47 protein-coding genes, 1 tRNA gene and 2 rRNA genes (2 of these 50 running past the window's edge) are annotated in these 57,671 nt (G+C 61.1%); 26 read left to right on the top strand and 24 right to left on the bottom strand.

What is annotated here, in order from left to right; all coding sequences use genetic code 11:
• Positions 1-1,295, top strand: partial view of an FAD-binding protein gene (locus ACWNC0_RS03820; protein WP_449469723.1) — the 3' portion only. The gene continues 394 nt to the left of window position 1, outside the view; 1,295 of the gene's 1,689 nt are visible here — the last part of the coding sequence; the start codon falls outside the window, past its left edge; its stop codon occupies positions 1,293-1,295.
• Between the two features lie 229 nt (positions 1,296-1,524).
• Here the strand turns inward: ACWNC0_RS03820 and ACWNC0_RS03815 are convergent, their stop codons facing one another.
• Positions 1,525-2,028: a lipocalin-like domain-containing protein gene (locus tag ACWNC0_RS03815; protein WP_449469722.1), complete on the bottom strand. Its 504-nt coding sequence runs from the start codon at positions 2,026-2,028 to the stop codon at positions 1,525-1,527.
• Positions 2,029-2,130: 102 nt separating this feature from the next.
• The gene (locus ACWNC0_RS03810) at positions 2,131-4,692 is read right to left on the bottom strand and encodes a TonB-dependent receptor (RefSeq protein WP_449469720.1); all 2,562 of its coding nucleotides are present in this window, start codon (positions 4,690-4,692) and stop codon (positions 2,131-2,133) included.
• Positions 4,693-5,215: 523 nt separating this feature from the next.
• On the opposite strand from ACWNC0_RS03810, the gene ACWNC0_RS03805 reads away from it, so the two are divergent.
• Positions 5,216-6,217, top strand: coding sequence for a cyclase family protein (locus ACWNC0_RS03805; RefSeq protein WP_449469719.1), 1,002 nt, complete (start codon positions 5,216-5,218; stop codon positions 6,215-6,217).
• 18 nt (positions 6,218-6,235) lie between these two features.
• Here the strand turns inward: ACWNC0_RS03805 and ACWNC0_RS03800 are convergent, their stop codons facing one another.
• Complete coding sequence (locus tag ACWNC0_RS03800) at positions 6,236-6,904, bottom strand: TetR/AcrR family transcriptional regulator (RefSeq protein WP_449469718.1); 669 nt, start codon at positions 6,902-6,904, stop codon at positions 6,236-6,238.
• Between the two features lie 185 nt (positions 6,905-7,089).
• The gene (locus tag ACWNC0_RS03795) at positions 7,090-7,548 is read right to left on the bottom strand and encodes a nuclear transport factor 2 family protein (protein WP_449469716.1); all 459 of its coding nucleotides are present in this window, start codon (positions 7,546-7,548) and stop codon (positions 7,090-7,092) included.
• Positions 7,549-7,691: 143 nt separating this feature from the next.
• Between ACWNC0_RS03795 and ACWNC0_RS03790 the strand changes: the two genes are divergently transcribed.
• From ACWNC0_RS03790 to ACWNC0_RS03780, 3 genes are read left to right on the top strand one after another with little or no spacing between them, the layout of a single operon-like run.
• Positions 7,692-8,438 carry an SDR family NAD(P)-dependent oxidoreductase gene (locus tag ACWNC0_RS03790; protein WP_449469715.1) on the top strand — a complete coding sequence of 249 codons (747 nt, stop codon included), beginning with the start codon at positions 7,692-7,694 and terminating at the stop codon, positions 8,436-8,438.
• Between the two features lie 40 nt (positions 8,439-8,478).
• Positions 8,479-9,654 (top strand): sulfotransferase family protein, encoded by a 1,176-nt coding sequence (locus tag ACWNC0_RS03785; protein ID WP_449469713.1) that lies wholly within the window; start codon positions 8,479-8,481, stop codon positions 9,652-9,654.
• Between the two features lie 2 nt (positions 9,655-9,656).
• Positions 9,657-10,598, top strand: a complete 942-nt coding sequence (locus tag ACWNC0_RS03780) for a haloalkane dehalogenase (RefSeq protein WP_449469711.1) — start codon at positions 9,657-9,659, stop codon at positions 10,596-10,598.
• A gap of 98 nt (positions 10,599-10,696) precedes the next feature.
• On the opposite strand, the gene ACWNC0_RS03775 is transcribed toward ACWNC0_RS03780, so the two are convergent.
• Positions 10,697-11,569 carry a helix-turn-helix domain-containing protein gene (locus ACWNC0_RS03775; RefSeq protein ID WP_449469710.1) on the bottom strand — a complete coding sequence of 291 codons (873 nt, stop codon included), beginning with the start codon at positions 11,567-11,569 and terminating at the stop codon, positions 10,697-10,699.
• A gap of 117 nt (positions 11,570-11,686) precedes the next feature.
• Here ACWNC0_RS03775 and ACWNC0_RS03770 point away from each other — a divergent pair, with 117 nt between their 5' ends.
• Genes ACWNC0_RS03770 through hsh3 form a run of 3 tightly spaced genes read left to right on the top strand, consistent with a single transcriptional unit; the run spans position 11,687 to position 14,016 of the window.
• The gene (locus ACWNC0_RS03770; protein ID WP_449469708.1) at positions 11,687-12,451 is read left to right on the top strand and encodes an SDR family oxidoreductase; all 765 of its coding nucleotides are present in this window, start codon (positions 11,687-11,689) and stop codon (positions 12,449-12,451) included.
• Positions 12,452-12,508: 57 nt separating this feature from the next.
• Positions 12,509-13,270, top strand: coding sequence for an SDR family NAD(P)-dependent oxidoreductase (locus ACWNC0_RS03765; RefSeq protein WP_449469706.1), 762 nt, complete (start codon positions 12,509-12,511; stop codon positions 13,268-13,270).
• 26 nt (positions 13,271-13,296) lie between these two features.
• Positions 13,297-14,016 carry a 7-beta-hydroxysteroid dehydratase Hsh3 gene (hsh3, locus tag ACWNC0_RS03760; RefSeq protein WP_449469704.1) on the top strand — a complete coding sequence of 240 codons (720 nt, stop codon included), beginning with the start codon at positions 13,297-13,299 and terminating at the stop codon, positions 14,014-14,016.
• Between the two features lie 18 nt (positions 14,017-14,034).
• Here hsh3 and maiA read toward each other — a convergent pair whose 3' ends face one another.
• From maiA to phhA, 5 genes are read right to left on the bottom strand one after another with little or no spacing between them, the layout of a single operon-like run.
• Entirely contained in the window at positions 14,035-14,679 is a 645-nt protein-coding gene (gene maiA, locus ACWNC0_RS03755) for a maleylacetoacetate isomerase (protein WP_449469703.1), read from the bottom strand.
• Positions 14,676-15,974, bottom strand: coding sequence for a fumarylacetoacetase (gene fahA, locus ACWNC0_RS03750; protein WP_449469702.1), 1,299 nt, complete (start codon positions 15,972-15,974; stop codon positions 14,676-14,678). Before fahA ends, maiA begins: the two co-directional genes overlap by 4 nt.
• Positions 15,974-17,275 (bottom strand): homogentisate 1,2-dioxygenase, encoded by a 1,302-nt coding sequence (gene hmgA, locus ACWNC0_RS03745; protein ID WP_449469700.1) that lies wholly within the window; start codon positions 17,273-17,275, stop codon positions 15,974-15,976. The genes fahA and hmgA overlap by 1 nt, the downstream gene beginning before the upstream one ends.
• Positions 17,276-17,282: 7 nt before the next feature.
• A complete protein-coding gene (gene hppD, locus ACWNC0_RS03740) occupies positions 17,283-18,314 on the bottom strand; it encodes a 4-hydroxyphenylpyruvate dioxygenase (protein WP_449469699.1) in 1,032 nt (343 codons plus the stop codon).
• Positions 18,315-18,319: 5 nt separating this feature from the next.
• Positions 18,320-19,168 (bottom strand): phenylalanine 4-monooxygenase, encoded by an 849-nt coding sequence (gene phhA, locus ACWNC0_RS03735; protein ID WP_449469698.1) that lies wholly within the window; start codon positions 19,166-19,168, stop codon positions 18,320-18,322.
• 109 nt (positions 19,169-19,277) lie between these two features.
• Here phhA and ACWNC0_RS03730 point away from each other — a divergent pair, with 109 nt between their 5' ends.
• Both ACWNC0_RS03730 and ACWNC0_RS03725 read left to right on the top strand, forming a co-directional pair.
• Entirely contained in the window at positions 19,278-19,748 is a 471-nt protein-coding gene (locus ACWNC0_RS03730) for an Lrp/AsnC family transcriptional regulator (RefSeq protein WP_449469697.1), read from the top strand.
• A gap of 120 nt (positions 19,749-19,868) precedes the next feature.
• Positions 19,869-20,531, top strand: coding sequence for a TetR/AcrR family transcriptional regulator (locus ACWNC0_RS03725; RefSeq protein ID WP_449469695.1), 663 nt, complete (start codon positions 19,869-19,871; stop codon positions 20,529-20,531).
• Between the two features lie 187 nt (positions 20,532-20,718).
• Here ACWNC0_RS03725 and ACWNC0_RS03720 read toward each other — a convergent pair whose 3' ends face one another.
• The gene (locus ACWNC0_RS03720; RefSeq protein ID WP_449469690.1) at positions 20,719-21,528 is read right to left on the bottom strand and encodes an SDR family NAD(P)-dependent oxidoreductase; all 810 of its coding nucleotides are present in this window, start codon (positions 21,526-21,528) and stop codon (positions 20,719-20,721) included.
• Positions 21,529-21,692: 164 nt separating this feature from the next.
• On the opposite strand from ACWNC0_RS03720, the gene ACWNC0_RS03715 reads away from it, so the two are divergent.
• Positions 21,693-22,841 (top strand): JmjC domain-containing protein, encoded by a 1,149-nt coding sequence (locus ACWNC0_RS03715; protein ID WP_449469860.1) that lies wholly within the window; start codon positions 21,693-21,695, stop codon positions 22,839-22,841.
• A gap of 3 nt (positions 22,842-22,844) precedes the next feature.
• Positions 22,845-23,384: a pseudouridine synthase gene (locus ACWNC0_RS03710; protein WP_449469688.1), complete on the top strand. Its 540-nt coding sequence runs from the start codon at positions 22,845-22,847 to the stop codon at positions 23,382-23,384.
• Positions 23,385-23,399: 15 nt separating this feature from the next.
• On the opposite strand, the gene ACWNC0_RS03705 is transcribed toward ACWNC0_RS03710, so the two are convergent.
• Positions 23,400-23,795, bottom strand: a complete 396-nt coding sequence (locus ACWNC0_RS03705) for a polyketide cyclase (protein WP_449469686.1) — start codon at positions 23,793-23,795, stop codon at positions 23,400-23,402.
• 205 nt (positions 23,796-24,000) lie between these two features.
• Between ACWNC0_RS03705 and ACWNC0_RS03700 the strand changes: the two genes are divergently transcribed.
• The 4 genes from ACWNC0_RS03700 (at position 24,001) to ACWNC0_RS03685 (ending at position 27,234) form a co-directional block, all read left to right on the top strand.
• Positions 24,001-25,584, top strand: coding sequence for a hypothetical protein (locus ACWNC0_RS03700; RefSeq protein ID WP_449469684.1), 1,584 nt, complete (start codon positions 24,001-24,003; stop codon positions 25,582-25,584).
• A 79-nt stretch (positions 25,585-25,663) separates the two neighbouring features.
• Entirely contained in the window at positions 25,664-26,077 is a 414-nt protein-coding gene (locus ACWNC0_RS03695; RefSeq protein WP_449469683.1) for a GlcG/HbpS family heme-binding protein, read from the top strand.
• Positions 26,078-26,242: 165 nt separating this feature from the next.
• A complete protein-coding gene (locus ACWNC0_RS03690; RefSeq protein WP_449469681.1) occupies positions 26,243-26,800 on the top strand; it encodes a PRC-barrel domain-containing protein in 558 nt (185 codons plus the stop codon).
• Positions 26,801-26,910: 110 nt separating this feature from the next.
• The gene (locus ACWNC0_RS03685; protein WP_449469680.1) at positions 26,911-27,234 is read left to right on the top strand and encodes a hypothetical protein; all 324 of its coding nucleotides are present in this window, start codon (positions 26,911-26,913) and stop codon (positions 27,232-27,234) included.
• Positions 27,235-27,292: 58 nt separating this feature from the next.
• On the opposite strand, the gene ACWNC0_RS03680 is transcribed toward ACWNC0_RS03685, so the two are convergent.
• A complete protein-coding gene (locus ACWNC0_RS03680; RefSeq protein ID WP_449469678.1) occupies positions 27,293-27,997 on the bottom strand; it encodes a pentapeptide repeat-containing protein in 705 nt (234 codons plus the stop codon).
• Positions 27,998-28,021: 24 nt separating this feature from the next.
• Positions 28,022-28,768, bottom strand: a complete 747-nt coding sequence (locus ACWNC0_RS03675) for an SDR family NAD(P)-dependent oxidoreductase (protein ID WP_449469676.1) — start codon at positions 28,766-28,768, stop codon at positions 28,022-28,024.
• Between the two features lie 214 nt (positions 28,769-28,982).
• Between ACWNC0_RS03675 and ACWNC0_RS03670 the strand changes: the two genes are divergently transcribed.
• The 5 genes from ACWNC0_RS03670 to ACWNC0_RS03650 all read left to right on the top strand — a co-directional run bounded on the left by ACWNC0_RS03670 (position 28,983) and on the right by ACWNC0_RS03650 (position 33,873).
• Positions 28,983-29,717, top strand: coding sequence for a TetR/AcrR family transcriptional regulator (locus ACWNC0_RS03670; protein WP_449469674.1), 735 nt, complete (start codon positions 28,983-28,985; stop codon positions 29,715-29,717).
• On the top strand, positions 29,714-30,133 hold the full coding sequence (locus tag ACWNC0_RS03665) for a VOC family protein (protein WP_449469672.1): 420 nt from the start codon (positions 29,714-29,716) through the stop codon (positions 30,131-30,133). Before ACWNC0_RS03670 ends, ACWNC0_RS03665 begins: the two co-directional genes overlap by 4 nt.
• Before the next feature lie 59 nt (positions 30,134-30,192).
• Entirely contained in the window at positions 30,193-32,139 is a 1,947-nt protein-coding gene (locus ACWNC0_RS03660; RefSeq protein ID WP_449469670.1) for a flavin-containing monooxygenase, read from the top strand.
• A gap of 147 nt (positions 32,140-32,286) precedes the next feature.
• Entirely contained in the window at positions 32,287-33,471 is a 1,185-nt protein-coding gene (locus ACWNC0_RS03655; RefSeq protein ID WP_449469668.1) for a cytochrome P450, read from the top strand.
• A gap of 18 nt (positions 33,472-33,489) precedes the next feature.
• Positions 33,490-33,873, top strand: coding sequence for a group III truncated hemoglobin (locus ACWNC0_RS03650; RefSeq protein ID WP_449469667.1), 384 nt, complete (start codon positions 33,490-33,492; stop codon positions 33,871-33,873).
• A 51-nt stretch (positions 33,874-33,924) separates the two neighbouring features.
• On the opposite strand, the gene ACWNC0_RS03645 is transcribed toward ACWNC0_RS03650, so the two are convergent.
• From ACWNC0_RS03645 to ACWNC0_RS03620, 6 genes are all read right to left on the bottom strand, one after another.
• Entirely contained in the window at positions 33,925-35,229 is a 1,305-nt protein-coding gene (locus ACWNC0_RS03645) for an NtaA/DmoA family FMN-dependent monooxygenase (protein ID WP_449469666.1), read from the bottom strand.
• Positions 35,230-35,415: 186 nt separating this feature from the next.
• Positions 35,416-36,690, bottom strand: coding sequence for an MFS transporter (locus tag ACWNC0_RS03640; protein WP_449469664.1), 1,275 nt, complete (start codon positions 36,688-36,690; stop codon positions 35,416-35,418).
• Positions 36,691-37,168: 478 nt separating this feature from the next.
• Entirely contained in the window at positions 37,169-40,906 is a 3,738-nt protein-coding gene (locus tag ACWNC0_RS03635) for a cadherin domain-containing protein (RefSeq protein ID WP_449469662.1), read from the bottom strand.
• A 145-nt stretch (positions 40,907-41,051) separates the two neighbouring features.
• The gene (locus ACWNC0_RS03630) at positions 41,052-42,419 is read right to left on the bottom strand and encodes an HlyD family type I secretion periplasmic adaptor subunit (RefSeq protein ID WP_449469661.1); all 1,368 of its coding nucleotides are present in this window, start codon (positions 42,417-42,419) and stop codon (positions 41,052-41,054) included.
• Complete coding sequence (locus ACWNC0_RS03625) at positions 42,419-44,131, bottom strand: type I secretion system permease/ATPase (protein WP_449469659.1); 1,713 nt, start codon at positions 44,129-44,131, stop codon at positions 42,419-42,421. Before ACWNC0_RS03625 ends, ACWNC0_RS03630 begins: the two co-directional genes overlap by 1 nt.
• A gap of 237 nt (positions 44,132-44,368) precedes the next feature.
• The gene (locus ACWNC0_RS03620) at positions 44,369-45,172 is read right to left on the bottom strand and encodes an SDR family NAD(P)-dependent oxidoreductase (protein WP_449469658.1); all 804 of its coding nucleotides are present in this window, start codon (positions 45,170-45,172) and stop codon (positions 44,369-44,371) included.
• Between the two features lie 154 nt (positions 45,173-45,326).
• On the opposite strand from ACWNC0_RS03620, the gene ACWNC0_RS03615 reads away from it, so the two are divergent.
• On the top strand, positions 45,327-46,169 hold the full coding sequence (locus tag ACWNC0_RS03615; protein WP_449469657.1) for an SDR family NAD(P)-dependent oxidoreductase: 843 nt from the start codon (positions 45,327-45,329) through the stop codon (positions 46,167-46,169).
• A gap of 1,443 nt (positions 46,170-47,612) precedes the next feature.
• Here the strand turns inward: ACWNC0_RS03615 and ACWNC0_RS03610 are convergent.
• The gene (locus ACWNC0_RS03610; RefSeq protein WP_449469656.1) at positions 47,613-48,707 is read right to left on the bottom strand and encodes a helix-turn-helix transcriptional regulator; all 1,095 of its coding nucleotides are present in this window, start codon (positions 48,705-48,707) and stop codon (positions 47,613-47,615) included.
• A gap of 208 nt (positions 48,708-48,915) precedes the next feature.
• Here ACWNC0_RS03610 and ACWNC0_RS03605 point away from each other — a divergent pair, with 208 nt between their 5' ends.
• The 4 genes from ACWNC0_RS03605 (at position 48,916) to ACWNC0_RS03590 (ending at position 56,366) form a co-directional block, all read left to right on the top strand.
• On the top strand, positions 48,916-53,712 hold the full coding sequence (locus tag ACWNC0_RS03605) for an autotransporter domain-containing protein (RefSeq protein ID WP_449469654.1): 4,797 nt from the start codon (positions 48,916-48,918) through the stop codon (positions 53,710-53,712).
• A gap of 656 nt (positions 53,713-54,368) precedes the next feature.
• Positions 54,369-54,647, top strand: a complete 279-nt coding sequence (locus ACWNC0_RS03600; RefSeq protein WP_449469653.1) for a hypothetical protein — start codon at positions 54,369-54,371, stop codon at positions 54,645-54,647.
• A gap of 301 nt (positions 54,648-54,948) precedes the next feature.
• Positions 54,949-55,875: an ankyrin repeat domain-containing protein gene (locus tag ACWNC0_RS03595; protein WP_449469652.1), complete on the top strand. Its 927-nt coding sequence runs from the start codon at positions 54,949-54,951 to the stop codon at positions 55,873-55,875.
• 347 nt (positions 55,876-56,222) lie between these two features.
• Positions 56,223-56,366, top strand: a complete 144-nt coding sequence (locus tag ACWNC0_RS03590) for a hypothetical protein (protein ID WP_449469651.1) — start codon at positions 56,223-56,225, stop codon at positions 56,364-56,366.
• A gap of 123 nt (positions 56,367-56,489) precedes the next feature.
• Here ACWNC0_RS03590 and ACWNC0_RS03585 read toward each other — a convergent pair.
• From ACWNC0_RS03585 to ACWNC0_RS03575, 3 genes are all read right to left on the bottom strand, one after another.
• Positions 56,490-56,566 (bottom strand) — tRNA-Met (locus ACWNC0_RS03585).
• Positions 56,567-56,651: 85 nt separating this feature from the next.
• Positions 56,652-56,766, bottom strand: a 5S ribosomal RNA gene (rrf, locus tag ACWNC0_RS03580).
• A gap of 134 nt (positions 56,767-56,900) precedes the next feature.
• A 23S ribosomal RNA gene (locus tag ACWNC0_RS03575) occupies positions 56,901-57,671 on the bottom strand; it runs 2,043 nt beyond the window's last position.

Raw genomic sequence — 57,671 nt, 5'->3', positions numbered from 1 at the left:
ATCGCACCCATCTGCCCATGCCGATCGATGGCAAGCCGCTCGGCAAGGAAATCCGCACCCTGCGCTTCGCCTCGCCTGCGGCCAGCCTGTTCGGCTATCTCAACTGGCATTTCAGCGAAACGAGCGAGCTGCTCTACCGCACGAAGGGCTGGATAAAGAACCTCGTCGTCAACATGTCGCGCTATTGGCTCGACCTCCCCTTCCGCCTGACTTCGCGCAAGGATCGCCGCCTGACGCTCGGCAATGCGCTGACCGGCGGCCTGCGCATGGCGCTCGATAAGGCGGGCGTGCCCGTCTGGCTCAACACCCCGCTCAGCGAACTCATCCGCGAAGGTGGCCGCGTCACCGGCGCCGTGGTCGAAAAGGATGGCAAGCCTTACCGCATCGGCGTGCGCAAGGGCGTGGTTCTCGCCGCTGGCGGCTTCGACAAGAATCAGGCGATGCGCGACGCCAATTCACCCCTCTATCCGACCTCGCGCTATTCGGGTGGCGTGACCAGCAACACCGGCGACGCGATCCGCGCGGGCGAAGCCGTCGGCGCGAACATGCTGAACCTGCAATCGGCCTGGGCCGCGCCCGTATTCTACGTGCCCGGCGAGGATCGGGGACGGCTCTGCACCGTCGAGCGCGCGCTCCCCGGCTGCCTCATGGTCAACCAGAGCGGCAAGCGCTACCTCAACGAAGCCGCCTCCTACCATATTGTCGGCCAGCAAATGGCCCGGCGGGAAGCGGAACATAATGACGCCAGCCCCAGCTGGATGATCTTCGACCACACCTATCGCCATAAATTCCCGATGGGTCCGCTCTACCCGCTCATGCCGACGTTCATCCATAACAAGAGCGTACGCAGCATCCTGAAGCAGGGCCGCTCGATCGAGGAACTGGCAGGCAAGATCGGCATCGATCCCGCAGCGCTCTCGGCCACCATCGCCCAGTTCAACACCCATGCGGCCAAGGGCGAAGACCCCGAATTCCACCGTGGCGAAGCGGCCTATGACAAAATGTATGGCGACTTCCGCCACGGCCCCAACCCCTGCCTGCGCCCCCTCGACAAAGGCCCCTTCTACGCCATGCCCATCTATCCGGGCGACATCGGCACCAATGGCGGCCTGCTCACCAATGCCAAGGCGCAGGTTCTGGACGACGCAGGCGCCCCGATCACCGGCCTGTACGCGGTCGGCAACAACGCCGCCTCAGCCATGGGCGAAAGCTATCCCGGCGCAGGCGTCACCATCGGCCCCGCAATGACCTTCGCCTATGTCGCCGCCCGCGACATGACGGGCGGGAACGCCTGATCCTGACAATGGAGAAATGGCGCGCGCGGCTGACCGGAAACGGCAGCTTGTGCGCCATTTTTTCAGCGGGGAGGTGAAGGCTGGAGCATGATCATGTTTTAGTGATCGTCACCCCGGACTTGATCCGGGGTCCCGCTTATTTTCTGACGCTGCCGAGGCAGCGGGACCCCGGGTCAAGCCCGGGGTGACGGAAAAGGAGCCTTAATGACGATGCTTCCGTGTAAGAAGATCACACACCGCCCATCGCCCGAGCCACGTCCGTAATCACACGCCGCCATTCGATCCGCACCAGATCATCGCCAATCGCAGCCTCCAGGAACAGCCTGTCGCCCTCAAACGCATAATGGCGCGGCTGCTCTGATCCGATCCAGTCCGGATACCAGGCGCCATCGACATGGTGCGTGACGATCCCCGCTTCCGCATCGATCGAAAAGCGCCCGAAATAGCCGCTATAGCCGCGCATCGACGCCCCCAGCGCCGCGTCGCTCACCTGATAGACGCTGGGCTCACCGAACCTCTGCCGGTTCGCCTGCATCAGGTGACAACTCATATGTCCGTCGGCGCTGTACATGATCTGGCCGACGGCATCGGTGCCGAACGGATGATCCCGCGTGCCATCGGCATGAAAAGTCGTCCACAGAACCAGCTGCCACCCGCCAACAAAGGCGGCAAAGGCCTCTTGCGCATTCATGTCCGGGCGGGTGAGCCGCTCGGGCAATCCGTTCACAGCCATTTCTCACCCTCTCCCCGGTTAATTCTGCCGATGCCGAATGATGCCTCCCGCGCCCGACATGTCCACAAAGAAAAAGGGCCGGGTTTCCCCGGCCCTCCCTGATCATTCTCCGCCGAAGCGATATTTCAAGCGCAGCCCGTACATGCGGGGTTCGCCATAAAGGCTCGTTTGATACAACAACCCACCCTGCTGATACACATTGCTGTTGCTGATCCGGTAGAGCTTGTTGGTCGCATTGGTGACGAACAGGCCGACATCGAACCCGCTGCCCGCAACGCCGTTCCAGTCGAGCGACATGTTGAGCAGACCGAACGGTTCCAGATAGGCGCCCGGCTGTAGCGCGGGCACGTTGCCGGGATCGGTATACTGACGCGAGCTGTGCGAATAGTTCGCGAAGAAGTTCAACTCACCCATGTCGTCGCCCATCGGCACCGTAGCATTGGCATGAATGCTCCAGATATAAGGCGACACATATTGGAAGGGCAGGCAACTCAGGTCCACCGTGCCGCCCGGCGCCACGACGCCGTTACAGCCGAAACCGCCGGTGGGCGTGGTGAACTCGTAATTTTTGTACTTCGCGTCGGTGTGGCTGAAGTTGCCGCCGATCTCCAGACCCTTGAACGGCTGCATCGAAGCTTCGACTTCGACGCCCTTGATCCGCGCATCGGCATTACGGACAACCGCGCCGCCAGCAGCCGACGCCGGATTATAGTCCGCGCCCGCCCGCTGAATGTCCTTATAGTCCAGCAAATAGGCGCTGGTGTTGAGGCGGAACGGAACATCGGCAATGCGGAAGTCGGCTTTAAAGCCAGCTTCATAGGATGTGACCGTTTCCGGCTGGAAGGTGCGGGTAGTGGTGAACACGGCCTGTTGGTTGAAGCCGCCTGCCTTGTACCCACGGCTCACCTTGCCGAACAGCAGCACGTCGCGCATCACCTTGTAATCAAGGCCGATCAGCCAGGTCGAAGCCTTGCTGTTCAGGTCCGCGGTGTAGGTGCAATCCGCAAGCGCAGTACCGATTGGCACGATGGCGCTGGTCGATCCGCACTTCGCGGTCGTGCCCCCAATCTGCGGCAAGAAGGAAGTGGAGAAACCACGGATCTTGTCCCAGGTGTGGCGATAGCCGCCGGTCAGGCGCAGGCTCTCCAGAGCAGGTGACACTGCCCCAAAATCAAACGTTGCCTGAGCGTACAGCGCCTTGGACGTCTGGGTCGTGCCGTAGGTGCTGTAGTTCGCAGGGCACACGGCAATGCCCGGAGTGCCGACATTTGTCCCGGTGAACGCCGCCGGGCAATAAACGATCGCAGCGCCAACCTGCTTGCCGCTCGGCCGCTGGTCATAATAAAAGCCGCCGACTGTGTAGGTCAGATGCTTGTCCAGCGCGGAACCCTGTAGCTGAAGTTCTTCCGTGAACTGCTTCAGGTCGTCGCGCGGGAAGCCCGGATCGGATGCGTTGAAATAGGTGAGCGGCGTGTTGTCGCCGGGCAAAACCACTTGGCCCGGTGCAGGCAGGCGATTGGGATCGACGTCGTGCTGCTGCAGGATCGTGCCGTCGCTGTCATAGGCATAATCCAGCTTCAACTTCTGGAAGCTGACGATATTGCGCAACGTCAGTTCGTCACTCAACTCGATGTCGGTCGTGTTTGAAACGCCCCAGGTCTTGGTGCGCGAAAAGATATCAATGCCCAGCGCGGTCTGACGCGGCCCCAGTGCGTTCGCCTGTGCCGACGCGGCGCGGTAGACATCGCACGATGCAATAGCGCCAGGAATGGTCGCGCCTTCATAGCAAAGGTTAAGCGCAGACAGACCGGCGATATTGAAGCCCTTGTGGATAAAGCCCGCGCCGTTGTTCTTGGAGTTCGAGCCATAGATCATCGTGTAGTTTTCGATGGTCTCGGTGGGCTTGAAGGTGATGCCGATGCGACCGGAATACCAATGTTCGTTGTCGCGATCCTTGTTCCACACGACATCGCGCGTAAAGCCGTCGCGATCATGGAACGCACCCACGACGCGGACCAGCAGCTTGTCCTCGATCACCGGGACATTGACCGCGCCTTCGACGTAACGGCGGTCATAATTGCCAATCTCGCCCTTGATCCAGCCGCCGAACTCGCTCGTCGGCTTCTTGGGCACCAACAGCACCGCGCCGCCGGTCGTGTTACGGCCGAACAGCGTGCCCTGCGGGCCGGACAGGACCTGCAAATTCTCCAAATCCACGAAATTGCCGGGTCCACCCTGTTGGCTGAGCGTGATGCCAGCGGGCAGCGGCACTTCGTTCATATAAACGACGACGCCCGGCGATGCCTGGAACGTCGCGCCCTGACCGCGAATGGTGAAGGACTGCGACTCGCGCGACCCTTGCCCGTTGGGGCCAACGACCAGCGACGGAACGCTCGCCTGAAGGTCCTGCTCCTTGGCAATGCCCTGCTGCTCCAGCCGGTCGGCGGACAGCGCGGTGATCGCGATCGGAACGTCCTGATTGCGTTCCTCGCGGCGGTTAGCGGTCACGACGATGTCGGTCAGGCCGATATTCTCGTCCGCGCCTTGCGGCTGTGCTTCGGTCTGGGCCAGGGCCGCCGGAGCAAACATTGTAACGGCAACGCCAGCCATCATGCTGGTGGCAAGCAGCGGCAACCGCCGCCGCGCGCGGATAACAGACGACATTCACACTCTCCTATGCATATGATGCAGGGCTGGCGGCGTTCTCACCGCAACCCCGATCCTCTCCACTGTGTTTTTTTGGTTAAGCTGATCAGCGCCACAGAGCCGAAACAGCCCCGCCTCCGCCGACATGGCGATGGTTCAGGCTGGCGCGTCGATGTTCGAAATGAATGGTGCCGCGGCGTCTTCGTATGCGTTCATCTTACGATGTCATGCAGGCCGCACTCTAACTCCCCCTTTTTAAGGCCCGTGCCCCACCCCCGTTCACCGGGTGTTGTGTAAGCACTCACTTTCACAGGCCTATTAACAGGACATGTTGTGAAATCAATATCTCAACCGCTGTCAATTCTGCATTTCATTCATTATTTTGAACACAACATCCCAATCTTCCGTCCACAGAAAAGCAGATCAAACTGCCTCTCATGTGGTAATTTCCCTACGCCAGGACAGGCCGTTAACGCGCGAAGGCTTGCGTCGGGTAATCGGACAGCTTTACCCTGACCGGATAGCATAAAGGAGAGTGAACATGCCGCGCTGGGTGCACCGGCCCGAAGGGTCGAATTGGGGCGATTTCGGTGAGGATGATCAGATCGGCCGGATGAACCTGATCACGCCCGAACGCCGCCGCGCCGCCATGGCGGAAGTCGTCGAAGGCATAGCCTTCACGCTCAGCCTGCCGCTCAACGTGCCCACCATTCCCCTCGCGCCTTTCCGCCGCCCTCCGCTGCTCAGCGCAGCCTGCGATGAGGAGGGCGAAATGTACAACCGCCTCGACCCCAATGGCGAAGAATCCACCTGCGATGACCGGGTCCTGCTCTACACCCAGCATTCCACGCAGTGGGACGCGCTGTCACATCGCGGTCGCGCCTTCGATGCGGACGGCGACGGCGTGGCGGAGCTGGTCTATTATAACGGCTTCCGCGCTGGCGATCATATCAGCGGCCCCGGCGGCCCGGCTGGCGAGACCTGCGCCCGCGCGCTCGGCATAGAGACATTGGCGATGGCGGGCGTGCAGGGTCGCGGCGTCATGGTGAACCTGAAAGCCGCCTATGGCACAGAGTACCGGCCCATCTCCCGCGACGATCTGCTGCGCGCGATGGACGCACAGGGCGTGGAGGTGCGTACAGGCGACTTCCTGCTCCTCTACACCGGCGTCGACCGGATGGTTCTCGACCGGGAAGCGAGCGGCAAGGATAGGCCGCTGGCCATGGCAGGGTGCGCGCTGGACGGCCGTGACGAAAGCCTGCTCCAATGGATCGTCGATAGCGGCATCACCGCCATCTGCTCCGACAATATTGCGATCGAGGCGCTCGACCTCATCCTTTCGCCTGAACCACCCCCCATCCGCCTGCCCATCCACGACCTCTGCCTGTTCCGGCAGGGCATTTTTCTGGGCGAGCTTTGGTATCTGGAGCAACTGGCCGCATGGCTGCATGAACGAAATCGCCATGCTTTCCTGCTCACCGCGCCGCCGCTCCGCCTGCCGGGCAGTGTTGGTTCACCCGTGACGCCGATTGCGACCGTATGAGGGCTAACCGGAACCGCGTCAGTTCTTCTTTGCGGCGCTATCCTCGTTCAACATCGCGCCTGCGCCGTTCAGGAACAGGCTTGTCACGGTTTCGGCATTGGCCTTGATCTGTGCCGGGGTCATGGCCTTTGTATTATAGATCACGCGATACTGCCACCGCCGCAGCAGCAGGGCGACATACAAATCGGCCAGCGTTTCAGCACACGGCTTGCTGAAACCATGCTCCCTTAAAATCTGCTGCAACGGATCAAGCTGGAACCGCTCGAACTGACGGCGCGACACGTCCTCCAGTTGAGGAAAGCTGATGCTTTCGCGATAGATGATGCGGGCCAGCCTGACCTGCCGGTCATGGTTTATCCGGGTGCTTACATGCAGCGCGTAGCGCATCAGCTGCTCACGCAGCGTGCCCTTGCAATCGCCCGGGAAGTGATGACGGATGGCCGACATTTCCAGACAGGCTTCGAACAACGCGACCTTGTCGGTATAGCGATTATAGACCGTCCGAGTGGATACCCCCGCGCGCTCGGCGATCGAGCGCACCGAGGCACCATGGAAACCATGGTTCGAAAATTCCTCCAGCGCCGCTTCCAGCATTGCCTCTTGTTTCAGCTCAGCCTCGCGCGCATTGGGCCTGCCTACCCGCCGCGTTGCCCCCTCAACCCTTTTTTCCGCCTCGCTGCTGATCATCGACTGGCCTCGTCCCCCCTTGGCCTGGCACCATGAACCCGCACGAACGCCGTGCAGCTCTAACGCTCGGCTATAGGATATATTGACCGGTCCAGATAGTGGCGGAACGCGCAAGAATGCTTCCGACAGCGGATCCCGGGTGGGGACCCGATCAGGGCACAAGTTGGAGGCCGCTTAGCGCGCCTTCATGCCACGACCGTTGGCACGGGCGGCATGTCCGGCACATTATGGGCGTAACCCATTTCCTCATATCGTTCCGCGATCCTCCACCCCTTGTCGGTGCGGATCAGCTTGTCACGATACCAGAGGCCGATGAAGAACACCTGCTCCGCGCCATCTTCGCCCTTATAGACCATGGGATTGAAAAGAACGGTCCGGCTGCGCGCCGTGTCCCCGTCCAGTTCCAGCTTGGTCGTTGCCACCATATGCTGGAATAGCGGGAATCGCTCCATGGCCACGGGCAACCATGCCTTGATCTGAGCGACACTGCCCTTCGCGCCGCCGGTTTCGCTGTAATCAATCACTGCGTCGGGCGTGAAGACGTCGTCCAGCCCATCCCAGTTCCGCTCATCAATGGCATAGCTATAGCGCGACAGAAGATCCTGAATCTCCAGCCGATCCGATATTTCCTGAAGCGAAAGCATCAGACATCCTCCTTCTGATTTTATAAACGGAAACAGGCCCGTCGGGTTCGCGCTTGTCAAGTTTTTCCGTGTATGAGCCTTGAATTGCGTAGCAAACTGACGCAAGCATCAACCAACAAAATGACAGGTTAAGGAGAGGTAGCATGCGTCTGGAAGGCAAGACGGCGATCGTGACCGGCGCGGCTTCGGGAATCGGTCTGTCGGTGGCAAAGCGGCTGGCGGCCGACGGCGCCAAGGTGATCATCGGCGATCGCAACGCGCAGGGTGTAGAGGAGACGGCACAGGCCATCGGTTCGGCGGCTACCGCCCTCGCGCTCGACGTCGCGGATGAAGCATCCTGCCAGGCCATAGTTGATCGCGCGGTCGCGCTTCATGGCGGGCTCGACATCCTCTGCAACATCGCTGGCGTGCTGGATTTCGGCCGCTTCGAAGATGTTGATCGCACCCGGTGGGACCGCGTCATCTCGGTCAACCTGACCGGCGTCTATCAGATGTGCCGCGCCGCTATGCCTCACCTGGTTCAGCGCCGCGGCAATATCGTCAACATGGCGTCCGCTGCTGGCCTCGTCGGCGTGCCTTATAATTCGGCCTACACTGCGTCCAAGCATGGCGTGGTCGGGCTGACCCGCGCGCTGGCGCTGGAATTTTCGAAGGAAGGCGTGCGCGTAAATGCCGTATGTCCGGGCGGCGTGGACACGCCGATGCTGCATCAGACCCCGCCGGACAATATCGACTGGCAGATGGTCATGCGTTCGGCTTCCTGGCTCGACAGCGGCGCAATGGCGACCACCGATGACATCGCCGACACCGTCGCCTTTCTGGCATCACCAGAGGCCCGGCGCATCACCGGCGTTGCCTTCCCCGTCGACGGCGGCCAGACCGCAGGCTGATCCTATCCAACCCCAAGCTTTTTGAAGAAGAGTGACGACCATGGCGACCCAGCCCGACCAGATCCCGACCCAGCCCCTCGAACGGGAGGCGCTGCTGCAACAGGCGCGTGAAAGGGCAGGACTCGCCGATTTCGGGGACGAATGGTTCTTCGAACCGATGGATCACTTCATCGAAGCATCGAACCGCGAAGGACGCCTGACCCCGGCCGGGCGCGCTTCGACAACGGAAGTGATCGTTAAGGGCTTGGTCAGCCGCCTGCGCATGGTCGAGGACATCAAGCGCCACCCTGAAATCCTTGACGAACAGGTAGATGTCGCGGGCATCATCCTGGGCCTGCCGCGCACCGGTAGCACCATCTTCCAGCGCCTGCTCGCCAGCGCGCCGGGCATGACGGGCCTGCGCTGGTACGAGGCGCAGAATTTCGCCCCCTTCCCCGGCGAAGAACGCGGCAATCCGGTGGACCGCCGCGCCTATGCGCAGGCGATGATCGACGGCTGGCTCCAGCTTTCACCCGAACTGGCGTCCATCCATCCGCTCGAACCCGACGCGCCGGACGAAGAAATCCTGGTCCTTGGCCAGATGTTCGTCAGCACGATGATCGAGGGCATGAATTATGTGCCCAGCTTCACCCGCTGGCTTAACACTTACGACCAGTCCAAGGGACATGAGGACCTCAAGACAGTCCTCAAATATCTCCAGTGGCAGGACCCTTCGCGCAAGGGCCGCAAGTGGATATTGAAGAGCCCCTCCAACCTCCCCTATGCGGAGGTCGCGGCAAAGGCTTTCCCGGACGCGCTGCTCATCATGACGCATCGCGACCCGCTGCAAACCGTCCCCTCATACGTCTCCATGCAGGCCGCGCTCTACAAGCTCAGCGCCACCCTCACCGACGCGGAAGTCGGTGCCTTCTGGTTCCCGCGCCTTGTCGAATGGATGCGCATGTTCGAAACGGCGCGTGAACGGATCGGCGAGGACCGCTTCATCGACATCGACTATCGCGAAGTCGGCAAGGAACCGATGGCGCAGGCCGAACGCGTCCTTTCCCGCATGGGCATCCCCGTCGATGCGCAGTTGGAAGAAGTGCTGGCCGAATTTCTTGCGGGCAACAAGCGCGAGCAGCGCCCGATGCACGATTATTCGCTCGAACGCTTCGGCCTGGATGAAGAAGCGATCAAGCGCGAATTCGCCACCTATCGCGAACGCTACATTTCCTGACGATGGAAGTCCGGCCTGGCATATTGCGCACACCCGAAGCCTGCTTCGATGCGCTGCCGGGCTATGACTTCGAGCCCCATTATGTGGAGGTGGCGGATGCCCGCCTGGGGCCGCTCCGCATGCATTATGTGGACGAAGGGGATGCAAAGGCCCCCATCGTCCTCATGCTGCACGGCAATCCGACCTGGAGCTATCTCTACCGCCACATGATCGGCCCGGTCGCGGCGGCCGGTTACCGGGTCATCGCGCCCGACATGATCGGCTTCGGCAAATCCGACAAGCCCGCCTTTCGCGCCGATTACAGCTTCGACCGCTTCGTCCAATGGATGCGCGCCTTTATCGAAACACTCGACCTGCGCGGCGTCACCCTCGTCTGTCAGGATTGGGGCGGCCCCATCGGCCTGCGCGTCCTGTCCGAATGTCCCGAGCGCTTCAGCGCTGTCCTCGCCACCAACACGCTCCTCCAAAATTGCGACCCGCCGCCACTAGGCGTACCCAATTGGCCCAGCGAGCAGATCGCCGCCTGGGTCGAAACCTGCCGCACCAGCGAAGATCTGCCGCTCGACCTGCTGGTCGGTCGTGCCTGCGTCACCAATGTTTCGGCAGAAGTCCTTGCCGCCTATGCCGCCCCCTTCCCCGACGCCGCCTACAAAAAGGGCATGCTGCAAATCACCTGCGGCATCCCGATCGCCGAAGGCGCGGAAGGACTGGAGGCCAACCGCGCTGCCTGGCGCTTCCTCGAAAGCTGGGACAAGCCTTTCCTCACCGCCTTCAGCGATCAGGACCCCGCCACCATCGCCTGGGAAGCGGTCTTCCAACGCCGCATCCCCGGCGCACAAGGCCAGCCGCACACACGCATCCCCAATGGCGGCCATTTCGTGCAGGAGGATCAAGGTGCAGCACTGGCGCAGGTGCTGATCGAATTTCTAAAGGCCAATCACTAAGTCCGTTCGCTTCGAGCGCAATCGAGAAGCGAGAGCACACCGTGTCTCGACTTCGCTCGACACGAACGGCAATTGAGTGCGAACTCCAGTTACCACCCCTAATGAAACCCCTGCCGGAACGCGCGCGGCGTCAGCCCCGTAGCCCGCCGAAACGCGGCACTAAAAGCACTCGCCGTCGCAAAGCCCAACGCTTCCGCGATCCGGTTCATCGGCAGCAATCCCCCCCGGATCATGTCCTGCGCCCGCTCCATCCGGATCGCGGCGGCATGGTCGGACAGCGCCATGCCCGTCGTCGCCGCGAAGGATCGCGACAGGTGCGACCGGCTGATCCCGCACAGGCTGGCAAGCGCCTGCGTCGTCGGCCATTCCCCATCGCTTGACCGCAGTGCTTCCTCGATCCGGGCAAGCTGCCAGGGCGCAAGGCCACCCTGCGCCGCATCAGCCTGCCGCGCCCGCCGGAACAGCCGCGCCAGTTCCACCATCGCCAGCTGCACCAGCGCCTCAACCGCCATCTCCGCGCCAAAGCCCGGCGTCACCGTTTCCTGCTTCAGCCGCTCCGCCAGCGCCATCAGCACAGGTGAGTTGATCGCCGCGCACCGGCTCAACCGCCGCGAATCCCAGTCCGACAATCCCGTTACAGCGGCAAAGCGCACCGGGTCGAACCGGCAGGTCAATATGTCCAGCGTGCCCCCATCGCCCCGCGAATGCATCGCGATGCCACCGGGCCGCAACATCAGGCGGCCAACCTTGTGCCGCCTCCGGTCACCCATATCGAACATGATCTCGCCCTGCGTACCTTCGGCACGCGGCATGACAATCGACAGGATCGGCGCTTCGTCCAGTTCCCACATCTCATTGGGCCGGGGCAGCTCATAACGGCGAAGTTCGACACGCGCGGCACTGCTGACGGCGACGGCCAACACCGTCCATGGTCCGCTATGGCCGCTCGGCATGGCTTTGGCATCGGTCAAAAGCTGCTGCGTCATAACCACAACGATAATCTCATGCGACCGAGAGAACAAGCACTGGCTATGCGCAGAAAAAACTGCCATCTACAACGCAACAAAGCAAAAGATGGAGAGTGTTTCATGAGCAGAACCATAGTCGTAACCGGCGCTGCATCGGGAATCGGCGCCGCCACCCGCGACAGGCTGGAACGTGGCGGCCATCGCGTCATTGGCGTCGATCTGCGCAATTCCGACATCGATGCCGATCTGGGCACCGTCGAAGGCCGAACCGCCATGGTCGATCAGGTGACGCGCCTTGCGCCCGATGGCATCGATGCCGTGCTTGCAGGCGCCGGCATCTCACGTCAGGATATGGACCGCGAAACCATCGCCATCAATTATTTCGGCGCGGTCGCAACGCTGGAAGGACTACGACCCCTGCTGGCGAAATCCGCCCGGCCCCGCGCCGTCGCCATCTGCTCCACCGCCGCCATGTTGCCGTCGAACAGCAAGGTGGTCGAACTTTGCCTCGCGGATAAGGAACAGGCCGCGCTTGACGCCATGGCCGCCGACGGGGGCAACGCCTATGCCACGTCGAAAAACGCCTTGTCCCACTGGATGCGCCGTGCAGCGGTAAGACCTGAATGGGGCGGTGCAGGCATCCTGCTGAACGGCATCGGGCCGGGCGTCGTGAAAACGCCGATGACGACACCGCTTCTCGACCAACCCGACATGGTCAAGCTGATCAACCAGAGCAATCCGATCGCGATCAAGGATTATGCGGGACCCGAAGATATCGCCGAACTGCTCGATTTCCTGCTCAACATGGAAAATAACTATCTTCTCGGCCAATTGATCTTCATCGACGGCGGCAGCGACGCGATATTGCGGCCTCAGCAAGTCTGACGCCAAAGGGGCGGCGGCCCATGATAAACAGAAACTAGGCCAAGGAAAGGAAGAGCGATGTCGGCTCTGCAAGGCAAGGTTGCCCTCATAACCGGGGCGGGACAGGGCATCGGGCAGGGCATCGCCCTCGCCCTCGCCAGTGAAGGCGTCGACCTGCTCCTCGCCGGACGGACGTTTGAGAAGGTGCAGGAAACCGCGCAGCTTGCGCAGGAACGCGGCGTCCGCGCCATCGCCGCCGCCTGTAACGTCAAGGACGCGGACGATCTCGCCGCCGCCGTGGACAGGGCAGTCACCGATCTGGGCGGCGTCGACATCCTGATCAACAATGCGCAGGAAGTGCCGCTCGGCCTGCTGGATGAAGTGACGGACGAGGCTTTCCTCGCCGGATTTGAATCCGGCCCGCTCGCCTCCTTCCGCCTGATGAAGCTCGTTCGTCCCCACATGGCGGCGCGCGGCGGCGGCACCATTTTCAACTTCGCCTCGTCCGCTGGCATCCGCTGGGACATGACCGGCTATGGCTGTTACGGCGCGGTGAAGCAGGCGACCCGCGTCCTGACGCGCGCGGGTGCGGCGGAATGGGGGCGCCAGAATATCCGCGTCCTCACCATCGCTCCGCATGCTGAATCGCCGGGCCTCAAATGGTGGATCGAAAATAATCCCGAAGAGGCCAAGGCCTTCTTCCGCACTATCCCGCTCGACCGCATCGGTCGGCTGGAGGAAGATATCGGCCGCGCCATCGTCGCCCTGTGCGGATCGGACCTGTCCTATCTGACTGGCGCCACCATTCCGCTAGACGGCGGACAGGCCAATTTCGACTGACCTGAAAGATTGATGGAGAGATCTGAATGGAAAAGCTGATCTATGCTCTTTGGGCGCCGGAGGGCGTAAGCCGCGCCGATTATGCGGAACAATTGAAGGCCACACTTCCCGCCGCACTCAAGGAAGCGGGCGCCAGTGCGATCCGCCTCAATGTCCGCGATACGACCGTGGAGCCCGCCGCGCCGCTCCTCCAGACATGGCAACAGCCGCAGCAGGACGCGCTTGTGCAATTCTGGCTGCCCACCGCCAATGCCCATTTCCGCGGCCCTATCGATAGCATAATGGCCGAACATAGCGGCCGGTTCGCGGCATGGCTGGTTGCGGAATCCACCATCATCCCCAACCGGGATCATGTGCCGCAGGCAGGCGCGCGCACCTGGGGCTGGTCGCAGGCCAGCTTCATCTCCTTCCGTTCCGACATGAGCTGGGACGATGCCGTCGCGCACTGGCACAGTCACCACACCCGCGTCGCCATCGATACGCAGGCGAATTTCGAATATGTCCAGAATATCATCGTCCGCCCGCTAACGTCTGACGCGCCCGATTATGATGCCTTTGTCGAGGAATGCTTCTCGCCGGAAGCAATGACCGTTTCCCCCGCCTTCTTCGATGCGGTGGGCGATGAGGAAAAATTCGCCCGCAATACAAAGGATATGGCGGAAAGCTGCGCAGGATTCATCGACTTCTCGCGCATCGACATCATCCCGACGAGCCAGTTCGACTTCGCGCATCTGGACGGCAACTAAGGTCTCGAGACAGTTAGGCTAACCCGCATCCGGCTGCCGATCCGGATGCGCCGCCTGAACAGCAGGCAGCGCCAGGGCAGCCTCTCCCGCCGCCACCAATCGGGGATAGGGCGACAAATCGACCCCGAACCGCCCGGCATTATAAAGCTGCGGCACAAGATAGCAGTCGGCCAATGTCGGTCCGCTCCCATAAGCGAAGCCCGCCCCATGCCGCGCGACCAACTGCTCAAGCGGCGCAAAACCCTCCGCGATCCAATGCCTCACCCACTCCTTCACTTGATCCTTGGATGCGTGAAACTGGCTCTGCAATCGGTTGAGGACACGCAGATTGTTGAGAGGATGGATGTCGCAACCAATCAACGCCGCCATCGCACGCACAACCGCAACTTCATCCGCATCGTTGGGCAGCAAAGGCGGCTCGGGCCACTTGCCGTCGATCCATTCGAGGATGGCGGGACTTTCTATGAGGGTCGTACCCTCCGCCTCCAAAGCGGGCACCAGGCCATGAGGCGCGATAGCGAGGTAATCGGCGTCCCGCTGCTCCCCCGCGCGCAGGTCATGACTGACCTGAACATAGTCGACGCCTTTGAGGTTCAGCGCGATGCGCACGCGATAGGCGGCGGACGACCGCCAATATCCGTGCAGGGTGACAGGCGCGGTCATGCGGGCATCACCACGGCCCGGCATTCGCCAAAGCCGATCGCAACGAAACCCGGCGCGTTAGCCGTCGCGCGCAGGAAAATCTCGTCGCCGTCCTCGACAAAGGAACGTTTCTCTCCATCAGGCAATATCAGCGGCTCTCGCCCACCTTCGGTCAGTTCCAACATGCTGCCATACCCTTCCCGTGTCGGCGCGGAGATCGTGCCCGTGCCCAACAGGTCCCCCGGATTGAGGTTGCACCCATTGGACGCATGATGCGTCACGATCTGGTTGACCGTCCAATACATGTTGCTGGCTGGCCCGGTGCTGAGGCGAAATGGCGGCTGCCCCTTCTCCCGCATGTGCTGCGTCTGGATAAATACTTCCAGCGTCACGGCCAGCGACCCATGCCGCTGGTCCGCGTCCGAAGAAAGATAGGGCAGCGGCAGCGGATCACCCTCCGGCCGAGCAGGTTGAGCGATGCGGAAGGGCGCCATGGCTTCGGCCGTCACCACCCAGGGTGAGATAGTCGACTGGAAATTCTTTGCCAGAAACGGTCCAAGCGGCTGATATTCCCACGCCTGAAAATCCCGCGCAGACCAGTCGTTCAAAAGGCAGAATCCAGCGACATGATCCCCCGCCTCATCGATCGGGATCGGGCTGCCCAGATCATTGCCCGTCCCGATCCAGACACCCAGCTCCAGCTCATAATCAAGCCGCGCGGTCGGGCCAAAAACAGGCTCCCGCGCATCTGGCGGCTTGCGCTGTCCACACGGCCGCCGCACCGGCACGCCGGACGGACGTATGGACGACGCACGGCCATGATAGCCGATGGGCACATATTTATAGTTGGGGAGCAGCGGATTATCGGGCCGAAACTGTCGTCCGACATTGTTCGCATGATGAATGCCCACATAGAAATCGGTGTAATCGCCAATGCGCGCGGGCAACTGCATCTTAACTTCGCCTGATGGATAGAGCATCGCCTCCACCGCCGCACGGTTCGTAACGTCGGAGAGCAATGCGCTGATCCGCCACCGCAGAGCTCGCCTCTGTTCCGGCGCAAGCGCGAGCATCCGGTTCAACACCGAGTCCGCGCAGACCTCCTCCCAATTCCCGCCAAGCAGCCCCGCTTCCGCGCAAGCTCGCAGGTCGAGGATCATGTCGCCAATCGCCACTCCGATCCGCGCATTCTCCTCACGCGGCGCGAAGATGCCCAAAGGCAGATTCTGGATCGGAAAGTCCCGATGCCTCTGCGCGCTTTCAACCCAACTGGTCAGCGCGGGATCATGGGTCTCATCGCATTCCCACCAGTTCATCAGCGCTCCTCCTCCGGCGGCGAAGGAAGCTGCGCCTTGGCAAAGCTCTTCCAGCAGCCATCATAATCGCGCTGAAGCAGCGGCGTCTCCATCGCCCATCTAGTAGGCGCATAGGGCAACCGGCTTTCGAACATAAATGCCATCATCGCGTCTGTCTTCACCGGGGCAAGTTCAGCCGAAACCGCCCTGCCATGGCTTTCGACATCCGGCCCATGCGCGGACATGCAATTATGGAGCGAGGCGCCGCCGGGCATGAAGCCTGACGCCTTGGCATCATATTCCCCTTCGATCAGGCCCATAAATTCGCTCATGACATTGCGATGAAACCAGGGCGGCCGAAATGTATCCTCCGCCACCATCCATCGCGGCGGAAAGATCAAGAAATCGACATTCGCCGTGCCGGGCGTATCGCTGGGCGACGTCAGAACCGTGAAGATCGATGGATCGGGATGGTCATAGCTCACCGTTCCCATCGTGTTGAATCGGCGCAGGTCATAGCGGAACGGTGCAAGATTGCCGTGCCATGCGACCACATCGAACGGACTATGGTCCGCCCTGCTCGTCCAGAGCGACCCCATATATTTCTGCACAATCTCAAACGGCCGCTCGACATCTTCATAGGCCGCCACCGGCGCTTCAAAGTCCCGCGCATTGGCAAGCCCGTTCGACCCGATCGGCCCAAGTTCGGGCAAGCGAAACGGTGTCCCGTGATTTTCGCAGACATATCCCCGCGCTGCCCCGTCGAGCAGCTCGACACGAAAACGCACGCCCCTTGGTATCAGGATCATGTCCAACGGCGCAGCCGTCAGGACACCCATTTCGGTAACAATCCGCAACGCCCCTTGCTGCGGCAGGATCAGCATTTCGCCATCAGCGGAGAAGAAGGCCCGGTCGATCATGGACCGATTGGCGGCGAACATATGAACGGCGCAACCCAATCCCTGCGTCACGTCGCCATTCATCGCATAAGTAACCAGCCCGTCGATGAAGTCGGTCGGCGCTTCCGGCATGCCCAACGGGTCCCACCGCAATCTGTTCGGCGAAAGGAGGCCGTCAGGGAGCGGCCCGGACCGCAAAAGCCGCGCACCGTCATATGGCTGATACGGACCATGCTCCGCCGATGGCCGCATCCGGTAAAGCCAGCTCCGCTGGTTCTGGTGCCGGGGCGCGGTAAAGGCCGTGCCCGAAAGCTGTTCGGCATAGAGGCCATAAGGCGCATGTTGAGGCGAATTGCGCCCAATCGGCAGCGCCCCCGCCACCGCTTCCGTCGAATGGACATTGCCGAAACCGCAAAGCGTCATGTCAGCCTCACTCGTCAACAGTGATTACGCCGCGCCGTATCTGGTCCAACTCAATACTTTCGAACAATGCCTGAAAATTGCCGTTACCGAAACCTTCATTGCCTTTCCGCTGGATGATTTCGAAAAAGATCGGCCCAAACATATTCTCCGTGAAGATCTGGAGCAATATGCCCTCTCGCTCCACGTCACCGTCAATGAGTATCCGGTTCTTCCGCAACCGCTCCAGATCCTCGCCATGTCCGGGCACGCGATTATCGACCAGCTCATAATAGGTATCGACAGTATCCTGCAGCCGAACGCCCCGCGCACGCAGCTTTTCCACCGTCGCGTAGATGTCATCCGTGGTAAGTGCCAAATGCTGGATACCCTCGCCATGATATTGGCGGATGAATTCCTCAATCTGGCTCTTGTCGTCCTGGCTTTCATTCAGCGGAATACGGATCGCCCGATCCGGGGCGATCATCGCCTGACTTAACAGCCCGGTAGCCTGTCCCTTGATATCGAAGAATTTCTGTTCCTCGAAGTTGAAGAGCGTGCGGTAGAACTGACTCCACACCCGCATATGCCCGCGCCGGACATTGTGCGTCAGGTGATCGAGCATATCGAGACCCACATTGTTCGCGGCCTCCGCCCACCTCCATCCGGGGAACTCCGCCCAATTCTCATAAAGGTCTTCGCCGTCCCTGACGAAGTAGAGATACGATCCCCCAATGCCCTGAATGACCGTATCATCCTCCTCGGTCGGCTGCGCGCCATGTTCAAGCGCCCACGCCATCGCCGCTTCGGGATCGGCCACGCGAAAGGCCATGGCGCTGGCCGACGGGCCATGCTCGCCGCGAAACGCCGCGACCCGCCCCGCATCGTCCCGGTTCAGCATCAGGTTGATGCGACCCTGCTTATACCGCGTGATGTTCTTGGAAGGATGACGATGCGTCGGGACAAAGCCCAACTGCTCGAACTGCGCCGCCATTGCATCGGGGTCTGGCGATGTAAATTCGACAAATTCAAACCCGTTGAGGCCCAATGGATTGTCAGCCATTTGCATCACCCTCTTTTCCTTGATCTTGCATAATCCTGCGTTCCCCGGCTGAAGACATGGTCCTGAGGGATGATTTCGTCCGCCTCTATGGACTCCTCTTGCTTCAGCTCTTCATAAAGCGGGGCAAAGTCCATCTCGACTGTTTGGCGCAGCAGGTCATCGAAGCTGTCGATGACGAAATAGGACTGTTGATAATCATCGATCCGATATTTGGTGCGCATGAGCCGCTTCAGGTCGAAACCGATCCGGTTGGGCGATGGGTCATCCAGCGCAAACAGGGACTCGCCATGGGAAGAGACGATCCCCGCACCATAGATTTTCAGGTCAGGCCCCTCGCGCATCAGGCCGAACTCGACCGTGTACCAGTAAAGGCGCGCCAGCTTCTCGATCGCACCCAGACCATCCGCGCGCAGCCCACCCTCGCCATAGGCCTGCATGTAATCGGCGAAAACCGGATGGGCGAGCAACGGCACATGGCCGAACACGTCATGGAAAACGTCCGGCTCCTTCAGATAATCCAGCTGATCCGGCCTGCGAATGAAGCGTCCCGCCACAAACCGCCGGTTCGCCAGATGCTCGAAGAACGTCCTGTCCGGCACCAGTCCCGGCACCGCGACAACTTGCCAGCCTGTCCTCTTCATCAATCGTTCGGACAATTCCTCGAAATTGGGAATGCCCGGCTTCGCAATCCGCAGAATATCCAGGCCGTCCGTAAATTCCTTCACCGCCCGGCCCGGCAGCATGGCCGCTTGTCGGGCGAACAGCTCATCCCAAACGGCATGCTCCTGGGGCGTATAGCTTTCCCAGTCCTGCGGGATTGTCCAATCCTCCGCAGCGCCTTCGGGGCGTTCCATCGTTGAAGCGACCATCTGGAGGTTATGACACGCCCCCCATGTAAGGGGGTTCCAATTTCACGCGAAATGGGCGAGTTTGAGAAATACGATCGTCACATCAGGCCACACCATGAAAGATTTTCGTCAGATTGATGAGATTGACCGCAGGATCATCTCGATTCTCCAAAAGGATGCCACGGTCAGCCATGCCGAACTGGCCGAACAGGTCGGCGCCTCTACCGCTTCATGCTGGCGCCGGATAAAGGCGCTGGAAACGGTCGGCATCCTCATTGGCGCAGTCCGCCTTGTGAACCCGGAAAAGGTCGATCGCGGCGTCAATGTGCTCTGCAACATCCGGATGCGCAGCCATGCGCGCGACGCAAGGCAGGCGTTTGAGGATTTCGTGGATGGCCACCCGGAAATCGTGGAGTGCTTCTCCATGTCGGGCGAGTGGGACTATCTGCTCCGCATCGTGGTTGCCGACGTCGCGGACTATAATTTGTTCCTGATGCACACATTGCTGGGCCATCCGTCCGTCGCCAGCGCTGCGTCCCATTTTGCCCTGTCGATGACCAAATATACGACCGCCCTACCCGTGTGAGCAGCAGGTAGCGGCCTGCGATCGTCAGGAGCATAGCGTCCGCCTTCTGGGACAAGACGGGACGCTTTTCGTGGGCAGCCGGGTCTTGCGCTTGGCGGCCGATCAAGCCAAGCAAGGGTCATGCACCAGGGAAAAAGGCGAAGCGGCGCGGGTCGGCCGCGCGCGGCAGAGCTTGAAGAACGCGCGGAAGCCTTGCTCGAAGTGGCCGAACAGGCGTTGATAGAATTGGGCTATGAACGCGCCACCCTGACATTGATCGCCCAGCGCGCGAGCGTTTCCAAAAAGACCATCTATGCCAAATATGGCGGCAAGCCGGGATTGTTGCGGGCCGTGCTGGACCGGATTGCCGACCGGAACATGGCCGCCGATCTCCGCCTGCTCGATCGCGACAACCCGGTGGAGGGCCTTTACGAGTGGGCTCGCATGATCATGCGCAGCACCCGAACCAAGGCCGCGCATGCCGTCACCGCGATCAGCATGCGCGAAGGACTGCGTTTCCCGGAATTCCGCGATGCGATGGGGGAGGCACGGACCCTGCGCCAGCAGACCCCCCTTCGCTCCTATCTGGAACGCCTACGGGCGCGGGGGCTTATCCGGCCCGTCGACTGCGAAGAGGTCTCGTCGATGTTCCTGTGGATATTGTCGCAGGACATGGTCGACGCCGTTTCCGCGGGCACGGTCGAACCGCTGACCGACGAAGAAGCTGATGCAAAGGCGCGACGCGTGGCAGAATTGATCGCGCAGGGATTGATGCCCAAAGCGGACGAGGCCTGCACCCTTTAAGGATGTGTGGGGATTCAGTTCAGGGCGAGGCGAAAATGGTGAATTTCGAGAACCGGCGCGCAGCGTACTTCAGTACGTGAGCACCGGAAGCGCAGAAAGTCCCCATTTGCAGGCCGTCATGGGCTGAATCCCCACACAACCTAAAGCGCGATAAGGAACGGCCTTGGCCGCCCCTCGTCATAGCCGCTCAATATTGACGGCCAAGTCCACCGTCATGATAGATGGACGCCCCAGTCACAAAGCGGGACTCATCAGACGCCAGATAGACAAAGGCATGGGCCGTATCTTCCGGGAAGCTTTCGATGCCCAGCGGACACATGTTCACCAGCTCCTGAATACCTGCCTGCGCCAATTCGTAGAGGCCCAGCTGTACATATCCCTCATAGCCTTCCTTCAGCAGCGGCGTCGTCGTCTGCCCCGGATGCACCGAATTGACCCGGATGCGCTTGGGGCCAAATTCGATCGCGCCGCACATGGTCAACATGCGCTGCGCCGCCTTCGATACATGATAGCTGAGGTTATGGGCGTTGGGCATGTGGGATGCCATGGACACGGTATTGACGACCGAACCACCACCCGAAAAGCGGTTCACGGCATCGGCCAGAGCAGGGGCGCAATGCTTCATGCCCAAAAAGCCGCTGTCATGATTGACGGCCATGACCTTGCGCAGGTCCTCCAGCGACGTGGCTTCGATACCGCCATGGATGGAAATACCGGCATTGTTCACCAGAACGTCGATCGCGCCGAATTCCGACAGGACCATCGACACCAGCTTGGCCCAGTCCGCTTCCAGCGTCACGTCCTGCGCGACGAGCTTGAACCGGCCAGCGCCATGCTTGGCTTCCATCTCGCTGCTGACCGCGTCCTCTGTACGAAGATCGGTGGCGATCACCGCGCGCGCACCTTCCCGCAGGAATGCGTCACATACCGCCACGCCGATATTACCCTGGCGGCCTGCTCCCGTTACGATCGCGACCTTGCCTTCCAAACGCGCCATTATTCCTCATCCTTTCCCATATTTCGGGAAATGGGTATCGGTGAGTTCCATAACGAGTCAAGGCGAGAATATGGATTTCAAGCCATGACAGGATGCGCCAGACCGATACGTCAGGCCGATCCGAGTTTTTTGACAGCCGCCTGCCGGGGGCGCATGGGCATCCTATGCAACTTGCCCATTTCGACATCGACATTTTCCTCCGCGACTATTGGCAAAAGCGCCCGCTGCTGATCCGCAATCCGTGGAACGGCTGGGACAATCCGCTCGATCCGGACGAACTGGCCGGACTCGCCTGCGAAGAGGGCGTCGAATCCCGTCTTATCACGCGACAAGCTATTCAACTGACGATGGAAAGCGGTCCCCTACCGGAGGCGCGCTTTGGCGAACTCGGAACCGGGCCATGGACGCTGCTGGTGCAGGCGGTGGATCACCATGTCCCCGGCGTCGCGGCCCTCCTGGAACCCTTTCGCTTCATACCCGACTGGCGCATCGACGATGTGATGGTCAGCTACGCCACGGACGGGGGCGGCGTGGGGCCTCATTTCGATCAATATGACGTCTTCCTGGTGCAAGGCCTCGGCAAACGGCGCTGGCGCGTCGGGCCGCCATGCAATTCGGCGACACCTTTGCTGCCGCATGACGATCTACGCCTGATCGCCGATTTCGAAGCGGAGGGTGACTGGATTTTGGAACCCGGCGACATTCTGTACGTGCCACCCTGCTTTGCGCATGATGGTGTGGCGATTGGTGATGATTGCATGACCTATTCGATCGGGTTTCGCGCGCCCTCCCGCGCCGATCTTGTCGAAGGCTGGTCCGCGCATCAGGCGGACGGCCTGACGGAGGAGGATCGTTATGCGGACCCCGGTCTCGCCCGACAGTCCAATCCGGGAGAAATCACCGCGCCTGCGCTCGACCGGCTGCATGCAATGGTGATGGAGGCATTGGCAGATCGCGATGCCTTCGCCCGCTGGTTCGGGCAGCATAGCAGCGCGCCCAAATATTCCGATTCCGATTGGCGGCCCGAAGAACCGATTGCAGCCGATGATATACGGGCATGGCTTGCCCAAGGGGCATCGCTCCAGCGCAACCCGGCCAGCCGTTATTCCTTCATCCGGCAGGGATCATCCATTCTGCTCTTCGTGGACGGCCATTGCTTCGATTGCGGGGCCAACACTGCCTCCCTTGCCGAACAACTCTGCTCAAACACCATGGTCGCGGCCAATCCGGACCTTGCGCAAAACCCCGGCGCGGTCGGCCTCATCAAGACCCTGATCGATCAGGGCAGCCTCGCCTTCGATGAGGAGGATTGATCAATGGCCCTCATCCTCTTCAACAAACCCTATGGCGTGCTGTGCCAGTTTACCGATGAAAGCACCGGACCCCCACGGCCAACACTCGCGGCGTTCATCGACAGGCCGGGCGTCTACCCTGCCGGGCGGCTCGACCTCGACAGTGAGGGGCTGCTGCTGTTGACCGATGACGGGCGGTTGCAGGCGCGTATCGCCGACCCCCGGTTCAAGACGCCCAAGACCTATCTCGTTCAGGTAGAGGGTGATCCCGGCGACGCGGAACTGGAGGCGCTACGACGCGGGGTCAAGCTGAAGGACGGGCTTACCCTGCCCGCGCTGGTGGAACGCATCGACCCGCCCGCCCTCTGGCCGCGCGATCCGCCGGTGCGCTTTCGCAAGAGCGTGCCCGACTGCTGGCTGCGCCTCACGATCCGCGAAGGACGTAACCGGCAGGTCCGCCGGATGACGGCGGCAGTCGGTCTGCCCACCTTGCGCCTTGTCCGGTGGAGCATTGGAGACTGGACGCTGGACGGCATTGAGCAGGGACAATGGCGGGAGGCATGATCTCCCGCAGGCCACTCAACCTTCGATTAGCCGTTTCAACGCCTTGAGATCGCGGTTGACCCATCGGATGTCGGCCGCGAACCGTTCATCATCCATGCCCGGCTGGCGAAAAAGCGTCAGCATGACCTCCGCGCCTTCCCCATTTTGCACGACGCGCAAGGGGACATGGACCTGATCGCCAGCTCCCAGATCCACCTGATGATCCATCACGCCCAGATCATTATGGGGGGTGAAGCGGATACGGATCGGCCCTTCCGGTCCATCGGCCAGCCAACCGTCCCCATCTTCGCGCAACCCCGATTCCGCCAGGCCAGAGGCCCATTGGGGGAAAAATTCGGGACGCCATATCCTCTCGTAAAGAGCCCGCCATTCCTGATTGATCGATACGCTGAAAGTCCGGGCGGGTAACACTGCTGTCTCCTGTCGTGATGTAACGAGAAACCCCTTTAGCCTGTTTCATGAATGTCCGGAAAGGCCGCAAAGCTTGCGGACTTAGGAACTTAACGCCGCGACGATGCCTTCCTTCGCCGCACAGCTGGCCTTCCCAGCGGATCGGCAAAGCGAAAAGGGCCGCCTTCTCTCTTGACGGCTCGATTTACCCGCGCAGGGAGAATGCATGACCTATCGCCGGATCAGTTCGACACGCCTTTGCATCCTCGCCCTCGCCACCTGCATGGCGTCCGTCGCGGCGTCTGCGGCAGACCCGGCACCCTTCGACCTCCCCGGCCCCGAACTGCTGGTGACCGTCAGTCGCGCAGGGCGAACCCTGCCGATCGGGCAAGTGCCCGCACTGGCGTCGGGCGATGTCGTCAGGATCGAGGCCAATCTGCCCGAAGACCAATCAGTCCGCTACCGCCTGGTGTCGGCGTTCCTGCGCGGCGTCACCAACCCGCCACCCAAGAGCTGGATCTCCAGCGCGGAAACTTGGCAGAGCAAGGACCGGAAGCGGACATTGAAACTGACCGTGCCGGATCATGCGCGCCAGCTGGTGCTGTTCATGGTGCCCGATACCGGCGGCGACCTCAGCACCATTTCCGATGCGATCCGGGGCCGTCCGGGCGAATTCGTCCGCGTGACACAGGACATCAACAAGGCTTCGCTGGACCGGAGCAGGCTTAACGCCTTCATCCTGGGCATCCGATCGCAGGAAAACAGCCACCCTGAATATCTGAGGACCGTTGCGCCAATCCTGTCCTCAAGCCTTGCCGTCAAACTGAACCCCGACTGCCTGGCGAAAATCGTCGAGTTTCAGGCCGCCTGCCTCGTCGAAAATCGCGACAGTCTGGTGCTCGGCGACATCCACAGCAATTCGCTCACCGAAACCATCATCGGCGCGCCCACCGACCTCGCCCTGCAACTCAGCGCGACGCGGGAGGGCGGCTATGGCTTTTACAGCCCCTATATCGGGGCGGTGCGCGATCTCGCGCGCATATTCGGCGCATTCAGCAATCCGGAATTCAACTATCTGCCCGCGCTCGGCATTCAGAATGGCAAGTCCGTCTCGCTGTTGCTGAACAGCGCGCCATCCTTCCGCAAGCCCAAGTCCGTGCTCGTGGCGGCCTTGCCCGCGATCGAGAAGAATGTTCCCCCGCCCCTACGCCGGAGCAGCGACGCTCCGATCTGCGGCTCCCGGCCGGGCATCGTCCTGGGCGTCGATGGCGCGCCGCTCGTCTTTGCCACCGACTATGCCCACAACATGGTCTTGCAGCTGACGGACAAGGACGGCCACAAGGTCGAAGCACCGCTCATCGCGCGGGCCGACAGGGGCGGCTACATATTCGCGCCTTCCTTTAAGGTTGATGACTTGAGCGGGCCGATGAAGGGTCGCTTGCACGGCCATTGGGGTTTTGAATCCTTTGACGGGCCGGAATTCGCTCTCCAATTCCCTCAAGTGGGCAGCTTGCAGCCCTCCGCCGACCAGCGCCTGATAGCGGGAAAGAATGACAGGCTGCTGCTGACCGGCCCCACGACCGCTTGCGTGAAGAATGTTTCCGTCCAGCTGCCGGAAGGGCGGAGCGTCGCGGTAAAATGGCAGGCATCCGGCGACGACGCCATTGCCATCGACATGCCCCTGTCAAACGTCGCGACGGCAGGCAATGTGATCGTCGCGATCCAGTCGTTCGGCGGGGAAAAGCCCGAATTGCTGACCATCCCCGTCGAAGCGGATCAGAGCCTCTCCCAGCCGCCTCCCCCTCTATAATGCTGGCAAGACGCGCGGCGGGTGATAAGGCGCGCTTTCCCTCACCCGCCCCCGGCGCATCAATAACGGATCGAACGGCATGAAGACCAAGCACTGCCTTGAAGCAAGCGATGTAAAGGCGATCCTCGCCGCAGCCGAAGCAGAAGCTTTGGCCAACGGCTGGGCCGTGACGATCGCGATCGTCGATGACGGTGCGCATCTGCTTGGCCTCATCCGGCTGGATGGTGCCGCCGCCAGCACCGTGAAGATGGCAGAGGCAAAGGCATCGACATCCATACTCGGCCGCCGGGAAACGAAGGTCTATGAGGATCTGGTGCTCAACGGCCGCGTTTCGATGCTGTCCGCGCCCGGCATGCCCGCCATGCTCGAAGGCGCGGTCCCGATCGTCATCGACGGTGACTATGTCGGCGCCGTGGGTGTTTCCGGTGTCAAGTCGGATCAGGATGCCCAGATCGCGCGCGCGGGAATCGCCGCGATCCTGCCGCAGGGCTAGGCATAGGCCGCGAGCGCCGCGCGACTCTCACCACCCATTTTTGCAGAGACTCCCGCTCCGCGCCGCCACCAACATGGCTGGCGCGCGTTGAAGCGTCGTTCGATGCTTCGAATGTAGGAGCCTGCTCTGGAAAATGTTGCTGGTTGGGTCGCGCCCATAGCGACCATGATCGCCGCGATGATGACCGCCGCCAATCTGGGCGCGCGCGTCACCGGCTGGGGTTTCGTCGTGTTCACCTTTGGATCGATCGCATGGTCGGTCGTCGGCCTGTCGTCCGGGCAGACGAACCTCGTCGCGACGAACGGCTTCCTCACCTTCGTCAACCTGATCGGCGTATGGCGATGGCTCGGTCGCCAGCGCGCTTATGAGGATGGGGGCAAGTCGGCCGCCCAATCCAGCCGCCGATCGCCCTACCCGACCCTCTTTACGGCTACCGGCATCGCGGGCCTGCCGGTCACGGCATCCGACGGGGAGACGGTCGGCAAGGTCGTCGAAGCCCTCGTCACCTGCGAAAACGGCGGTGTCAGCTATGTCGTCATCAGCGCCAGCGGGGTGGGCGGCATCCATGAAGTCCTGCGCGCCGTGGCCCGTGACGATATCCGCTTTTCCTGCGATCGCTTCACACTCAATCGGGACAGCACCTGGTTCGAAGCATTGCCGCCGCTACAGGATGGCGACTGGCCAGCCGCCCCCGCCGAACTGCCCCAGGGCGATGCACCATGACCGAAGCGTAAGGGGGGAAGGCTGCGACCTGCCGTTCGTCGCAAATCCGTTGCCTTCGGCGGAACGGATCGCGATTAGCAGGGAAAGGGAAAAAAGAGGGGCAAGGGTCCATGAAGGTCAGGATAGTCGCATGCGTGGCCGCGCTCGGTGCCGCGCTGCTTCCAGCAGTTGCGCTCGCGGACGATCCGCATGACCCCACCATGCGCAGTTCTGCGGCACGGGCACGTGACCGGGCAATCATCCGGCAGATGAACCAGCAGCAGCTCGCCTATGTTCGCGACCGCGATGCGCGGATCATGCGCAACTATCGCCGTGCGCAGGGCGGCGGCGAAGGCTATGCCGATGCTCGCGCGGATTATGATCGCCAGATGGCGTCATGGCGCCGCGCGGTAGCGGCCTGCAATGCGGGGCATTGGGAATATTGCGACAATTAAGGGTGCGTGATCCCGACGCCCGTTCGAATTGATCGGCGTCAGGGAAGGACGAAAACCCTCATCGCACGTTCAATCCCAATTCGCTGAGCAATTGCCCCGCCTGCTCCCGCGATATGGTCGCACCGCGAAAGCGGGATGCATCCTCCAGCCTTACGCCGCCAAGGTCGGCGCCACGCAGGTCCGCGCCTTCGAACCGGGCGCCGGTCAGCAACGCCTCCCGCAGGCTGCAATCCTCGAACGATGCCATGCGAAAATCGCATTTGCGCAAGTCCGCCTGAGAAAAATCGACCCGTGCCAGCCTCGCCTTCATAAAGGAACGCCCGGTCAGCTTTGCACCGATCAGCAGCGTTTCTTCAAAGTGGACGTCTAGCGCCCGAACATCCGACAGGTCGGCACCCGTAAGCTTGCAGCCGAAAAAATGCGTCGCTTGCAACATACTACGCTTCAGCGAAGCGCCATTGAGATCGCTGTTGGCAAAGCGCGCTTCGCCCAGATCGCAACCCGTGAAATTGGCCGAAGCGGCGCGGCACGACTGCCAGGTGCTGCGATCAAGTTTTGCGCCGGTGAAATCGGTGCGTCGCATGTCGCATTGTTGAAACGACCATTGGGACAGATCCAGATGCGACAGGTCCGCACCCTCGATCACGCACTCGGCCAACGAACGCGGCGCGCCCATCAGCGCTTCGATATCCTGGCGCGCCAAAGTCTGCCCGCGGATCACTTGGTCGTCACTAACATGCTGCATCTGGATGCTGTTAGACATGATCCCCCGGGCAGACCAGCTATGCTAAAGCTGCGCTTCCCCGCCATCGACGAAATAGTCCGACCCCGTCACATAGCTTGCCTCATCAGACAGCAGGAACAGGGCGACCGCCGCCGCTTCCTGCGCCGTTCCAAGGCGGCCTAAGGGATTGTTCCCGGCCATCTGCTGTTCGACCGCCGCAATATGCTCTTCGGGCAGGCCGAGGCGGTTGAAAAAGTCGGTCGCGATCGGTCCGGGGCTCAATGTGTTCACGCGGATGCGGCGCGGGGCCAGCTCATAGGCAAAGCCTCTTGCAAGCGAGCGGACGGCCCCCTTGGTGGCGCCATAAAGGGCGCTTGCGGGCAGCCCCTTATCCTTCGCAACGGATGCCGTGATCAGGATTGAGCCGCCGTCGCGGATCAACGGCGCCATCGCCTGCGTCCCGAAGATCGGCCCGCCGACATTCAGGTCCATGAGGTTCCGGTAAAGGTCAGCACTGATATGGCCAAGCGGCGCGCCTGCCCCGACGCCTGCGTTCAGGAACAGGCCATCGACCTTGCCGAACAGGCGGGCAGCTTCCTGCGCGAGCGCTTCGGCGGCTTCCGGACGGGACGCGTCATTTTGCAGGACGTGCACGCCGGGCAACTGCGCCGCGACGCTGTCCAGTCTTTCCCGGTTCGATCCGGTGATCAGCACCGATCCACCTTCCTCCATGATCCGCTGGGCCGCGGCGAGGCCGATACCGCTGGAACCGCCGGTAATGACGACGGACTTGTCCCTGAACCTCTGCATGCCTCTTTTCTCCATTCGACAATCTGTTCTGATCCATGGCTTGCCCACCTGGCGGAAAAGCTGATCGCCAAGTTGGACGCAGCCGCGCCGCCGATCAACAAGGAGGTTTCCCTTACGGACCAACTGGCGTCAATGATCTCGTATGGTATACGTAAATTGACAGAAGAGCCCAAACCCTTATTTCTGACAAGATATAAGAGTGGGAGCGGTCAAGATGACGGGCGGTTTGAACATCGGGGACAGGACGGCGCTCGACGCTGCTTCTCAGCCGGGTATTTCCGCGCGCGGGCGTGGGCGACCTCCCCGGCTGTCGCGCGGCACGATCATCCAGGCGGCACTGGTCCTGCTCGACGAAATGTCGATCGACCGATTTTCCATGGGTCTGCTCGCAAAGAGCCTGAAAGCCGGGGTCATGACCCTTTATAATTACTTCCCCAGCCGCGACGATCTGCTGATCGCCGTCGCCGACGAAATATATAGCCGGTTCGATTATCCGGCAAAGGGCGCGCCCTGGCAGGACGAAGTGCGCCAGTGGTTGTGGGCGACAGAGGATCTCTTCCAGCGCTATCCCGTCGCGATGAAGCTCAGCCTGTGGGACGGGCATGCGTCGCCGGGTTGGTTGCGCACATGGATACCCGTGGTGGAATTGATCAGGGCGCAAGGGCTGACCGGCCCCGACCTTGCCTTTGCGGTGCGGTGGTTCACGACATCGGCTCTCGGCTTCATCACGTCCCAGCCGCCTCCTCCAGAGCACAACAACCAGCGGACGACCGCGCATATCCATGCCCTGACGGCCTATGAGGCTGCGTTGTTGCAGGGTCTTCAGCACGACCTGCTGCAGGTCGATCGGAAAGCGGCCCTCACCTACGGCTTCACCCACATCATAGCCGGCCTGGAACGCATCATCGCGGAGGCGGCGAACGCGCAATCGGAAATGACGGGAGAATGACTTTGAGCAATGCAGGCGACACGCGATTCGGCTTCACAAAGCTGATCGTGCAGGATGAAGAAGCCATGGCCGCCTATTATGGCGCGGTGTACGGGCTCAACAGCCTGCACCGCGTGGAATCGGGCGATCCCGCCGTTATGGGGCGCCTGCGTGAAGTGATTATGGGTCCGGGTGAAAGCATGGGCGCAGAATCGTTGACGATGATCAACTTTTTAGATAGGCCTGCTCCACGCGACCGGGAAGTGATCCTTGGATTCATCACCACGGACCTCGACGCGCTTGCCGAACGGGTGCTCGCGCACGGCGGCAAGCATGTCGGCCCGGTTCGCGAAATGCCCGAACATGGCGTGCGCGTCCTGTTCACCAGCGACCCTGAAGGACGGTTGAGCGAGAATGTGGAGATGATGGCGAGATAACGGCAGGGCGACATCGCCCCCGCATCCCCCACAGATCCCCAGCTCTCATGGAGAGACATATGGATATGAGAACGAAGACTTTGCCGAACATGCTTGACAGTGGCAGCCGCCCCCTTCCGCTGGCTGATGGCCCCGAACTGCGCGCAGCGCTTAAGGCGGCCAATCTCCAGACCTTGCTGATGGTCTATGTGCATCTGACGCATGATGAATCGATGCTTCAGAACTTCCAGGTCCACATTCATCCCCCTTACACCAACCCCGACTATGTGATCCCGCAGGATTGCATCGACGACCTGCATGAAAAGCTGGTCCATGTGCTGACGACGCCGGGCGCGGCCAAGTCGGAAGATCCGCCGATCGAACTGATGCAAAAGATGATGAGCATCGGCGTCGGCGAGCCGGTGGAGGACGAATTCGTCCCCATGGTCGTCGAACAGGGCGGCTTCAAGCGCAGCCCCGCGCGCAAGGAACAGCCCGGCCGCACGCCTCCTCCGACTGGCTTCAAGGTGCTGGTCATCGGCGCGGGCCTTACCGGCATTCTCGCCGGGATCGAGCTGGAGCGCGCCGGTTACGATCATGTGATCATCGAAAAGAATGAAGAGGTCGGCGGCACCTGGTGGAAGAACCGCTATCCGGGCGTCGGCGTGGATACGCCCAGCCACTTCTATTCCTATTCCTTCGAAATCAGCCCGGAATGGAACCACTACCACCCGCATGGCGCGGACATGCGCGAATATTTCCGCGCCGTGGCCGACAAATATGACGTCCGCCGCAACATCCGGTTCAAAACCATGGTGCACAGCCTGGTCTTCGATCAGGATGAAGCCGTGTGGAACGTCACCATCGAGGATTTGAACACCGGCAAGCGCGAAGTCATCAAGGCCAATGCCGTGTTCAACGCGTTCGGCACCACCGACCGTTGGAAGCTGCCCGAGATCCCCGGCATCGAAAGCTTCAAGGGCATCATCACCCACTCGGCCGACTATGACGAAAATATCGACCTGAAGGGCAAGAAGGTCGCCGTCATCGGCACCGGCGCCAGCTCCGCGCAGATCGTGTCCACGATCGTCAAGGAAGTGGATGAACTGGTCGTCTTCATGCGCACCAAGCACTGGATGATCAACAATCCCGAAGTGAAGGCGGAAGTCCCAGACCCGGTGAAATGGGCGCTGCGGCACATTCCCTATTACAAGGAATGGTTCCGCTTCCGCGTGTTCTGGTTCGCGGCCGACGGCCTCTATCCCAATGTGGTGAAGGACCCGTCCTACCCCGAAGACGGCATCGCGGTGTCGGCGCTCAATGAAGGCATGCGCCAATATGCCTTGTCGCACATGCATCATAAACTGGCGGGACGCCCTGACCTCATCGAAAAGCTGACGCCCGACTTCCCGATCTTCTCCAAGCGCGTCGTGATGGACGCGGGCTGGTACGATGCCCTCGTCCAGCCGCACACGACGCTGGAGACGGCGGGCATCGCCGAAATCCTGCCGAACGGCATCCGCACGAACGACGGCAAGTTCTACGAACTCGACGTGATCATCTGCGCGACCGGCTTCAACGCATCGTCGCTGGTGCAGGATCTGGAGATCAAGGGCCGCGATGGTCATGATCTGGCGGTGGACTGGGCGGACGAGGAAGAGCGCGCCTATATGGGCACGACCATCCCGGGCTATCCCAACTACTTCCTGTCGACCGGCCCCAATATCGGACCGAACCACGCAGGCGGCCTCAACATCGTCAGCGAATCGCAGGTCCATTATCTGATCGAATGTCTCGATCACATGATCGCGACCGGCGCCCGCACGATCGAAGTGACGGAGGAAGCCTTCCTGCGTCACAACAAGCGGATCGACGACCAGATGAAGCACATGATCTGGACCCATCCCAAGTCGAAAAGCTATTATCAGAACAGCAAGGGCCGGCCCGTCGGTCCCTGGCCGTTCCGGCTCGTCGACATGTGGAACGAGCTGCAAGAGCCCGTGCTGGAAGACTATAAGTTCGACTGACCGTAAGGACGGGGGGAGGAGCCGGGCTGCTGCGCGGCCAGGCGCCTCCCCTCCCCAAATGATTGATCAGGACAGGTGGGGCCTTGACCGGCATCGGGGGGCGCCTAAGTTAGGCGCTCGTCGTGCATCATATGAGGGTCGACGCTGATGGACGCTCGCCTTTCCGCCGCCTGTCCTTTTCATCGCGAGGGCGATGACCGCAAGTCAGCCGCAGCCGCCGACGCCGGTGGGACCGTCGATCCCGATATGCGCACCCGCGATTTCGCCGAAGCGCGTGCCATCCTTCGCAATCAGAATGTACGCCAGGCCGGTTTCCTCGCCGAACAGGTCGGCAAGATCGGCAGCGCGACGCGCCAGCCAATCCTGTTCCTCGAAGGCGAAACGCATCGCGTTCAGCGCAGCGCCACGGCGCGTTTCTTCACGCCCCGCATCGTCACCACCCACTATCGCGAGTTGATGGTAGAACTCAGCGACATGCTGGTTTCCCGGTTCGCGAAGGACAAGACCGCTTTCCTAGACCAGCTCAGCCTTGAGCTTGCCGTCGCCGTCGCCAGCCATATCGTCGGCCTGACCGACAGCGATCCCAAGGGGCTGGCAAGGCGGCTGGACGTGTTCTTTACCGGCGATTTCCGTCCCCATCCGGGCAAGTTGGCGTCATTGGTCAAGTTCGTGCAATCCCAATATCGGGTGCTGTCCTTCTATTATCATGACGTCGCGCCAGCGATCCGCGCGCGGCGCAAGCAGCGGCGGGACGATGTCATCTCCCACCTTATCGACGAAGGTTATAATGGCCGGGAGATATTGACCGAATGTCTGGTCTATGGCGCCGCTGGAATGGCGACGACGCGCGAGTTCATCGTCATGGCCGCCTGGCATATGCTGGAGCGTGAGGATTTGAAGGCCGCCTTCCTCGCCGCGGATGAAAAGGGGAAGATCGCCCTGCTGGAGGAGCTGCTGCGGCTGGAGCCGGTCGTCGGCTATCTCTACCGCCGCATGCCAGCCGACGAGGTGGAGGCAGCGGGCGCGCCTCCCGGTGCCGCTGTCGCCATCGACGTACGCGCCGCGAACATGGACACAACTGCCTTTGGCGAGCGGCCTTGCGAGTTTGTGCCGGGCCGGGAAGTCAGCGCCAAATATGGCAATGCGGGCCTGTCCTTCGGCGATGGAGAACATCGCTGCCCCGGCGCGCAAGTCGCGCTTCAGGAAAGCTGCCTCTTCCTGGAACGCCTGTTGCAGGTGCCGGGCCTGAAGCTCGACCGCGCGCCGACGCTGGCGTGGAATCCGCTGGTGACAGGCTATGAACTGCGCAATGCTCTCATTTCCTGCGATTGAGCGAATGCCGCCTGACTGATGAGCAAGATAAGCGAAGAGGATATCGACCGGCTGGTCCCCGCCTTTTACGATCGGGTGCGCGCGGACCCGATCCTTGGGCCGATATTCAATCAGGCGATCGACGACTGGCCGCTTCATCTGGAAAAGTTGAAGGCATTCTGGTCATCGGTGATGCTGGGAACCGGGCGGTACAAGGGCCAGCCGATGGTTGCGCATGTCCGGCACGAACCGCACATGACCGCCGATAATTTCAGCCGCTGGCTTGCCCTATGGCGACAGACGAGCGGTGACATCCTCGCGCCAGACGTCGCAGCGGCCTTTCAGGAAAAGGCCGACCGGATCGCCGAAAGCCTGCAATTGGGCATTCAATTCTACCGCGACAGAAACGCTCGAACCGGGTGAGCACGGACGATCGCCAAGCAACCATCCGCCACCAATGCCGACCACCAGACCTCAAAATTCGCGCAGGATTTCGCGCAGCGTGGTGCCTTCATACTCAGTGCGCACCGCGCCCGCCTTCTGAAGCGCAGGAATGACCCCATTGACCAGATCGGGCAGCTGGCGGTTATAGCCGGAGCCTTCGATCAATATGCCGTCGCCACCCACTTCGTCCATGACCGCCATCAGCTGATCCGCGACCTCTTGCGCCGTGCCCCTGAATCGGGAGCCGCTGCCCCCTTTCCCTGAGGAAAACAGGTCGCGAAGGGATTTGCCCTCCTCCCGCCCGGCCTTTTTCATATGTTCCAGTGCGCTGGTGTGGCCGCCTGCCACAATGTCCTGCGGCACGGGCGCATCCACATCGTAGAGCGAAAAATCGATGTCGAGCGAGGATGAAGCCATGACGATATTATGCTCGAACGCCGCCTGCTTTTCGGCCTCGGTCATTTCGGGCGGCTCTCCGCCCTCGGGCAGGATGTTGACCGGCGTCAGGAAGAACACCTTGATGCTATCAGGATCGCGACCCTGTTTTTCGGCGCGGTTGCGGATGTCCTCGCGATAGGCCTTCATGCCCTTCACCCCGCCGGTCATCATGCCCAGCACGACTTCGGCGTTCTTGGATGAAAAATCACGGCCCCGCTCGGACGCGCCCGCCTGTGCCAGAACCGGATAGCCTTGGGGCGACCGCAGCGTGTTCAGCGGCCCGCGCGAACGGAAATGCTTGCCCTCGAAATTGACGGTGTGGACCTTGGTGTGATCGACATAGACGCCTGTCTCGGTGTTCGCGACCAGTGCCCCTTCTTCCCAGCTATCCCACAGCTTCTTGCACAGTTCGACGAACTCATCGGCGATGTCATAGCGCTCGCTGGGCGGCAGCAGCTTTTCCATGCCAAAGTTCAGCGCGGCGTTCTTCTCGCTCGACGTCACCATGTTCCATCCCGCGCGCCCCTTCGTCAGGGAGTCGATGGTGGAGAGCAGCCGGGCAAGCAGATAGGGCGGGTAGAAGGTGGTCGAAGCCGTCGCGATCAAGCCGATGTGCGATGTTTCCTGCGCCATCACCGGCAACAGCGGCATGGGGTCGAGCTTGGGCGACAGCGTCGCATTCTTCAGGTCCAGCTCCATCGAGCCACCGTAGCGATCGCCAACGATCACCGTGTCTTCGAAGAAGATGAAGTCGAACTTCGCCGCCTCCAGCATCTTGGCCAGTTCCTTATGGTAGGAACCATCCGCCCATTGCGATCCAAGCTCCTTGCCATCGCCCGGCCAAGACGTCGCGCCGAACTTCGTGAAATAGCCAAGGTGGAATTTCGTGTGGGCCATCGACGGAAACCTTTCTCACCAGTATTTCCACGCCTGTTTCCCCCTATGCGTCCGCAGCACATGGGGAAAGCAAACATGCCGCCGGACCCGCTTCAACGGCCCCGACGCTCGCTGAACATTATCAATAGTTGACGTTGTTCAACCAAACGGCGAGTGAATTTATCCGCCCTTGCGGAACGCCTTTTTTCAGGCTGCTTTCGCAGGCGGCAGCCCGGCGTCGGGAATATCAAGATGCACCTCCCTATTGCGCGCATGATATCTGCTCATCCCGAAGAATATGGCAGCGGCAAAGGCGCAGAGTGCAAACACGCCGACAAATACCGGTTCATAACTGCCCGCAAAGTCACGCAGCCATCCTGCGGCAGGCGACATGAAGAAAGAGAATGGCAGCGTCATGACGCTCAGCAGACCCAGGACCTTTGGCAAGGCCTCAAAACCATAAAGCTGAACGACCAGCGCGCTGATCGGAGGAAAAACCGAGGCACCGCAAAAACCGGTCAGTAACGCCGCGACATTCAATGCGAACATCCCTCCTGACAGGCCCATGATCGCCCAGGCCGCAGCGAAGCCCAGGCCGACGAGGCCGAGAGTCCTGGCCGAACCGACCCGGTCGCACGCAAAGCCCGCCACCAGCGAGCCGACGATGCTGGCCACGCCTGAAACGGCGAGCAGCACTGCTCCCGTCTGCAAAGACCCGTGATATCCCTCGACGATGGGCAGAAGATGCGCGCCACCCATGATGGCCGTGCCATTCAGGATGCCGTCACCGACCGCGATCAGCCAGAACAGCGCGCCGCTCAAAATGGCGATCTGCGTCGGACCCGATGTCACCCCCTCGGCCCAGCCGGATTCGTCCGACGCTTCGACCGGAGGATCGATCACCGTCAAGGTCAGCGGCAGCAAGAGCAGATGCAGGCCGGCGAGCAACAGGAAGAAGCTCTTCAATCCATAATTTTGGATGATGCTCACCCCAATGACGGGCAGGACGGTCACGAATAGGGGCAGAAAGGCAATGCCCATCACCTTGCCTCGCGCTTCGGGATACCAGCCACTCGCCAGGACCGCAGGCGGCAGGGCGGAAAACAGGGCGGCGCCGGGACCGATCAGAAGGCCGCATACAGCCAGCGCGATCGGCATGGTCGGCGCATAGGCCAGCGCCGTATATCCGATCAGGGAGATGAAGACGCCGGTCGACATGACCCGGCGAAGGCCCCAGCGACCAATCGCAACCGCTATCAGCGGGCCAAAGGCGGTGAGCGACAGGACGGCAAGGGAGAGAGCCATCGTGGCCATGGCCAATGACGCATCGTACCGGTCCTGCAATGCAAGGACGCTGACGCCAAGACCCCCGAATGCGCAACCCGTCCCGACATTTTGCGCGAACATGGCCCGCAAAAGCATCCCGCGCCTGCGTCGCTGCAGCGCGATGCCCTGACCACCCATGCTCACAACTTCAGTCATGCATTTACCGCCTTTGCGACCGGACGAACGATCGTCCCTAAAAATTGTCCGACCACCGCCAGGAAGATGGTAGGCCCATCACTTCTCCAGCAAACGCTTCTTCCAAAGTTCAGGCAAAGTGTTGGCGGCGACCCGGCGCGAATCGACGGGATGCTGGCCCACCCGTTGACGTTCGTCAACTGTTTCATCTGGCGCCATTCCATGAAGGCCATGGTTCGTTCGCGAATGTGCGTGAACACCGCGCCAAAGACCCGTTCTTCGACCTCAACATGGATCGGTCATTATGGTTCCCAGGCGGTCCTGCGGCCAGCCAACGGCGTCCTGGTCGAGGAACTCAGCCGCGCCGACACCGGCCTAAACGCGCATCTTGCGTCCCTAGAGCATTTTCGAAGCAGATGGCATCATCTGCTGGCTCGGAAAATGCGGAAAACAAAGGACGAATAGAGCATGATCCGATCCAGTCTGATCGGATCATGCTCTAGATAAAGCTACTCACATCCACGCCCGCCAGCGTATTGACGCCGACCAGTATCACGCTCTGTTCGAATGTGCCGTCGCCATTGCCGTCGTAGAATATCCAGCCGTCGGTCGTCCCGGCGATGAAGGTCACATGGTTGACGCCCGCCGTCGCCTGGGCAGCGCTCAGCGCGTCGGCGAAAATGTTCGTCGCGATCGCCGCCTCGGCATAATTGGCTGTGGGCAGGCTGCCGTTCAGGAAATCGAAATCGATGCGATCCCCTTCGCCGATACGGAAGTCGTTGATGCGGTCATAGCTGGAACTGTTCAGCGATGATGCCAGCCCTGCAAAAACGAAGGTATCTGCTTCCGTGCCGCCCGTCAGCGTATCCTTGCCCCCGCCGCCGATCAGGATGTCGGCGCCCGCTCCGCCCTTCAACGTGTCGGTCGATGCCCCGCCATCCAGAAAATCGTCGCCCGCTCCACCATCCAGAAGGTCGCCGCCGTCTTCGCCAAACAATCTGTCGTTGCCGCCATTACCCACCAGCGAGTCATTGCCTAACCCGCCCCATAGGCTGTTGGCGCCGCTATTGCCGGTCATGGTGTTGGCCAGATCGTTGCCGATGCCGTCGATATTCCCAGCGCCGGTCAGCACCAGCTTTTCGATTTCCGCCGCCATTCGATAGCTGACAGAGGCGTTGACCTGATCGGTGCCGCCGCCCACGGCTTCGATGACAATGTCGTCATTGGCGGCATTGCCGTCATCGGACCAGCTGTCCACCACATAGACGTCATCGCCCAGGCCGCCGGTCATGCTGTCCGCGCCAGTACCGCCGTCCAGGCTGTCATTCCCCAGCCCGCCGATCAGCGTGTCGTTCCCGTCGCCGCCGAACAGCAGGTCGTTGTCGTCACCGCCGTCCAGCAGGTCGTTGCCGCCATTGCCGGACAGATTGTCCTGTCCCAGCCCGCCGAAAATCTGGTTGGCTGCCTCATTCCCGACGATGATGTTGGCAAGATCGTTGCCGATGCCATTGATCGGGGCAAGGCCGGTCAGGGTCAGCTTTTCGACCTCCGCCGCCATCCGGTAACTGACCGATGCGTAGACAAGGTCGGTGCCGCCCGACGCCAGTTCGATCACCTGATCATCATTCCCGGCAAAGCCGTCGTCGGAATAGGTATCGACATAGAAGGTGTCGTTGCCCGTGCCGCCATCCATATAGTCCGCGCCTGCGCCGCCATCGATGATGTCGTTCCCCGCCATGCCATAGATGGTGTCGTTGAGCGCCGTCGTCTGGTAACCCAGCACGCTCGTCGTCGGATTGATGCTGTTGTTGCCCGACGATCCGATGATGGTTTTGCCGGTTTCCGAAATGTCGGTGATGCTGATGGACAGCAACTGGTCATCGACATAACTGCCATCGGTCGCCCGCACGATCAGCTGATACACGCCGTCCTGGTCCGCATCCAGGCGGTTTTCATAGTCCACCGGGGTCAGGAAGGACACTGCGCCCGTCACCGCGTCGATCGTGAACAGCGACGCATCGGCCCCGCCCGCGATCGCAAAGCTCGGGGCCGTCCCGTCCGCATCGGCGGCCATCACGGTCGTGACCGCCGCCTGGTTTTCCGCCATGCTGATGGCCGCGCTGGCTCCGCCTCCATTGGAGGTGATGACCGGCGCATTGTCATTGACGTTGGTAATGGTGATCGCCAGCGTTTGCGCCACGTTATTGGTGCCATCGCTGGCCGTGACGACGACATCATAAGTGCGATCGCCATTGGCATCGCCGGGCGCTTCGAAATCGGGCGCCGCCTTGAAACTCAGCGCGCCGGTCACCGCATCGATCGTGAACAGCGCGGCGTCCGCTCCGCCGCTGATGCTGTATCCCAGCGCCGTGCCATCGGCATCGCTCGCCTGCACGGTCGCCGCCAGCAGGCTGTTTTCCGCAACTGACAGTGCCGCCGATGCCGCCCCGGCGTAGGATGTAAGGACCGGGGCATTGTCGTTTAGGTTGGCGACCGTGACCGCCAACGTCTGCCGATCGGCGTTCGCGCCGTCGCTGGCCTGCACGATCACGTCATAGACATTGTTATGATCGGCATCCGCCGCCACCTCATAGTCCGGCCCCGTCTTGAAGCTCAAGGCGCCCGTCGCAGCGTCGATGGTGAACAACGCGGCGTCGGCGCCTCCGGCGATCGAATAGCTGATCGAAGGGCCATCGGCGTCCGTCGCGATAACCGTGGTAACGGCGGTCGCATTCTCATTGATCGTGATCGCGGCGGCGGCGTCTCCGCCGTTGGAGGTGATGACCGGCGCGGCCCCATCCGCCACGTCGCGCACGGTGACGGACAGGCTTTGGGTGTCGACGCCACCATTGCCATCATTGGCGGCGACGATCAGCTGATAGACATTGTCGCCATCCGCATCCGCCGGATTTTCAAAGTTGGGCGCCGCCAGAAAGCGTAGCTCTCCAGTCACGGCATCGATGGCGAACAGCGCAGCGTCAGCGCCGCCCGCAATCGAAAAGCCTATGGTCTGGCCGCTGTCCGTATCCGACGCCGCGACGGTGGTGACCGCCGTGCTGTTCTCATCGATGGACAGCGCGGCGCTCACGCCACCGCCATTGGATGTGATGACCGGCGGTGCGTTAAGACCCGTCGACGGGATCGTCACATTGGCGAACTCGAAAAATTCGACGTTGCGGATCGTCTTCGTCCCCTCGGGCGATCCGGGACGCAGATCACCGGCAATATAGCTGCCGTCGGGTTGAAGCGTGAAAATATAATCCGCCCGGTTCCCGGAAAATACCAGCGTGTCGATGTCGGCGCTACCGTCGATTAGGTCGTTGCCCGACCCGGCCAGGATGCGGTCGTTGCCCGCCCCGCCGTGCATATAATCATTGCCAGCCCCGCCATCGAGCAGATCGTCGCCCGTGCCGCCGTACAGCTCGTCATTGCCCGCGCCGCCATACAGCTGGTCATTGCCGGAATCGCCGTTCAACGTGTCGTTGCTGGATGTGTTCGCGTCATCGCCATATAATATGTCATCGCCAGTACCGCCCGACAGCGTGTCGCCGCCTGCCTGGCCGTAAAGGATGTCATTGTCATCCCCGCCGTTCAGCTTGTCGCTGCCCCGGCCACCCCAGATAAGGTCATTGCCAGCGCCGCCGTCGATGATGTCGTCGCCCGAGATATTGTTGAATCCCAGATCGTCGCCATACAGCCGGTCGTTGCCCAGCCCGCCTGAGATGTTGTCGCTGCCGCGCCAGCCGAAGATGATGTCGTCGCCTGCGTCACCCTGAAGGTTGTCCTTGCCCGCGCCGCCCACGATGATGTCGTTGCCCGCGCCGCCCTGAACCAACACGTCCTTGGCATAATCGATGCCGCCGACGCCATGGTTGGTCAGGTCGATGACATCATCGCCATCGCCCAGCCAGAATTGTTCGATATTGTCGAAGCCGCCAAAGCCGCCCGAAATGGTCCCATTATTATAGAATATCGCGTCGGACAGGTTGGACCCATAGACGATATCGGTGCCGGTGCTGCCCAGCAGCAGATCCATGGAAATCTGGATATTGGACGCGGCGATCTGATATTGCGTTCCGGCGTCGGTCAGGATCGCCGTGTTCCACACCAGCTGCGCCAGCACGGCATCGGGCCGCACGATATCCAGGTTCGACAGGCGGGTGAAGGCAAAGAACAGGTCCTTCTCGGCCGTGCCGGTGACCGTCGAACTGCCGACAACATTATAATAGCTGGCCATATCGTCTCCCCATTTCGTGCCAGGATGGCTGGGGCCTGCCCCCGGCCCGGAGCGTATGGAAAGCTGATACCCTCGAAACGGCCTGCGCCGCGAAGATCATCGGGATAAAGGTGGCACCCTTAAGGGTAAGGCTCCACCAATAGGCTTATTGCTCGCGGAACGACCGCCACATCAGGTCGGTCAACGGATCGAACATATATTGCAATGCCGTCCGCCGCCGCAGGGGCACGACCACCTCCACCGGCATGCCCGGCTTCAAAACGAAATCGCCGCGCGCATAGCGCCGGATGAGCGCGATCTGCTCCGGCGGTATCTGCACTTCCCCCACGAAATAGGACAGGCCGGTCTTTTCCTCGACGAAGCTGTCCGCCGATACCCGCGTCACCCGCCCGTCGATGATGGGCAGGCTGCGCGCCGGAAACCCTGCAAAGCGCACCTCCGCCCTTTGTCCCACCGCCAGATCGTCAATGTCGGCAGGGGAAAAGCGCGTCTCTATCACCACCGCGCCGTTGCGCGGCACGATGTCCATCAACACCTGGCCGGCGGCGATCACGCCCCCCACCGTATGCACCGACAATCCGACCACCGTCCCGCTGACCGGCGCGCGCACTTGCGTCCGCGCCACTTCATCACGGGCCGCCGTCCATTTGGGCAGGACATCGCCCAGCTGCGTTTCGACGTCCCGCAATTCGGCCGTAACCTTTTCCTGCAACCCTTGCTTCGCCTCCAGCGCCTTCAGCCGCGCTTCCCCGGCCATGCTGACGGAGCTGTCGCGCGCCGCCAGCAACCGCGCGCGTTGCCCGATCAGGTCGGCCTTCGCCCGTTCCAGCGCGCGAATGCGGGTCTTGCTGACAAATCCCTTGGCCGCGACATCTTGCAGGCTGTTCAATTCGTCGCTGATCAGCCGTTCCTGCTCGACCACCGCCGCAACCTGCTCGCGATAGCCCAGCACCTGCGATCCCGCCTGGCTGCCTTCCTGCATGGCGACGCCCTGTTGCGTCGCCAGCAGCGCCGATCGCGCGCCCATTTGCGCCCGCTGCGCCTGCATGGCGGCGTCGGCATCGGCGATGTCCACGCCCGTCAGCGACCGGAACTCGACCGGCACAGCGATCGCCGTTCCCGCCAACTCCGCCCTCAGCCGAGCGCGCTGCGCCATCAGCCAGATGGCTTGGGAAGCCAGCACCCGCTCCTGCGCCGTGACCGCCGGTGCGGCAAGACGGATCAGCACGTCGCCCTGCCGGACCTGCTGTCCTTCCTTCACCAATATCGCCGCGACGATCCCGCCGTCGCGATGCTGGACGCTCTGCCGCTGCCCCGCGACGGTCGCACGACCCGGCGCCAGCGCCGCCGCGTCCAGTCGGGCAAACGCGGCCCAGCCCAGGAACAACAGGAAAAACGCCGCCGCAATCAACAGACCAGCCCGCACTTCCCGGCGGATATCCGGACCCACGGCGGGCACCATCCCGCCCTCTCCATTGGTCAACAGGAGCACGCGCCGCGACCGCATCAACATCACGCCCCCTCCGCCGAAGCCAGTGATCGTGTCGCGGTGAGCGCGTTCAGCACCTTGTCGCGCGGGCCATTCATCCGCATGCGGCCACGGTCCAGCACCAATATCCGATCCGCTGGCGCCAGCAGGCTGGTGCGATGCGCCGTCAGCATGATCGCGGCGCCGCGCGCCTTCGCCTGCCGCAGCGCGTCGATCAACCGCGCCTCTCCATCGGAATCGAGATGCGCATTGGGCTCGTCCAGGATCAGCACGGCCGGATCACGGAACAATGCGCGAGCCAGCGCGATCCGCTGCGCCTGTCCCATCGACAGCCCCGCGCCGCCCCACTCCAGCATCGTCTCATAGCCTCGCGGCAATCCCAGGATCATCTCATGCACGCCGCACAATCGGGCGGCAGCGATCACCTCGGCATCGATCCTGTCCCTGTCGGCGGCGGCGCTTCCTTCTTCAAAAGCGAAGCGGGCAATGTTGTCCCGGATCGTTCCGGCAAAGAGCGAAGGCTGCTGGGGCATATAGCCGATATGCGCCGACAGCGCCTCGTCATCCCATTGCGCATAGTCCGCGCCGTCGATGCGGATCGTACCCCGGCTGATCCCTATTGCCCCGGCGGTCAGGCGTGCCAGGGTCGACTTGCCCGCCCCGCTCGGCCCGATCACTGCTACCAGTTCGCCCGGCGCGATGGTGAAGGACACATTGTTGATGATCAGCCGATCCGACTGGCGATCATGCACGGAAATATTCTGGGCATCCACCCGGCCGGTCGGCGCGGGCAAGGCGGTGCGTGGGGCCGGATCGAACTCCCCCTCCAGCCAGATCTTGATCTCCGCATAGGATTCGCGCGCCTGCACGAAACTGCGCCATTGGCCGACCAGCTGATCGATGGGGGACAATGCCCGCCCCAGCAGAAAGGATGAGGCAAAGATCGCGCCGCCCGAAATCTGCCCGTCTATCGCCAGCAAGGCGCCCAGGCCCAGCGCGCCCGATTGCAGCGCGTTGCGCAGGAAACGGCTGACCATCACCCACCTTCCCGCCGCGAAGCTGGCATTGGCCTGCCACTTCAGCATATCCGCCCGCTCGGCCAGATGGCGGCGCACCATCGGGCTGCGCATGCCCAGCGCGCGGATCGTTTCCATCCCGCGCATGCTCTGGTCCAGGCTGGCATAGGATTGGCTCGCCGCCGCATTGGCCTGCGCCAGCGGAGAATAAATCACCCGCTCGCTCGCCCAAGCTATGACAAGCAGCACCACGCTGCCCACCAGCGCCAACAGGCCGATCCAGGGATGGATGATGGTGCACACGATGATGTAGATCGGCGTCCACGGCACATCGAACAGCGCGTTCATGACCGGGCCGGTCAACGCCTGCCGAAGCTGGTCGCATTCGCGGATGGGCTGTTGCCGTCTGTGCTGGCCCGTCGCGGCTGGCGGCTGGCGCAGGGCCGCGGCGATCAGCGTGCGCGCAAACCGCCGGTCCAGCGCGATGCTCGCCCGCACCATGATGCGCGAACGAACATATTCCAGCAGCGACAGCGTGGCGAAAGCCATCAGCACCACGATTGTCAGGAACCCCAGCGTCGTGGCCCCCCGGGTCGGCACGACGCGATCATAGACCTGCAACATGTACAGCGTCGGCGCCAGGAACAACAGATTGGCAAGCGCGCTGAACAGGGCGGCCCACATCACATGCGCCCGCACCGCATTCAGCACGGCTCTCATCTCGCGGCCTCGCCAACGCGCAGGCAAATGCTGCCGACGACGACTGAAACTGGCAGCGCCATCCTACCTCCCCAAAGCGCGACGGTTCAGCCCAACTCATCCCGTCGAACGCGCTACCGATCAACAGCGCAAAGGGATGCAGGGTGGCAAATTGGGTTGGTCAGACAAACTCTTGCGATCGGCCGTGCGACGCGCAGGCGGGGTTTGACCGCCTCCGCGTCGCTCACCCTGTGATGTTCAGCTATCCGGGCCGAGGTCGGGCACCCATGCAGCGCCATTGATATGCGCCCCTCCATCGACGAACAGCGTGTTGCCGGTCAGGTATCGCGCGTCTTCGCTGGCCAGGAAAAGGGCAACGCCGCCGATGTCGGCCTCCGGGTCGCCCATTCGGCCCATCGGATTAGCTGCCGTGGTGGCCGCGGCGATCTCCGGCTCCGTACGTTCAAACTCCCGGTAACCGGCGGAAACGGCGGCGGGGCAGATGATGTTGGCGCAGATTCCGTAGCCTGCCCATTCTCTTGCCGCGCTGCGCGTATAGGCGCGAAGGGCTTCCTTGCCGACATTATATTCGGCGGTCCCCATATGCGCGTTGACGCCGTTGAGCGACCCGATGTTGATGATGCGGCCCCAATGTCTGCTACGCATGTGCGGGAACGCCGCCTCCATCGACCATTTCGCAGCGTAAAGGCACATGTTCATGCAGGATTCGAACTGCGCGTCGGACAGGTTTTCGATGCGTTGCAATCCGCCACCGCTAAAGGCGTTATTGACCAGGACGTCGATAGAACCGAACCGATCGACGCAGGCCTGAACGGCACCGACGACGTCATCACGCACCGTAACATCACATTTGCGGAAGTCGGCATCCACCCCGAGGGCGCGCAGTTCCTCCACGACCTCCACGCCTTTGTCCGCATTGAAATCCGCGACCAGGATCGACCCGCCTTCCTGCGCAAACCGCAGCGCCATGCCCCGGCCAATTCCATCCGCCGCTCCGGTAATCAGCGCCGAACGCCCGGCCAGCCTTTTTCCCACGCTCACGCCTACATCTCCTACATCTATTGCATCGTTCCTGGCGACAGGGTTAATCAAACGATGACTCTTGTCAACAAACTAAGCCTGTGGTTTATCGCTCGGCCATGGTTTACAGGCGATAGTCGGCAAAGTCCGGGAGAGGTTTGGGGGGTATGGCCCGATGATGAAACAGAGTGAAGAAGTTCAACCACCCGTGGCGCTGGTCACCGGGGCGACGCGGGGCATCGGCCGTGCAATAGCCATCGCCCTTGGCCGCGCGGGCTTCGCCGTCGCAGTGACCGGGCGCACCATGGCGGAAGGCGCTGGCCGTATGGAGAGCATGGGGAACACGCCTGTGCCGGGCAGCGTGGCATCGACGGTGGAAGCGATAAGGGCGGCTGGCGGTCAGGCAATGGGCGCGCGGATCGACCTGCTCGATCGCGCATCCATCGATGAAGGGGTCGCGGCGGTACTCGACCGTTGGGGGCGGATAGACGTGCTGGTGAACAATGGCATCTACCAGGGGCCGGTTATCCTCCAACCGATCATGGACGTCGCGCTGGAAGACGCGGAAAGAGCGATCACCGGCAATTTCCTGAACCAATTTCACCTGAGCCAGATCGTGCTGAAGACGATGGTGGCACAGGGTTCAGGACGAATGATCTTCATGACGACCTTGTCCTCCATCGAACCCGCCGCCCGCTCCCCGGGGGTCGGCCTCTTCTATCTTGCGCCCAAGGCAGCGTTCAATCGTATCCCGGACCACATCAACCAGGAACATGGCAAGGATGGGATCAGCGCCTTCCTGATCGAACCGCGCTTCACCATGACGGACACGCTGCGCGCGGCCATGGGCGATCAGGCTGAAACGCTCGGATCGGGAGAAGCAGCGCGCGATCCGGAGGAAACCGCACAGACTGTCGTGTGGTTGGCGAGCCATGCGGACGCACCGAACCTGGCCGGACCAGAAATGATCAACGCGCCGGACTTCTTCACCGAACGAGGGATCGCGCCGCCGGGATGATCCCGGGATTGGCGCCTATGCCGACAGTGCAATAGCTCAATTGGTTGACGCGGCGCCTCCGTCGTAGGGACGGTCCGCTGCAACTTCGTCCCGGCGCTTGGCCTCCAAAAACCTCATCAATGGGCACGAAGGTCGTTAGCAAGCACAGGAGAGAAGTTCCCACTCTGGATGCCGACACAACGCGTGAACCCTCTTCGCCCGTTATCGCATCGCCGCACGGCAGATAGATCCGTCCGGGATCTGGAAAGCTTGATGGCGGCCCATCTTGAACAGCTTGACGCGACGCTTGGCACCCATATCAGCTCCCTGGCCTATGCTATATCATATGTCAGCTGAGAGCGCCTATCTTATCGGCACCGTCATTTTCGGCCTGTTACTAAAGCATTTTCGAAGCAGATGGCATCATCTGCTGGCTCGGAAAATGCGGGAAACAAAAGACAAATAGAGCATGATCCGATTCAGTCTGATCGGATCATGCTCTAGTCTTGCAGGTGTCGCTGCAAATTCAAGCTTGGCGTTTCAGCCCGTGGCTGCATTGGACCACTATTTTCGCCTCAACCACCGCAGGGACGACGCTCGGGGACTATGCCACGCGATCCCCGGCACTCGGTATTTGCGAAATGTGCGATTAACCTCTACTTTCTCCTCCTCCGTTTTGCTGTCGGGCCACGGGGTCAGAAATAAGTTCATCCACTGCGACGCTTCGCAATCTGCTGGAAGTGTCGCGCGGACGCGAAGAGCACGAGCTGTTCGAAGATCTGCTACGCCGACCGGTGTACGCATCGAACGCATTATATCGCAGGGACAAACGACGCCCGCTGACCGCCCTTATGTGCAGGAGTGGGATGAATGGGTGCTGATCCTGGCAGGCTCTGCCGAAGTCACTCTGGAGGGATTTGGGCAGAGAAGCCTAATCCCAGGTGATCACCTATTCATTCCCGCAGGTGTGCCGCATCTCGTGATCTACACAGCCAACCCAACAATTTGGCAGGCCATCCATGTCGGTCAGCCACGGCCGACGGGTAGCAACCTGTGATCTTCAAGTTTCAAAATGCCCGCCCCGGATTTTCAAGAAAAACCTCCCCAGTGGAATTGATCAACATCCATATTCCCTTTGAGAGGCTTCTGTCTCAGGCCCGATGCTGCGACCGCCGAACGCAAAAGCGCTCTGCGTGTTCGCCCACGGTGCTGCCTTTCGATAAGCAGTGATAAAAGGTTCGAGCCGCGACCAAAAGTGCGAAAAACAGCCCGGCCGTCATGATGGCAGCCGGGCCAGTTGAAAGTCTCAACGGCTATGCCGTGAGCCCTCGGGTCGCGAGCTTTCCTTATCGACCTTGCTGAAGTTGGTCATACCCCGACCGGGGGAGAGCTACGGAATATTTCATCCTGAGGGTTGTTCTTAGCGGTCAAGTTGATTGGGCGTTTGGCCGATGCTTCGAGCCCTTACCGCCGGAGCATGTCGCTGAGCATCGCCATCAGATCCATCTCCCGAGAGACCCCAAGTTTGGAGTAAATGGATTTAATCTGGGTCTTGACGGTCTGGGTGCTCGTATCCCGTGCCGCGGCGATCTGATCACGCGTCTCGCCTCTAACGAGGGCCAATGCGACCTCGGCTTCAGCAGTAGACAGACCAAATGCCGCGCGCAAAACAGCAGGGGCAGCCTCGTGCCAGCGCCGGCCTGAGCGGACGATGACAAGAATTTGTGAGGCAAGGCTCAGCCGGTAAGGCTGGGAGGGAAGGCGGCAGATATCAACCACCATAGCCATCTGCTGGACAGCGCCTCCCAGCAGCAACGTCTCGATCCCGAGAGGCTGACGATGCCGCCGCGCGAGGGCTTTCAACAACGCTGCGTCGTCACGTGGATGCGGAAGGCCGATCTTCCCGTCTACTAGCCTAAAACGTCCAGCCGAGAGCAGTGCGGTGGCTTCGGGAGTCTCTCCCTTCAAATCGCCAGCTTCATCGCAAATAAAGATCGGCAGGCCAACATATTCGAGCGCGCCATTCGCCAAGGCCGCGCCGCGATTTTCGAGCGCAATCTGGATTTTGACCGCCCTACGCACATGCGGCGTAATCGCGGCGAAAAGCTCGCGCGTTTCGGCATCGGTCCTGCCGTCTTTTCGACTACGGTTGAGAGCGAGGCCGACAAACCGACCTCCCCCTTCAAGCAATTTGGTCTGGCAGCCGTCCATGATGTCATAGGCGTCGCACATCTCACGATAGAGATCGAAACCAGAGCCGCGCCCGACCGCGCGATAGTCTGCTTCACTGCGAATGACGAAAGGCTGGTCATTGAGCGAGGCGCGCACGCGAACATTGATGTTGGGATCGCCGCGCTCCTGCTGGACGAAGCGCGCGACCTCATCTTGACCTATATCATTGATCCAGTTGAAGGGCACCTCGCCGGGCGCAAAACCGATAAGCTGGCCATAAGAGCTGCCAGTCAGTTCCGCCATGGCCCGCAAAGCGCCAAGCCATTCATCTCCATCAATGGCAGCCATGGCGAAACGCTCGCCCAGCGCCCAAATCTTATCTTCCACCCTGTTTCGTTCCTGTTCCGCGACCCGGTCAGAACGTAAATATCTTTGGCTGATTCAGCGTGAGAGCGCGTGAGCAGCAAGAGGATTTAGGCAGCTCTGGGAAGAAACACAATATTTTAGCTGCGGCGGTCCGATACCCCGATCGGGGGATGCGAACAGGAATGCGTTTTGCTTATCCCCGTCCCCAATCGTCTGGAGGGGGTTTTACATGATCGGCAGAAATTCTGTGCGCGCGCCTATTCGTCTTGGGCTTGGTCTGAGCGTCAGTGTTCTCGCGCTTGGTGCGAGCAGCGCTCTTGCGCAACAGGCGTCGACCTTGACCTGTCCCGACGGCAGCGCCGGTCCACTCTGCGTCATTAGCAATAGCGGATCGACGGGATCGATCACCGGAACACTGGGTACCGCCATCATCGTCAATAACAGCGGCACGATCGCTGGCGATCCGGCAATCAGCGCCGGCCAGGCCGTCGTTCTCGCGGTCAATAATGGGAGCGGTGGGATCATTGGCGGGGGTACGAACGCGATCATAGCACCTGCCCGGACCGGCATTCCCTTGCTCAGCTTCAATGTGACCAACGCTGGCGCGATCAACGGCAATGTGTCCTATGTCGAACCCACACCGACTGCGCCGCAAAACCCACTGGCTGGCGCGGTTTATTATTATGTGTCCGATGGCGGTACATTGAACGGCAATCTGCAGCTCGGCACGGGCTTCAGCACCGCCAATTTTGTCCAGCGCGGCAGCGATGACGGGGTAACCGGAACCATTGCCGCTGGTGGCGGCATCGACATCTACACGCACAGCTACAGCCAGTCACAGTCGCTTGAGCTCGGCGCACGCGCGCTGCCCACGACCTTCGAAATAGAAGGGTTCGAAGCACGAGGCGCCGCTACCACGCTGACGCTGTCAGGACAGGGAACATCGATCAGCCTGATGGGCGATGGCAACGTCGTCAACAACGGCACGATCAACCTGCTCAACACTGCCGGCCTCTATCCGCAGGGCGTGACCATCGTTCCGGCTGCGATCGGCTATTATCAGCAGCGGTTTGCGACCTTCCAGCGCTCCAATGTGCCGCCGGGCACAGTTCCGCTCTACACGCCAACCTATGGCGATGCCCTCACCAGCTTCATCAATGAAGGCGCCATCAATGGCGACATCCGGATCGCTGCGGCGAGTTTCGTCAACAATGACGAGATCAACCTCGCTACCAGCGGCATCGGTTCGATCATCACGACTTCGGCAGGGGATGATTTCCAGTTCCGCAATACAGGAACCATCGAGACGACTTTCACCGGCTCGCGCTCTTTCACTACGGACATTGAGCGGGAATTTGATAGTGGCGTGAACGCGGCCGTCCGAATCCGCCAGGCCCTCGAGACCAACACTCTGGCGGGCGCAACCATTGAAAATAGCGGCATCATCACCGGCGGACTGGATGCCAATGTTGCGGCGGATGTCTTCTCCTTCACTAATAGCGGCTTAATCGCTGGCATCGATACGAATGGCTATTTCCAGCGCGGCCTGACGCTTCAAGTCGGGGCACTGGACCTGGTGCTGCCGAATGCCAACGACGAATTCAACGCGGACAACGCCTCCATCATCAACACGGCGGATGGTGAGATCAGGGACGGCTTCTACGCCGCGGTCGCTTCTCAAAGCCTCAATTTCGAAAACCACGGCACGATCACGGCTTCGGCGCGTGAGGGCGGTCAGGCACTGCTCATCCGCACTGGCCTGTTGCAGGATGATGGTCCGGGTGACGACGATGTCGTGGACACCGCTGCGGAGAACTTTGCCTTCACCAACACAGGCATCATCGAAGGCGCGACCGAGGTGAATATCGCCAACCGAGTGGCGAGCTTTGACAATAGCGGCACTGTGACGCGCACCGAACTTGCCATCAATCAGGCTGATCCGCCGCGCTTTGGCGGCATGTCGGCCTTTGACGTGGAGTCCGAGACCGACGAAAGCCAAACGATCACGTTCAACAACAGCGGCAACATCCTCGGTCAGGACAAGGGCGGCTCGGGCCTTGTTCTCGGCGTAGAGGCTGGCGATGATGAGCTCGTTGGCAATCCGGCGGCCAGTGCGACAGTCAATCTCGTCAACGGCGGTACGATTAAGGCGACCGGAGGCGCAACGGTAACACCGGGCCAGTTCATTGGCCTTGGACAGGACACCGCCTATGTGTCGCAGATCGCGGCGCTGGGCGTGGATGTCGAAAGTACCGGCGCTGGCACAGTCAACATCGAAAATCTGGAAGGCGGGCTTATCCAGGCAGGCGGCGGACTCACCGCCGTGGTGCGTGCGCAGCCCCAGGGCATTCCGCAACCGGTCTGGGTCTACAGTTCGGTCGCCAATACCGAGGGCAGCCACACTGTCGCTGTTGCTGTCGCGGCCAAGACGGTCAACATCGTCAACAGCGGCACTATCCAGGGCGGCGCTGGCACCGATTACTTCCCCAACACGCCGATCATCGACAATGCGATCGGCCAGCCCAACGGCTATCTTGCAGGAGCCATCCATACCAGCGGCAATCAGCTTGAGGATGAGAGCGGCTACCTGCCCTCGACCGATCATGTGACTAACACCGCCACCGGCGTCATCATCGGCTCGATCGACCTGAACGCTGGCGATGACCGCATCGACAATGCCGGGCAGATCAGCGGCGATATCTACATGCGCGAGGGCAATGACACGATCGTCAATGCGGGCACCATCACCGGAACGGTACGGATGGGCGAGGGCAATGACAGCTTCACGCACCTGTTGAGCTCAGCCGTCCTGAATGGAACGGTCGATGGCGGCGCGGGGGAGGACACGCTCTCCTTCGATATCACCGGCACGACCTATACCGGGTCGATTGATCCATCACTCCATCAGCTGTTCGCCAGCTTTGAAGTCGAGAAGATCATTGGCACAGGCAAGGTCGTCGTTCAGCAGACGGTGGAAGTCTCTGGCGGTGGTGAGCTGAACTTGACTCAAGGGTCGAGCATCGTCGTGGCGCCGGGTCAAACCGCGATCAGCGGCGGCACGCAAAGCGTCAGCATCTCAAATAGCGGCGAGGTCGTTGGCAATGTGGACCTCGGCGAAGGCGACAATCTTCTGACCAACGCGACCGGTGGCTCCATCACCGGCAATATCATCACCGGCAACGGCGCGAACACGATCAGCAACCAGGGCGGCACGATCAACGGGAATGTCGTGGCTGGAAGTGGCACCGACAGCCTGGTCAATAGCGGCACTATCTCGGGCAATGTCGATCTTGGTGCGGGCGCCGATATGCTGACGATCGGCACCGGCGGCAGCTTCGGCGGCACGGTTGCTGCAGGCGGCGGCACCGATGTCCTCGCCTTCAATACCGGCAGCAGCTATGCGGCCCAGACGACGATCGACGGTTCGGCGTTCACCGGCTTCGAGCAGGTGAATAACACAGCAGGCGTCAACAGCTTCACCGGCGACCTCAATGTCGAGGAAGTAACCGTCTCAGGCGGCCGCTTCATCGGTCAGGCAGGATCAACTTTGACCGGATCGGTTGATGTCACCAGCGGCGGTACTTTCGGCACCGCAGGGACTGTCAGCGGCGATGTTACGATCGGCACGGGCGGCACGCTGTCGCCGGGCGCATCTCCTGCTATCATGACGATCAATGGCAATCTGACCATCGCCAACGGCACGACCACCACCTTCGAATTCGTTCCTATCGGGCAGAGCGATCAGATCATCGTCAATGGCGGCTCGGTAACGATCGGCGATAACACGACTGTCAATCTCACCGGCTCGCTGACACCTGGCGCGTCGCGTGACCTGATCGTGGTGAACGGCGGCGGCGCCATCACTGGCGACTTTGACGTCGTCAATCGTGATCCGGGCATTGTAGGCGTCCTCCGCAACAATGGCTCCGCCTTGCAGTTACTCGGCACCTTCGTGGCGCCCACCGGGATCTCCACCCAGGCCAATGCTGCTGTCGGCTATGTCAACGATCTGCTGATCGCGGGAACCGCGAGCACTGCGCTGATCAATGCCGTTCCGACACTGTTGAGCGGTGGCACCGCGAATGCAGCGGCCTTCGGGCAGCTGACGCCAGAAGCTTATGCCAGTGCGTCTCAACTTGGCGTGGAGCAGGGACTGGCGCTCGCCAAGGCGGGCCGCGCAGGACTTGCCGAAACCACGCGCGAGACCGCGGGTCTCTTCAGCTTCGCGCAAGGTCTGGGCGACTGGCGCACGCTTAAAGGTCGTGGGTCAGTTGGCACATCGACGGCCAAGAGCCACAGCTATGGCGTCGTTGGTGGCATCGGCTTTGGCAGCGCGACCGGATCCATCGGCGCGTTCATAGGCTATATCGACAGTCGCCAGACGATCGCGCGCCTTGGTGCACGGACGAACTCCGATGGCCTGGTTGCAGGTCTTTCGGGTCATTTCATGAGCGGTGGCTTCGACGGGACAGTGACGATCGCCTATGATTGGAGCGAGGCGAACACCCGCCGGGCGGTACCCGGCGCCACCGCCCTCTCCGGCGACTATCGCCTCCGCAGCTTGGTGCTCGACGGTACGGTCGGCTACAGCTTCCCTATGGGCAGTTGGGGGGTCCATCCCGAAGTGGGCGTCACTCATATCTCCACCCGTCGTGGCTCGGCGAGCGAGACAGGCAGCGCCGCTTTCGCCCTGTCTGTGGATGGCAAGAAGACCAGCGCGACCTTTGTCGACGGCGCCATCAAGCTGAAGGGTGGCATTGGTGAAAGCACGATGTTCCACCCATGGGCATCGGTAGGTCTGCGTCACCAGCTCGAAGGTGAACGCTCCGCCGCTCGCGCGGGGTTTGTCGGCAACGCCGAACGGTTCACGGTCATCGGGGCGGGCCGGAAGGAAACCATGGCAACGCTTGGCGCTGGCGCTAGCTATGACCTTGCTGCGGGGCTCAGCCTCTATGGCGCTTATCAAGGCGAATTTGGTGGAGGTCAGAGCCACAACGTCAACGTTGGCGTGCGCTTCGCCTTCTAATAGCAAGCTCTACGAGAACTCTTGAATTCGCAACGGCGCTGCTGACCGCAAGGTCGGCAGCGCTAACTTTATAGCGCTTTCGGGAGAAAATCGCCTTGAGAACGCCCAGCACGACACATGCTCGTTCAGGCCGAGTAAGCGTTCCCGATTCCAGCCGTTTATTCATAATCACGATCCCGTCAGATTACCCTGATGCAGCAGGCCGGAAATTGACAGCGCTTGCGGTGCCGAGGGTTTCCGGGGGCGCGCTCTCTGCCGTCAGTGCTTCGCGACGGGGAAATCTGCGAAACCAGTTTTGAAGTTCCGTTGCGTCCCACATAATGACGCCAGAGATCCGATCAATTCTAAGAGATAATGCTGAACATTATAACGGATTAATCAAGATCATTGATCTATTTTAATAATCGGAATGACGTACTCAACAATTTCGCTTCGAGGTTCAGTACCCGGGAGAGTGGATTTCTTTTGCAACGCTGCTTGCTTTTTACTTTTACTTGATATTCCATCTGCCAGAAGAGAATTACTGGATTTTGTCTGCTTTATGACTACAGGGGGAATTCTGTGCGTTTCCATGTTCGCGCCGCTGCAGTTGCTGCAGGTCTTTTGCAACCGGCCTGGCCATCGTACCGGCTGAGGCTGGCACTGGATGCAATGGCGTGGTCAACATCTTCGTCTGGGGCTGCGCTCCCTGGGACAATAATAATGGGCCGCAATTCCCCTATCACCGTAAGAAGCAGGTCGATATGCGCGTACCTGCGGGAGCCAAGGTCCACGTCAAGGACGGTGCGGCGGTTGTGGAATTTAACGGCCAGAAATATCCGATTGTCGGTGGCGCAGGGGTCGTTTCCGCGGGCGGCGCTAACGTTGTGTCAGCCGGAGGGGCGAATGTCGTCTCGGCTGGCGGCGCGAACATGAAAGTTTGGGTGCAAAACTGAAGCTGCATCTCGGGAGGATGGCGAAGATCTCGGCCGCCTTGGCTTTCACGGCGACCGTAGGTTCATTAGCCCCCATCGCCTACGCGGTTGCAAGTGTCCGTTGCTGCGCGAGCGCGGGCGGCGGAGCCGCATGGGCCGGCTGGCTTTTGATCGGTTTCCTCGTCTTTCTGGCAGGAACCGCTTCAGCGGCCCTTACTGCGGCGATCGCCGGGTTCTGCACTCGCGGCGCGTGGCGGCGGTGCAGGAAACAGTCATGAACGCGCGTATTGCGACCGCACCTCGCTGAACGAGGTGGCAAGGGATGGGTGCGCGCCACTTTGGGGGAGTAGATAAATTGATCCGTAAAATGCTGATCGGCCTGACGGCCTTATGTATGGCTTCTGCCGCTGTCGCCGGCGATCCCTTCGATGATGCACGCTATTATCTCGGCGTTAAACAAAATGCGGAGGCGCTGAAGATTGTCGATAGCGGGCAGTTCGATGTGAACATGCAAACCGAGGAGGGATATAGCCTTCTTCACTATGCAGCCGACGCCGGCAATCTCGAGATGGTAAAAGCGCTGCTCGCTCGCGGTGCCGATCCAAGCCTAAAATCACGATCCGGCAGCACGCCTTACCAGATGGCTATCGGTACCATGGTGCAGGCAGAGATCCGCAAGGCCATGGCCAAAGCTTCGACCGTAGCGGGAATAACAGGTCAGGTGGGAGCCGCTGCGGGCGTCCGCTCGCAGCCAACTACGTCTGGTGGAAATGGCATGTGCGCAATGGTGCGCGCGGAACCCGTGAATGACGGGCGCTCCCCTGCCATCCGCCCGTTTCTGAAAGCGAAGGATGCGATCTGGTACAATCATCCCGACGAACTCGTCGGATTGATCGAGGACTGTGTAGGCGTTGACGATCAGGATCAATATGGCTGGACGCTACTTCACAATGCAGCCGATCGGGATCGGGTTGCCTTGGCCAAGATCCTTCTGGATCACGGAGCTAAGCGGAATATTCGCAACAAGGATGGCCAAACCGCGCCCCAACTCGCTACCTCGCCCGAGATGAAGGCGCTGCTGGGTTCTGCGGTTGTTAAGCCTGCCACTACAACGGCGCCCGCAGCCAGCCGCAAGGTGGAATGTCAGCAGAAATATCGGGCAGACGCTGCTCTCTCCTCCGACACGACAGGGAAGATGCGCGCCATGCGACGATGGCAACAGTGCCTGGATACAGGCCGTTACTGGTGAAACTCTTTGAGCCGCTGACGGATATCCCTGACGGTTTTTAGCCTGCATCCGGCATTAAGCCGAGCGGGCCCTGTCCGGCGCAGGCGCACCTATGGTGGCCAGGTCGAGATGCTGTGTGGCGCCTTGGCAGCATTCGGCTGGTCACGATTACGGCCATCTCCATGGTAGGTCTGCCTACGGCAAGGCGGTAAGAACAGATGCCGATATCATCGCGCTGATCTCGGCGCTCACCGAATTGCGCGGTGCGCAATCCAACCCGTGTAATTTGCCTCCGACGGCTTATCTGCAAAGCGCTTCGGGTGACAAAGCCCTTTTCGGCCGCTCAACGGTCAACTTTCGCTCCTTAAATGCGGGAACGTCCGGTTCCACCGCGCTCACTCACCACACGGCTCAAGGAGCTGGGGGCCGAAGAGGAACAGCTGCAACGCGAATTGGCGGAGCTGCCGGAGCGCACGCGGGCAACTGCCGGGGCGGCAAGCATCGCCGACTAGAGTTGCACGGCGACCTGTTCCAAATGGTCGCGCTTACTGAGGCTGCTGTTGCTGGAAGCGTCAAGGTTCAGAACGCACGAAAGGCCCAGTTCCATGGAACTGGGCCTTTAAGTGGTACACCGTTGGTTGCGGGAGCAGGATTTGAACCTGCGACCTTCAGGTTATGAGCCTGACGAGCTACCGGGCTGCTCCATCCCGCGTCACCAAAGGCAAAAGGGCGGCTTTATGGGCCGCCCTTTTGTGAGATTGTGATGGGTTTTTATTTCCAAAAGCGCAAGCTTCAATGCCTGGCGACGCCCTACTCTTCCGGGGCTTGAGCCACAGTACCATCGGCGCAGTCTGGTTTCACGGCCGAGTTCGGGATGGGATCGGGTGGGTCACAGACGCTATGGTCACCAAGCAATGAAGCTTGCGCTTTGGGTTATAATCGATGCCGTGCACGGTATGTGGTGTTTGTATTTGTTATCTGGCTTGAGGTGATCACCACGCTCAAGGACTGACGCTGTTTCCAGCATTGTCATTGATGGTGGGACTCTCAGGCGCGATCAGAGCAATTAGGACCGGTTAGCTTCATATGTTACCACACTTCTACATCCGGCCTATCAAGGTCGTGGTCTACGACCGCTCGAAGAAATCTTATCTTGAGGGAGGCTTCCCGCTTAGATGCTTTCAGCGGTTATCCCGTCCATACATAGCTACCCTGCTGCGCCCTTGGCAGGACGACAGGTACACCAGAGGTATGTTCAACCCGGTCCTCTCGTACTAGGGTCAACTCCTCTCAAATTTCGACGCCCACGGCAGATAGGGACCAAACTGTCTCGCGACGTTCTAAACCCAGCTCACGTACCACTTTAATTGGCGAACAGCCAAACCCTTGGGACCTGCTCCAGCCCCAGGATGTGATGAGCCGACATCGAGGTGCCAAACGATTCCGTCGATATGAGCTCTTGGGAATCATCAGCCTGTTATCCCCGGCGTACCTTTTATCCGTTGAGCGATGGCCCTTCCACGAGGGACCACCGGATCACTATGACCGACTTTCGTCTCTGCTCGACTTGTCAGTCTCGCAGTCAGGCGGGCTTATGCCATTGCACTCTAACAGACGGTTTCCAACCGTCCTGAGCCCACCATCGCGCGCCTCCGTTACTCTTTAGGAGGCGACCGCCCCAGTCAAACTACCCGCCACAGAGGGTCCCTGCACCGGATAACGGTGCGAGGTTAGACATCAGAAAACAACAGGGTGGTATTTCACCTATGGCTCCACGACAACTGGCGTCATCGCTTCAAAGCCTCCCACCTATGCTA

It is taken from the genome of Sphingobium chungangianum (assembly GCF_977014255.1).
Note: the sequence above shows the minus strand (reverse complement) of the source record. Positions and strands in the feature narration are given on the sequence as shown.

Coding starts and splice junctions, on each gene's coding strand:
- ACWNC0_RS03795 (WP_449469716.1), bottom strand. CDS start 7,548: ATGCTTTCGCTTCAGGAAATATCGGATCGGCTGGAGATTCAGGATCTT.
- ACWNC0_RS03700 (WP_449469684.1), top strand. CDS start 24,001: ATGACCTATCGCCGGATCAGTTCGACACGCCTTTGCATCCTCGCCCTC.
- phhA (WP_449469698.1), bottom strand. CDS start 19,168: ATGGAACGCCCCGAAGGCGCTGCGGAGGATTGGACAATCCCGCAGGAC.
- ACWNC0_RS03720 (WP_449469690.1), bottom strand. CDS start 21,528: ATGGCGCGTTTGGAAGGCAAGGTCGCGATCGTAACGGGAGCAGGCCGC.
- ACWNC0_RS03645 (WP_449469666.1), bottom strand. CDS start 35,229: ATGGCCCACACGAAATTCCACCTTGGCTATTTCACGAAGTTCGGCGCG.
- ACWNC0_RS03595 (WP_449469652.1), top strand. CDS start 54,949: ATGGGTGCGCGCCACTTTGGGGGAGTAGATAAATTGATCCGTAAAATG.
- ACWNC0_RS03670 (WP_449469674.1), top strand. CDS start 28,983: ATGACGGGCGGTTTGAACATCGGGGACAGGACGGCGCTCGACGCTGCT.
- ACWNC0_RS03765 (WP_449469706.1), top strand. CDS start 12,509: ATGTCGGCTCTGCAAGGCAAGGTTGCCCTCATAACCGGGGCGGGACAG.
- ACWNC0_RS03695 (WP_449469683.1), top strand. CDS start 25,664: ATGAAGACCAAGCACTGCCTTGAAGCAAGCGATGTAAAGGCGATCCTC.
- ACWNC0_RS03660 (WP_449469670.1), top strand. CDS start 30,193: ATGGATATGAGAACGAAGACTTTGCCGAACATGCTTGACAGTGGCAGC.
- ACWNC0_RS03605 (WP_449469654.1), top strand. CDS start 48,916: ATGATCGGCAGAAATTCTGTGCGCGCGCCTATTCGTCTTGGGCTTGGT.
- ACWNC0_RS03715 (WP_449469860.1), top strand. CDS start 21,693: ATGCAACTTGCCCATTTCGACATCGACATTTTCCTCCGCGACTATTGG.
- ACWNC0_RS03680 (WP_449469678.1), bottom strand. CDS start 27,997: ATGTCTAACAGCATCCAGATGCAGCATGTTAGTGACGACCAAGTGATC.
- hmgA (WP_449469700.1), bottom strand. CDS start 17,275: ATGACGCTTTGCGGTTTCGGCAATGTCCATTCGACGGAAGCGGTGGCG.
- hppD (WP_449469699.1), bottom strand. CDS start 18,314: ATGGCTGACAATCCATTGGGCCTCAACGGGTTTGAATTTGTCGAATTT.
- ACWNC0_RS03725 (WP_449469695.1), top strand. CDS start 19,869: ATGCACCAGGGAAAAAGGCGAAGCGGCGCGGGTCGGCCGCGCGCGGCA.
- ACWNC0_RS03655 (WP_449469668.1), top strand. CDS start 32,287: ATGGACGCTCGCCTTTCCGCCGCCTGTCCTTTTCATCGCGAGGGCGAT.
- ACWNC0_RS03785 (WP_449469713.1), top strand. CDS start 8,479: ATGGCGACCCAGCCCGACCAGATCCCGACCCAGCCCCTCGAACGGGAG.
- ACWNC0_RS03790 (WP_449469715.1), top strand. CDS start 7,692: ATGCGTCTGGAAGGCAAGACGGCGATCGTGACCGGCGCGGCTTCGGGA.
- ACWNC0_RS03640 (WP_449469664.1), bottom strand. CDS start 36,690: ATGACTGAAGTTGTGAGCATGGGTGGTCAGGGCATCGCGCTGCAGCGA.
- ACWNC0_RS03665 (WP_449469672.1), top strand. CDS start 29,714: ATGACTTTGAGCAATGCAGGCGACACGCGATTCGGCTTCACAAAGCTG.
- ACWNC0_RS03675 (WP_449469676.1), bottom strand. CDS start 28,768: ATGCAGAGGTTCAGGGACAAGTCCGTCGTCATTACCGGCGGTTCCAGC.
- hsh3 (WP_449469704.1), top strand. CDS start 13,297: ATGGAAAAGCTGATCTATGCTCTTTGGGCGCCGGAGGGCGTAAGCCGC.
- ACWNC0_RS03625 (WP_449469659.1), bottom strand. CDS start 44,131: ATGAGAGCCGTGCTGAATGCGGTGCGGGCGCATGTGATGTGGGCCGCC.
- ACWNC0_RS03650 (WP_449469667.1), top strand. CDS start 33,490: ATGAGCAAGATAAGCGAAGAGGATATCGACCGGCTGGTCCCCGCCTTT.
- ACWNC0_RS03805 (WP_449469719.1), top strand. CDS start 5,216: ATGCCGCGCTGGGTGCACCGGCCCGAAGGGTCGAATTGGGGCGATTTC.
- ACWNC0_RS03710 (WP_449469688.1), top strand. CDS start 22,845: ATGGCCCTCATCCTCTTCAACAAACCCTATGGCGTGCTGTGCCAGTTT.
- ACWNC0_RS03590 (WP_449469651.1), top strand. CDS start 56,223: ATGCGGGAACGTCCGGTTCCACCGCGCTCACTCACCACACGGCTCAAG.
- ACWNC0_RS03690 (WP_449469681.1), top strand. CDS start 26,243: ATGATCGCCGCGATGATGACCGCCGCCAATCTGGGCGCGCGCGTCACC.
- maiA (WP_449469703.1), bottom strand. CDS start 14,679: ATGACCGCGCCTGTCACCCTGCACGGATATTGGCGGTCGTCCGCCGCC.
- ACWNC0_RS03615 (WP_449469657.1), top strand. CDS start 45,327: ATGATGAAACAGAGTGAAGAAGTTCAACCACCCGTGGCGCTGGTCACC.
- ACWNC0_RS03635 (WP_449469662.1), bottom strand. CDS start 40,906: ATGGCCAGCTATTATAATGTTGTCGGCAGTTCGACGGTCACCGGCACG.
- ACWNC0_RS03780 (WP_449469711.1), top strand. CDS start 9,657: ATGGAAGTCCGGCCTGGCATATTGCGCACACCCGAAGCCTGCTTCGAT.
- ACWNC0_RS03630 (WP_449469661.1), bottom strand. CDS start 42,419: ATGTTGATGCGGTCGCGGCGCGTGCTCCTGTTGACCAATGGAGAGGGC.
- fahA (WP_449469702.1), bottom strand. CDS start 15,974: ATGAACTGGTGGGAATGCGATGAGACCCATGATCCCGCGCTGACCAGT.
- ACWNC0_RS03815 (WP_449469722.1), bottom strand. CDS start 2,028: ATGGCTGTGAACGGATTGCCCGAGCGGCTCACCCGCCCGGACATGAAT.
- ACWNC0_RS03685 (WP_449469680.1), top strand. CDS start 26,911: ATGAAGGTCAGGATAGTCGCATGCGTGGCCGCGCTCGGTGCCGCGCTG.
- ACWNC0_RS03770 (WP_449469708.1), top strand. CDS start 11,687: ATGAGCAGAACCATAGTCGTAACCGGCGCTGCATCGGGAATCGGCGCC.
- ACWNC0_RS03810 (WP_449469720.1), bottom strand. CDS start 4,692: ATGTCGTCTGTTATCCGCGCGCGGCGGCGGTTGCCGCTGCTTGCCACC.
- ACWNC0_RS03730 (WP_449469697.1), top strand. CDS start 19,278: ATGAAAGATTTTCGTCAGATTGATGAGATTGACCGCAGGATCATCTCG.
- ACWNC0_RS03800 (WP_449469718.1), bottom strand. CDS start 6,904: ATGATCAGCAGCGAGGCGGAAAAAAGGGTTGAGGGGGCAACGCGGCGG.